The organism is Massilia sp. CMS3.1, from assembly GCF_051262535.1.
In the GTDB taxonomy this organism is placed as follows: Bacteria; Pseudomonadota; Gammaproteobacteria; order Burkholderiales; family Burkholderiaceae_D; genus Telluria.
The window spans coordinates 226,510-283,352 of the sequence record NZ_JBIMES010000005.1 but is presented as its reverse complement, the minus strand read 5'-3'; the positions used below and the strand labels follow the sequence as shown (position 1 = coordinate 283,352).

Below are 56,843 nucleotides of genomic sequence, written 5' to 3'. Positions count from 1 at the left end.
CCTGCCACACGCCCCGTGAAAACCAATGCCTTCGAGCCCAACTGGGTGCGCTGGACCCTGATCGGCGTCGCACTCACGTTCCTGACCCTGTTCCTGTTCGTGCCATTGGTGGCCGTTTTTACCGAAGCGTTGAAACGCGGCTGGGATACCTATGTCGAAGCGATCCTCGACCCCGACGCGATCTCGGCGATCAAGCTCACCCTGATCGCAGCCGGCATTGCTGTCCCGCTGAACCTGGTCTTCGGCGTATCCGCGGCCTGGGCTATCGCCAAGTTCGAGTTCCGCGGAAAAAGTATTCTGCTGACCCTGATCGACCTGCCGTTCTCGGTCTCGCCGGTGATTGCCGGCCTGATCTACGTGCTGCTGTTCGGCGCCCAGGGCTGGATGGGCGAGTGGCTGATGGAACACGACATCAAGATCCTATTCGCCGTGCCGGGCATCGTGCTGGCGACGATTTTTATTACCTTCCCGTTTGTGGCACGCGAGCTGATTCCCTTGATGCAGCAGCAGGGCACCGAGGAAGAAGAAGCGGCGCTGGTGCTGGGCGCATCCGGCTGGCAGACCTTCCGTCGCGTCACGCTCCCGAACATCAAGTGGGGCCTGCTGTATGGCGTCATCCTGTGCAATGCGCGGGCGATGGGCGAGTTCGGTGCGGTGTCGGTGGTGTCGGGCCATATCCGCGGCGAAACCAACACCATGCCGCTGCAGGTCGAAATTCTCTACAACGAATACAACTTCACGGCCGCGTTCGCGATCGCGTCGCTGCTGGCGCTGCTTGCGCTGGTGACGCTGGCCATCAAGTCCTTTATCGAATGGCGTCTGCACCTGTCCATGCGTGACGACGCCGGTACCACGGAGCGCGCGCAATGACGATCGAAGTCCAACACATCCGCAAGCAGTTCGGCCAGTTCAACGCGCTCGACGACGTCTCGCTGCAATTCCCCAACGGCGAGCTGACCGCCTTGCTCGGCCCTTCCGGCTGCGGCAAAACCACGCTGCTGCGCATCATCGCAGGCCTCGAGCATCCAGACAGCGGTTCCGTGCTGCTCGACGGCCAGGACGCATCGGGCAGCCACGTGCGCGAGCGCCAGGTCGGCTTCGTGTTCCAGCACTACGCGCTGTTCAAGCACATGACGGTGTTCGAGAATGTGGCGTTTGGCCTGCGCGTGCGTCCGCGCCGCGAGCGCCCAAGCGAACAGCAGATCCGCGACAAGGTCAAGCAACTGCTGGAACTTGTGCAGCTCGACTGGATCGCCGACCGTTTTCCGCCGCAGCTCTCGGGTGGCCAGCGCCAGCGTATCGCGCTGGCACGCGCCCTGGCGGTGGAGCCGCGCGTGCTGCTGCTTGACGAACCGTTCGGCGCCCTCGATGCCAAGGTGCGCAAGGAATTGCGCCGCTGGCTGCGCCGCCTGCACGACGACCTGCACGTCACCTCCATCTTTGTCACCCACGACCAGGAAGAAGCGCTGGAAGTGGCAGACCAGGTAGTGGTCATGAACAAGGGCCGCATCGAGCAGCTCGGCACGCCCGAAAGCGTGTACAACGCGCCTGCGTCGCCCTTCGTCTACAGCTTCCTCGGCAACGTTAACCTGTTCCACGGGCGGGTGCACGACGGCGTGCTAGCCAGCGGCGACGCGCTGTTCGACGCGCCCGGCCACAGCGCGGTCCAGAATGCCGACGGCATTGGCTACGTGCGTCCACACGACCTCGATGTCGAGCGCTATACGCCTGGGCAGCCGGGCATTGTCGTGACACTGCGGCGCGCGCATGCGATCGGCCCGCTGGCCCAGCTCGATCTCGAGCGTGCCGACAACGCGCAACTGATCGAAGCGGTGATTCCGAACGAGCGCTTCGCCGGTCTCGGCCTGAAAGAAGGCGAAACCCTGCTCGTGCGCCCGCGCCAGATCCAGGTGTTCGTTGACGAAGGCGGCGGCATATGAACTTCCAGCAGCTGCGCTCTGTGCGCGAGGCTGCGCGCCGCAATTTCAATCTGACCGATGTGGCCACCGCCCTGTTTACGTCGCAGCCGGGCGTGTCGCGCCAGATCCGCGAACTCGAGGACGAACTCGGGGTCGTCATTTTCGAACGCAACGGCAAGCGCCTGACCGGCCTCACCGCGCCGGGCAAAGGCATCCTCAAGATTGTCGAGCGCCTGCTGGTGGAAGCGGAAAACCTGGCGCAGGCCAGCCAGGAGTATTCGGCCCACGACAGCGGTACGCTGACCATTGCCGTGACCCACACCCAGGCGCGCTATGCGCTGCCGCAGGTGGTGCAATCCTTCCGCAACGCCTTCCCGAACGTGCGCATCGCCCTGCAGCAAAGCGCGCCCGAACACATCGCTGAATACGTGCTGTCGGGGCGGGCCGACATCGGCATCGCCACCGAAGGGCTATCTACTTTCCCGGACCTGGTCTCCTTCCCCTGCTACCGCTGGAGCCACGTGGTGGTGGCGCCGGACGGGCACCCGCTGCTGGGTAAAACCCCGCTGCGCCTGGAAGACCTGGCCGAGCATCCCTTGATCACCTACGACGTCGGGTACACGGGCCGCAGCCACATCGACGATGCCTTCAGCAAGGCCGGGTTGGCGCCGGACATGGTCTTGACGGCCATGGATTCGGACGTCATCAAGCAGTATGTGTCGCTCGGGATGGGTGTGGGCATCATTGCCTCGATGGCCTTCGACCATGGCCGCGACAAGGGTCTACGGGCGATCGAATCGTCGCACCTGTTTGCGCCGAACGTGACGCGCCTGGCGGTGCGGCGCGGAGCGTATTTGCGGGCGTATGCGTATCATTTTATTGAACGCTTCGCACCGGGGGTGACGCGCTCGGATATCGAGCGGTCCTTGCAGGCGGATGAGGCAGTGGCGATTTAATCCACAGGCGCTTTACTGCCCCGGATTCGTGATCCGCGCATGAATCGCTTCGATCGCCTTCACCACCTCAGCGGATAACGTGACCTCAGCCGCGTCGATATTCTCCTTCAACTGCTCAAGCGTCGTCGCCCCAATAATGGTCGAGCCCACGAACCAGCGCGAATAACACCAGGCCAGCGCCATCTGCGCAGGTGTCATCCCATTCGAGCGCGCCAGCGCCGCGTATTCGCTTGTGGCCGCCAGCACCGCGGGCCGCACATAACGCGGGCTCCAGTTCTCCGGAAAGACCGTCAGCCGCCCGTGCGCCTTCGGGTTGTCCAGGTATTTGCTTGTGAGCTGCCCGAAGGCGAGAGGGCTGTAGGCCAGCAGGCTGACCTCGCTGCGAAAGCAGGTCTCATCGAGCAGCGCCGTCTCGAACCCACGCGCCGTCAGGTTGTACAGGTTCTGGATCGTGGCGATGCGCGGCAGGCCGCGCGTCTCGGCCAGCTTCACGTATTCGCACACGCCCCAGCTGCTTTCGTTCGACACGCCGATTGCGCGGATCTTGCCGGCCGTGACCAGTTCGCCCAGCGCCCCCAGCGTCTCCTCGATCGGCACGCTGCTGCGCTCGCGCTTCGGATTAAAACTGTTGGCGCCAAAGATCGGCAGGTTGCGGCTCGGCCAGTGGATCTGGTACAGGTCGATATAGTCCGTCTGCAGGCGCTGCAGGCTGGTCTCGACGGCGGCGCGGATGTTGGCCGCATCCAGGTCGTGCGATGCGCCCCGGATCCACCCCATGCTCGCATTCGGTCCGGCGATTTTCGAGGCGATGATCAGGTCGTCGCGGCGGCCGCGTGATGTCAGCCAGCTGCCGATGAAGCGCTCGGTCGACCCCTGCGTTTCCGCGCGGCCCATCACCGGATACATTTCAGCGGTATCGATGAAATTGATGCCGCGATCGAGCGCATAGTCGAGCTGGCGGTGGGCGTCGCCTTCCGTATTCTGCTCGCCAAAGGTCATCGTGCCGAGGCAGACCTTCGACACCAGTAAATCGCTGCGTCCAAGTCGTGTGCGTTCCATGTGCGTTTCCTCAGGCTTTCAGTGCATCGGCGCACTCGCGCACGAGCGATGGGCCACGGTAGATCAGGCCACTGTACAACTGCACCAGCTGGGCGCCGGCTGCGATCTTTTCCTGCGCGTCGCTGCCCGACAGGATACCGCCGACGCCGATGATCGGGATCGCGTCGCCGAGTTCCTTCTTCATCGCACGGATCACGATGTTCGACAGGTCGAACACAGGCGCGCCCGAGACGCCGCCCGTCTCCATGCCATGGCGGAAGCGCTCGACGCCGCGCCGGTTCAGCGTCGTATTCGTGGCGATGACGCCGTCGATCTTGTGACGCAGGAGGGCGCCGGCGATGTCGCGGATCTGTTCGGCGTCGATGTCCGGCGCGATTTTCAGGGCCAGTGGCACGTAGCGGCCGTAATCGTCCGCGAGACGGGTCTGCTCGGCCTTTAGTTGCGAGAGCAGGGCGTCCAGTTCCGAGGCACCCTGCAACTGGCGCAGGTTCGCGGTGTTCGGCGACGAGATATTGACCGTGACATAGCTCGCGTACGGGTAGACCTTGCGCAGGCATTCCAGGTAGTCGTCGGCGGCGCGTTCGATCGGCGTGGTGGCGTTCTTGCCGATGTTCAGGCCGAGCACCCCCTGTTGTTCCTGATAAAACCGCGACGCCTGCACATTGGCGACAAAGGCGTCGACGCCGCGGTTATTGAAACCCATGCGGTTGATGATGCCTTGCGCGGCCGGGATGCGGAACATGCGCGGTTTCGGATTGCCTTCCTGGGCGCGCGGCGTCACGGTGCCGATCTCGATCGAACCGAAACCCAGCGCTGCCAGGCCGTCGATATACGCGCCATCCTTGTCCAGGCCCGCGGCCAGGCCCACCGGGTTCGGGAAGCTGATGCCCATGACGGTGCGCGGGTCGGGCGCCGGTTTCCTGAACAAGCCGGAAGCGCCACGGGCGGCACTGCGCAGGGCTGGCAGGGTCAGGTTATGCGCGGTTTCCGCAGGCAGCGTGAAGAGCAGGGGACGGGCGAGGGTGTACAGGAGTTTTTGGGACATGGAGCGCTCGAAAATGGGGTCCCCCAATTGTACCGTGCGCAGCGTCCAATGTTAGCGGTCGAGGATGCCCCAGTTGCCGCCAATGCGCGCTTCCAGCGGCCGGAAGTTGATCTTGTAGGCCATCTTCGGACTTTGCTCAATCCAGTAGCCGAGGTAGACGAAGGGCAGGCCAAGTTCGTGCGCCTGGGCCACCTGCCACATCACGTTATAGGTGCCGAAGGAGGCGCCGGGCAGATCCGGATCGAAGAAGGTATACACGGAAGACAGGCCGTCCGACAGGACGTCGATGATCGACACCATGCGCAGCAGGCCGTCGGGCTCGCGAAATTCGACCAGGCGCGTGTTGACCCGGCTTTGCAGCAGGAACTGGGCGTACTGGTCGCGGCTGTCCTGGTCCATGCCGCCGCCGACATGGCGCGTGGTCTGGTAGCGCAGGTAGAGCGCATAGTGTTCGTCCGAAAACGAGAGGTTGGCGACCATGGCGCTGAGGTCGCCATGGCGCTTCCAGGCGCGGCGCTGGGTGCGGTTCGGTGCGAACTCGGCGCAGCGCACGCGCACCGGAATGCAGGCCTGGCAGCCGTCGCAATATGGACGGTAGGTAAAAATGCCGCTGCGGCGAAAGCCGTTCTTCACCAGTTCGGAATACACGTCCGCGTTGATCAGGTGCGAGGGCGTGGCGACCTGCGAGCGCGCCTGGCGTGCGTCGAGATAGCTGCACGGGTACGGTGCAGTCGTATAGAACTGCAGCGTGGAGAAGGGCAGGTCATTAAGGTGCGTCATGCAGAGCTCTCGGGACGTGATGGATCTATTCTAACGAAAGCGGTGGGCGCGCACAGTTAAAACGGTGCCACCGGTCGCCACGGACCGATCGCCGGCTGGCGAATCGCCGCGCGCAGGTGTTGCAGGAAGACTGAGCGCGAAATCGGCGCCGCGCCGAGCGAGGCCAGGTGCCCCGTTTCCTGTTGGCAATCGACCATGCGCACGCCGTTCGTGCGCAGGAAAGCGACCAGATAGGCCAGCGCCACCTTCGAGGCGTCGGACACACGCGCGAACATCGACTCGCCATAGAACATGTGCCCGATGCACACGCCGTAAGCGCCGCCGACCAGTTCGCCGTCAAACCAGACTTCGGCCGAGTGCGCGTAGCCGAGCGCGTGCAATCCCGTATAGCCATCGATGATGTCCTCGGAAATCCAGGTGCCCGGGCCATCCTTGCGCGGCGCCGCGCAGGCGCGCATCACGGCCTCGAAATCCTTGTCGAAGGCGACCTGCCAGCGCCCGCCGCCCGTGCGGCTGCCTTCGACGCGGCGCAGGGTCTTCTTCAGGCTGTCGCTGACCTTGAAGTCGTCGGTGTAGAGGACCATGCGCGGGTCGGTGCTCCACCAGAGGATCGGTTGACCTTCGGAAAACCAGGGGAAGATGCCGTGCTGATAGGCGAGCAGCAAGCGCTGCGGCGACAGGTCGGCGCCGGCCGCGAGCAGGCCGGGCGCGTCGATCGTCAGCGCCTCGGATACGTCGGGAAACGGCGTATGCGCGTCAAGCCAGGGAATCATGCGGTTCTCGGTTCAGTCGGGTTCGCGTGGTGCGATCATCGGGCGCCGGATATCCATGCTGTGTACGCCATACGCATCGGCGACGCCCTCGCGCATTTTGACGCGGTCGGCAAAGAAGAGTTCCAGCGTCGTGCGGATCGTCGGGAAGGCGAGCTCGTCCCAAGGGATGTCGCGCTCGGCGAACAGCTGCACTTCCAGGCTTTCGATGCCCGGCGCAAAATCGAGGTCGAGCAGGCGCGCCAGGTAAAACATATGCACCTGGTGTACGTGGGCGACATTGAGCAGTGAGAACAATGGGCCGATCTCGATGTTGGCGCCGGCTTCCTCTTCGGTCTCGCGCACGGCTGCCTCGGCCGTCGTTTCGGCGTTTTCCATGAAGCCGGCCGGCAGCGTCCAGTAACCGTGACGCGGTTCGATCGCGCGCCGGCACAGGAGCACTTGCAGCGTGCCCTCGTGCTCCCAGACGGGGATGGAGCCGATCACCATTTTCGGGTTCTGGTAATGAATCGTGCCGCACTGCGTGCACACATGGCGTGGCCGGTTGTCGCCTTCAGGTATGGCCAGCGCGACCCCATGGCCGCACTCGGAACAAAAGTTCATAGAGGATGAAGAGAATGGATATGTGCTTACTTTACACCTGATTGGGTCGACCGTGCCGACGCGCCGGCTCGGCAGGGCTGGTGCGCCGGTGCGATGCAAGACCTCAATCGCCGGCAGCGGCTGCATTGGGTTTGCCTAAATGGCTGAACCCGTATATAATTCGTTTCACAGACGCGGGGTGGAGCAGTCTGGCAGCTCGTCGGGCTCATAACCCGAAGGTCACAGGTTCAAATCCTGTCCCCGCAACCAGAATCAAGAAAAAAGCCGGTACTTCCTACAAGGAGTACCGGCTTTTTTCGTGATGCCTTCATTCTCGTCCTCCTTCCCGGACTCGACCTGCCTCAAACAGGGGGCAGGTTCACCGCACTTGCCGAACCCGGCGCTGTCCAACCATTAGCAGGCCCGTCCGTGGGATTTCCATGGCGCGTGCCGATCCGTCCAACGCTCAATTAGCCGGTTCGACCATGATAACTATCGAAGACATCAACGATGCCTGGGGCTGGACGGGCTTGCGGGCCGTCGAAATACTGGGCGCTAACGCGTTCGGCAACTTGATCCTGCGCGACGCCGACGGCAGCTACTGGCGCCTGCGTCCGCAAGACCTGTGCTGCGAACCGGTCGCCGAAGACCGCGCCGCGCTCGATGCGCTCTCGTACAACCAGGACTTCCTTAACGACTGGTACATGCCGGAAGTGGTCAACCTCGCCGAATTGACGCTCGGCCCCCTTACCGACGAGCGCACCTATTGCCTCAAGATTCCCAGCGCGCTCGGCGGCCATTACGGCAGGGAGAACCTGGCGACCGTGCCGCTGTCCGAGCTGATCCGGTTTTCAGGAGAGGGCGCACAGCAGCTCGACGGCATGCCGCGCTGGAGTTGAAGAGCTGCCTAGCTAAGACTCGCCCACAAATACCCTGCCGCCATCGTCCGATGCGGCTTGTACTGCCCCAGCCATGCCTGCGTGCGCGCCCCGTCCGGCTTGCCCGTTTCCCCCAGCAGGCGCCCCAGCGCGCTGCGAATCGCCACATCCCCGTCGAGCGAACAGTCCGCATACCCATAACCGCGCAGCAGCGTGTAATTCACGGTCCACGGTCCGATCCCCTTGATCGCCAGCAGCGCCGCAGCAGCATGCGCCGGATCGTCGTCCTGGGCTAGCTGCAGGTCGCCCTCGACCACCATGCGCGCCACGCGCAGCAGCGTCTCGGCCTTGGCGCGCGAGAACTTGCGGCTTGTCAGGTCCTCCAGGTCGAGCCGCGCGACGTCCACGGCTTCCGGATAACACCACAGGGCGCTGCTGTGCGCACGTCCGGCCTGTCGGATGAACGTACGGCGCAGGCTGATCGCAAACGGTAAATTGATCTGCTGGCCGATGATGGCCCAGGTGAGCGCCTCGAAGACGCTGGCCGACTGGACGACGCGCAGCCCCGGCCGGCGTGCCACCAGCGGCCCGAACACGGGATCGCCCGCCACGAAAGCGTCGAAGGGCGCGGGATCGATGCGCAATGCCAGGATGCTGCGCAGGGCCTCGTGCGCGAGCGCCAGCGTAGCAGCGTCGAGTTCGCCATCGGCGTCGATGCGGCACTGCGCCGCTTGCGCTGTCAGCGTCACATCCAGCAGCACCGGAACACCACCGAGCAGCACGGCCTTGCGGAGTCGTTCGCCATCCACCTGTTCCGCGAGTCCTTCGGCATCGCGTGCGTGAAACGCGAGGACGTCGGCGCTGCGGTAGTTGTCGGGCAGCGCAATCGACAGCGCCTGCGTCGTCATGGCTTGCCGGCAACGGCCGTCGTCTGGCGCCCAAAGCGCGGCACGAAGCCCGTCACCAGGGCTGTGCCGACCAGCACGGTCGCCGCGCCGGCGAGGGTATGCCAGCCGACGGCCTCACCCAGGAACAGCGCACCCCACAGGATGCCGAACACGGGACTGATGAAAGTCACCGTCAGGGCCGAGGTCGGCCCGACTTCGTCGATCAGGCGGAAATAGATCAGGTAGGCGATGCCGCTGCAGACGATGCCCAATGCAAGAACGGCTGCCCACACGCCCGGCGTCGGCGTGCCGGGCGACGGAAAGAAGGGCAGCGCCGGCAGCACGAACAGCGTTGCCGCCCACATCGTGCCGTGCGCATTGGCGAAAGGCTCGACCGATTTGGCCGACTTCGCGTACAGGCTGGCAATGCTGTAGCACAGCGCCGCAGCCAGCACCGCGGCAATGGCCAGGCCGGCACCGGGAAGGCGCGAGACGTCGTCGAAGCCGACCAGCAAGGCCACGCCCGCCATGCCCAGCACCAGTCCGATGCCGCTCTTAAAGGTGATCGCCTGGCGCGCCCACAGCGCCCCGATCAGCGCGCCCCACATCGGCGCCGTCGCGTTCAGCACCGACAGCACCGAGGCAGTGAGCGTGCGCGCGCCGTAGGCGACCAGCAGGAAGGGTAAGGCGGAGTTGAATACACCGAGCATCAGGTAATGCTTCCAGTTGGCGCGCAGGTCGAGACGCTTACGCAATACCAGTCCCACCGCCAACAGAAAGAGTGCCGCGGACAGCACCCGGTATTCGATCAGCACGGCCGGTCCCAGCACCGGCGCGCCGATGCGCAAGAAGAGGAAGGAGCCGCCCCAGATGGCGGCCAGCAGCAAGAGGCGCAGGAAATTGGCGGTGTTCATGGGTCGATGTCAAGGGCGGAAGCACAGGGTGGCGCACGGCGCACGGCCGCGCAAGCCGTTTATTGCTGGCGTGTCAAAGGGCGCAGACTTCGCCTGTGGCCGGCTGCGGCGCGGCGGAGTGCGGCACCAGCATCGCCGGAGGCACGCCATTTTTAATCGCCGTCATTTCGGCCAGGATCGCGATGCCGATTTCGGACGGCGTCTTGCTGCCGATGTAGAGACCGATCGGGCCGTGCAGGCGGTCCAGCTCCGCCTCGGAGAGGTCGAACAGTTTGAGGCGTTCGCGCCGGCGCGCATTGTTCAGGCGCGAACCGATCGCACCGACATAGAAGGCCTCGGATTTGAGCGCTTCCATCAAGGCCAGATCGTCGAGTTTCGGGTCGTGGGTGAGGGCGACGACGGCGCTGCGCGCATCCAGGCGCGCTTCGATCACGAGGTCGTCCGGCATCGTGTGCACCAGTTCGATGCCGGCCACGTTCCAGTCGGCGCGGTACTCTTCGCGCGGGTCGCAGACGATCACGCGGTAGTCCATGGCGCTTGCCACTTGGGCCAGGAAGCGCGACAGCGGGCCGGCGCCGATGATGAACAGGCGCCAGCGCGGCCCGTGCACGGTGTACAAGGCTTCGTTTTCCACACGCAGCACGCTGCCCGGGTTGGCGTGCGCCAGGGTCACGGCGCCGCTGTTGAGGTCAAGGCGGCGTTCCAGTAATTCGCCGCCTTCGAGGCGCTGCAACAGTGCGCGCATGCCGCTGCCTGCACCCAGCGGCTCGATCGCCAGCTCGATGGTGCCGCCGCAGGGCAGGCCGAAGCGGTGGGCGTCGTCGGCGCTGATGCCATAGCTGACGATGTGCGGTTTTGCATCGGGCGAAATGCCCTGTGCGCGTACGTTCTCGATCAGGTCGTCCTCGATGCAGCCGCCGGAGACGGAGCCGATGACGCGGCCATCGTCGCGCACCGCCAGCGTGGCGCCGATCGGACGCGGGCTCGAGCCCCAGGTTTTAATGACGGTGACCAGTTCACAGCGGTGTCCAGCATCGAGCCAGCTTGCGGCGGTCTTGAGTACGTCGAGGTCGAGGCTGTCCATGGTCTGCGCGGGCGCTGCTGGTGAGGGATGTCAATGATACAAAAAAAGCGTTCGGGGCGTCGGCGGGGTGAGGAGTCGCTTAAGGCACCAGGGCTTTTTTGCTCGCCTTCTTTGCCTTCACATCCTCGATCGCGAGCTCCATCGCCGTCAACCTGGCCGCGGTCGACGGGTGGTTGGCGGTGAAGCCATTCGCCACGCTGGCCGGGTAGGCCGACGCGAAGCGCTTCCAGAACGCCGGAGCGCCTTCGATGCTGTAGTCGGCACGGGCCAGCAGGAAGATCGCGAGGCGGTCGGCCGCTGCATCGAGGTTCGACGGCATGGCCTTGATGCCGGCGCTGCCGTTGATCATCGCCATGTCCGGGCTCATGCGCGTCAGGTTGTCGATCACACTGTCGAGCGTGGCCTGGTTGCGCTGCGCTTTCGGGTGATCGAGCATGTTGTGCGCCATCGTGCGTGCCAGTACATAGGCCAGCTCGTCGTCGCTGCGCGCCATATTCAGCATGCCGCGCGTAACCATGATGCGCCCGCCGTCGGCATACGCGTTGACGTTGTCGCCGTTGCCCAGTTCGATGCCGTAGCCGCAGGCGCGGGTGACGGGGATACTGAGGTCGCGCGGGCGGCCGTCGCGATCGATTGTCAGCGGCAGCGTCGGGTTGGCCGACATCAGCGCGCCGAAGACGGAACCGACCGTGGACGGCGCGGCAGGCCCCGTCGGCAGCGGCTTGCCGCCGGCCGCGACCAGGTCGTCTCCCAGGCGCAATCCGGCTTTCGCCGCACCGCTGCCGGCCAGTACGCCGGTGACCTGCAGCCGCTCGTCCATGCCGAAGGCGACGTGCGCGGCCTCGTTGTAGACGCCCGGGTAGGAGTGGCGGTTCTTCGCCGTGAAGCCGAGCAGATTGCGCGCGTGTTTCGTGCACAGCCCGGCATTGTCGATCAGGAGTGGCGCCGCCACGCGGTACAGGCGGTCCTGCATTGCCGCCATCTTGGTCAGCGTGTCGGCCGCGGCGGACATTTGCGGCGTGAGCGGCGTGCCTTGCGGGGTTTCGGTGACGGGGGCGGTGCTGCCGGGCTGGCGCAGCGGGGCCTGGGTGCCGCAGGCTGTCAGCAGCAGGGAAAGGGCAACACCAAGCGCGGCTGGGCGCAGACGATCAATGCGAATCATGGTCCTCCTCATTATTGTTTTCCGGTGCTGCCGAAGCCTTCGGCGCCCCGTTCGCTCGATGCAAACTCGTCGACGACATTGAAGCCCACCTGCAGGACGGGCACGATCACCAGCTGCGCCAGGCGCTCCAGCGGTTGCAGCGTGAACGCGGCGTGGCCGCGGTTCCAGGTCGAGACCATCAGCTGGCCCTGGTAATCGGAGTCGATCAAGCCTACCAGATTGCCCAGAACAATGCCGTTCTTATGGCCGAGTCCACTGCGCGGCAAAATCATTGCCGCATAGCCCGGATCGGCCACGTGAATGGCCAGGCCCGTCGGCACCAGCACGGTCTGCCCGGGCGCGAGATTGATCGGCGCATCGATGCAGGCGCGCAGGTCGAGGCCCGCGCTGCCGGCAGTGGCGTAGGCCGGCAGCAGGTCTTTCATGCGCGGGTCGAGGATTTTGATATCAATCGTTTTCATGCTTTTTTTCTTGGATGGGTGAATCAGGTCAGCAAGGAGCGCTGTTCGAGCCGCTTGCCGATTTCGGACACCAGCTGGCGCGCCAGTGTCAGCTTGTCGGCGCGCGGCAGCACGGTATGGCCCTGTTCGTCGAACAGGACAATCGCATTGTCATCCTGGCCGAAGGTGTGGTGCCCGATGTTCCCGACCAACAGAGGGATGCCTTTGCGTTCGCGCTTGGCGGCGCCGTATTCGACCAGGTTTTCCGACTCGGCGGCAAAGCCGACGCAGTAGGGCCAGCCCGACAGCGAGGTGGTCGCGGCCACCGAGGCCAGGATGTCGGGGTTCTGCACGAACTGAAGTTCAGGCGCGCCGCCGCCCTCCTGCTTTTTCAGTTTCTGGTCGCTGGCATTCGCCACCCGCCAGTCGGCCACCGCCGCCACGGCCACGAACACGTGCTGGCCCTCGACCCCCGCCATTACGGCATCCATCATCTGCCCGGCCGAGAGCACGTCGATGCGGCGCACGCCGTAGGGCGTGGGCAAAGCTGTCGGGCCCGACACCAGCGTCACCTCGGCGCCGGCTTCGCGCGCGGCACGGGCGATCGCATAGCCCATCTTGCCCGACGAGAGATTGGTGATGCCGCGCACCGGATCGATCGCTTCAAAAGTAGGGCCGGCCGTGATCAGCACCCGCTTGCCTGCCAGGATCTTGCGCTGGAACGACGCAATCAGCTCGTCGAGCAGCTGCTCGGGCTCGAGCATGCGCCCGAGGCCCGTTTCGCCGCAGGCCTGTTCGCCGGCGCCCGGGCCGAAGATCTTGACGCCATCCTCGCGCAGGGTGACGACGTTGCGCCCGGTCGCCGGGTTCTGCCACATCTCGACATTCATTGCCGGCGCAACCAGCAGCGGCACGCCGTGAGGGCGCGCCAGGCACAGCGTCGAGAGCAAATCGTCGCAGGCGCCATGGGCGAGTTTTCGGATGAAATCGGCCGAGCAGGGCGCGACCAGCACGGCGTCGGCGCCGCGCGTGAGGTCGATGTGCGCCATGTTGTTGGGCATGCGCGCATCCCACTGGTCCAGCCAGACCGGGTTGCCGGAAAGCGCCTGCATGGTGACCGCGCCGATGAAATGGGTGGCGGCCTCGGTCATGACGACGTGTACCTGCGCGCCTTGCTTGATCAGCGCGCGGCACAGTTCCGCCGCCTTGTAGCAGGCGACGCCCCCGGACAGGCCGAGAACGATTTTTTTGCCCTGCAGGTCCATGCTCATGTCGGACTCCTCATTCAGTCTGCAGTGCTTAGTTCTTGTTCACGCGCCGCAGTTCGTCGACGATGAACAGGAAGGCGCCGATCGAGATGCCGATGTCGGCGACGTTAAAGGCAGGGAAGTGGCCCCAGCCGCGCCAGTAGAAGTCGAGAAAGTCGATCACGTGGCCGTAGGCGATGCGGTCGATCACATTGCCGACCGCGCCGCCCAGGATCAGGGCCAGTGCCAAGCAGAACAGGCGCTGGCCGGGGTGACGCTTGAGCAGGTAGAGGATGAAACCGATGGCGCCGACCGCGATCGCGGTGAAGAACCAGCGCTGCCAGCCGCCCTGGTCGCCCAGGAAGGAAAAGGCCGCGCCCGGGTTATACACCAGCACCAGGTTGAAGAAGCTTGTGACCGGCAGCGTTTCGCCATAGGTGAACAGTTTCGAGACGGTGATCTTGGTCAGCTGGTCGATCAGGACGATGATGAACGCGATGCCCAGCCATGGGGTCATGCCGGCGCCGGATTTTTTGTGGACGGTCGTGATGCTTGGTTTTTTCTTGGTTGCCATGGGATCTCAGGTCGGATGGTAAAACCGCCATGCCGCTGTGAAGGCGGCATGGCGGTCGGTGCACGACTGCTTATGCGAAGCGGCGTGCTTCGCCGGCGCCGAACAGGTTGCTCACACAACGGCCGCACAGGCCCGTGTGCTCGTGGTTGTGGCCGACGTCGCGGCGGTAGTGCCAGCAGCGCTCGCATTTAGGCGCGCTTGACGCCGTCACTTGCACGGCCTCTTCAGCCTCGTTCGCCGCCTGTTCGACGGTCGCCTGCGAGGTGATGAAGACGAACTTCAGGTCGTCGTCCAGGCTCGCCAGCAGCTCGTGCTTGGCGCCTGCCGCCTTGATCGTCAGCTCGGCCTGCAGCGAGGAGCCGATCGCACCCGAGGCGCGCACTTCCTCCAGCTGCTTCGTCACGTCGGCACGCACTTCGCGCAGCAGCGCGTACTTGGTCAGCAGCGCTTCGGCGTCCGGCAGTTCCGGGAAGGTCCACAGCGTCTGGGTGAAGATGGTTTCATCACTCTCGGCATAGGCTTGCTGGCCCGGGAACACGGCCCAGGCTTCCTCGGCGGTGAAGGACAGGATCGGCGCCATCACGCGCAGCAGCGCGTGCGCGATATGCCACAGCGCGGTCTGGGCCGAGCGGCGCGCTTGTGACTCCACGCCGCTCGTGTACAAGCGGTCCTTCAGGATGTCGAGGTAGAAGCCGCCCAGGTCTTCCGAGCAATAGTTCTGCAGGCGCGAGACCACCGGATGGAATTCGTAGCGGTCGAAGTGCGCGGCGATGTCGTTTTGCAGCTGCGCCATCGAGGCGATCGCATAGCGGTCGATCTCGAACAGCTCCGCCACCGGCACCGCGTGCTGTGCCGGGTCGAAGTCCGAGGTGTTCGCCAGCAGGAAGCGCAGCGTGTTGCGGATGCGGCGATACGATTCGGTCACGCGCTTGAGGATTTCTTCACTGATCGACAGCTCGCTCGTGTAATCGGTCGAGGCCACCCACAGGCGCAGGATGTCCGCGCCCAGGGTGTCCGAGATCTTTTGCGGCGCCATCGTGTTGCCGAGCGATTTACTCATCTTCTTGCCGTGCTCGTCGACCGTGAAGCCGTGGGTCAGCAGCGCCTTGTAGGGCGGCGTACCGCTCAGCATCGACGAGGTCAAGAGGGACGAGTGGAACCAGCCGCGGTGCTGGTCCGAGCCTTCCAGGTACAGGTCGGCCGGGAAGGTCGACTGCTGCGCGTGCGAGCCGCGCAGCACGGTCTGGTGCGTGGCGCCCGAATCGAACCAGACGTCGAGCGTGTCCTTGTTCTTCTCATACAGGTCCGCGTCATCGCCGAGCAGTTCCCGTGGGTCGAGCGTCTGCCAGGCATCGATGCCGTTCTGTTCGATCAACTTGGCGACTTGTTCCAGCAGCTCGGGCGTGCGCGGATGCAATTCTCCCGTTTCCTTGTGGATGAAGAAGGCCATCGGCACGCCCCACTGGCGCTGGCGCGACAGGGTCCAGTCCGGACGGTTCTCGATCATGCCGTGCAGGCGCGCCTGGCCCCAGTCCGGGAAGAACCGGGTTTTCGCGATGCCGGCCAGCGCCGCTTCGCGCAGGGTGGCGCCGCCGTCTTTCGGCGTGAGGTCCATGCCGGCGAACCACTGGCTCGTTGCGCGGTAGACGATCGGGGTCTTGTGGCGCCAGCAGTGCATGTAGCTGTGGTCGAACATTTTCAGTTCGAACAGCGCGCCGGCGGCGGTCAAGGCCGCGCAGATCGGCTTCGAGGCTTCCCAGATCGTCAGGCCGCCGAACAGCGGCAGGGAGGAGGCGAAGCGCCCATCGCCCATGACAGGTTTCAGGATGTCGTCGTCCTGCATGCCGTGCGCTTTGCACGAGATAAAGTCCTCCAAACCATAGGCCGGCGCCGAGTGGACCACGCCGGTGCCGCTTTCGGTGGTGACGTAGTCGGCCAGGTAGACAGGCGAGCTACGGTCATAGAACGGATCGGCCGCGTGCATCGGGTGCTTGAAGCGCATGCCCTCGAGTTTGTCGCCCGTGGTGGTGGCGATGATCTTGCCCTCCAGCTTGTAGCGCGCCAGGCAGGACTCGACCAGGTCTTGCGCCAGGATCAGCAGCAAGGGCTGGCCGTCGCGCTCGGCTTGGACGAGGGCGTAGGTCACTTCCGGATTCACGTTCAGCGCCTGGTTCGACGGGATCGTCCACGGGGTCGTGGTCCAGATCACGATGAAGCCGTTCATGGTCGGCAGCGTCTGCACACCGAAGGCGGCCGCCAGTTTTTCTTCTTCCGCGAACGGGAAGCCGACGTCGATCGCCGGATCGCGCTTGTCCTGGTATTCGACTTCCGCTTCGGCCAGGGCCGAGCCGCAATCGAAGCACCAGTTGACCGGCTTGAGGCCACGGTAGACATAGCCCTTGTCGAGCAGTGTGCCCAGCGCGCGCAGCTCGTCGGCCTCGTTACCGTAGGCCATCGTCATATAGGGGTTTTCCCATTCGCCGAGCACGCCCAGGCGGATGAAACCGGCGCGCTGGCGGTCGATCTGTTCGAGTGCATAGGCGCGCGCCTTTTGCAGCACCTCGGCGGTCGGCAGGTTCTTGCCGTAGAGTTTTTCGATCTGGATCTCGATCGGCATGCCGTGGCAATCCCAGCCCGGCACATACGGCGCATCGAAGCCGGCCATGGTGCGTGACTTGACGACCATATCCTTCAAGATTTTGTTCACGGCGTGACCGAGGTGGATGTCGCCATTCGCATACGGTGGACCGTCGTGCAGCACGAAGGTCGGGCGGCCAGCCGCGGCCTTGCGGATGCGGTGGTAGACCTTCTTGTCCTGCCATTGCTGGACCCAGCCCGGCTCACGCTTGGCGAGGTCGCCGCGCATCGGGAACGGGGTGTCCGTCATGTTGACCGGGTATTTGCTTTCAGGCTTTTTGGCTGCCTTCGGGGCGGGCGCATTCTGTACGGGTTTGCTGTTTTCGGACATAGATTTCTTCGGTAAGGGAATGCAGGTATGGCTGTGCGGTAGGGACCGTCAGCCGCGCGGGACATGGGCGCCCTCGCGTCAAATTCGGTCAGTGGCGGTCAAGGCGCCGGCGCGGGCGGCGCTGCGCGGATCGTGGCGCAGCGTGTGCGCGGCGAACCAGGCACGCGCCTGCTGCGCGTCGCGGTGGATCGCGACGGTCAGCGTGTCGAGGTCGACATATTTTTCCTCATCACGCAGTTTTTCCAAAAATTCGACGCGCACCAGCTTGCCGTAGCACGGGCGGTCATAATCGAAGATATGTACTTCGAGAAGCATGCGGCCCGCGTCCTCGACGGTGGGACGTACGCCGAGGCTGGCGACCGCCGGCAGGGGCGTCTCGGCCAGGCCATGCACTTGCACCACGAAGATGCCCTGCAGGGCGGGGCGGTGCATGACGCGCAAATTCAAGGTCGGGAAGCCCAGCGTGCGTCCCAGCTTGGCACCGTGGATCACGTGGCCGGACATCGCGTACGGGTGGCCGAGCAGGGCGCCGGTGGCATCAAGGTCGCCCGCCGCCAGCGCGGCGCGCACTGCGGATGACGAGATGCGCTGGTTGCCTTCGCGTACTGTGGGAAGCGTTTCGACCTGGAACCCGTGGCGGCGACCGGCTTCCTTCAGCATCTCGACGTTGCCGGCACGCTTGGCGCCGTAGCAGAAGTCGTCGCCCACCATCAGCCATTTGACGTGCAGGCCATCGACGAGCACGCGCTGCGTAAAATCGTCCGGGGAGATGGAAGCGAATTGTTCGTTGAAGTGTTCGACGATGACGCGGTCGATGCCGGCCTTGGCCAGGTCTTCTAGCTTGTCGCGCAGGTTGGCGATGCGCGCCGGGGCGCGGCTGAGGTCGCCGCTGCGGCGGGCAAAGTATTCACGCGGGTGCGGTTCGAACGTCATCACCGCCGCTTCCAGTCCCAGCGTCTGGCTGGCTGCCCGGACGCGCGCCAGCAAGGCCTGGTGGCCGCGATGGACACCGTCGAAATTGCCGATCGTGAGTGCGCACGGTGCGCGCGCCGCGTCGTTGGGAAGTCCGCGAAATACCTTCATTGGTGGTTCCAGAGTGCCCGGCAAGCCTGCCACGCATGTCGTGGTCAACCATGCCGCGGGGCGAAAAGCTTGATTATACGGTAAAGGCTTGTTGCAATGCGGAGAGACAAGGGGGGCTAGGTCTGCGACTGCGGCACGACACGGGCGAAAAAAAACGCCGCCTGCGAACAGGCGGCGTTTCATGTGGCGTGAGGCGCGATCGGGATCGCGCGACAGACGCGCTCTGCTTATCCAGCCAGTGGCTTGTTGATCGCCATTATCCAGTAGCGAGCCAGCTCGGCAGTGCCTTCTTTGCCGCCGACGCCGCGCAGGGTGCTGATCGCCTGCTGCTTCTTGCCGGCCGCGGCATAGGCTTCGCCCAGGCGCAGCTTGGCTTCGTCCGGGTAGCGCAGGCCGCCGGCCTTGATCGCCGCTTCCATCATCTTCAGGCCCTTGTCGGTCTGGCCAGCCTGCACCAGGCCGTAGCCGAGGCCCACCAGGCCGTCGTTGTCCTTGGCAGCCGTGTATTCGGCTTCCGTGGCAGCGGCATCCTTGTTGCGATCGGCCAAGCTCTTGTCGGCCAGGTCTTTCAGGCGCTGGTGACGGGGTGCGTCAGGACCGGTGCCCAGGGCGCCGGCCTTGTAGCCCTTGTCGATGATCTTCAGTGCTTCAGCCGGAGCCCGGGCTTGCAGGACGAGCTGGGCCATTTCCATGTACTCGCTCGGCTTCTTCAGCAGGCCGTTCGCCAGCTTCAGGCGGTAAACGTCGACCGACAGGCGGCTCGAGAAGCCAGGCTTACCCTGCACGCGGTTGAGCAGGTCGTTCCAGTACTGGGCTTTCGGATAATTGGCCGCCAGCTTTTCGATGGTGTTGACGTAGCCGACCTTGTCGTTCTTCTTGAGCTGGATGTTTGCCAGCATACCGAGCATGTCTTCGCTCATGCGGCCCGATTTCTCGGCGTTGCGCAGCTCGGTTTCCAGGGCAGAAATATTGCCCTGCTTGTAATAGTTCTGCAGCAGATAGGCGCGCAATTTTGGATCGTCGCCGTTCTTGAGCTGGCGCTGGATCGCTTCGTTTGCCTTGTTCAGTTCGCCACCGCGCATGTAGATGCCGATCAGGCCTTCCGAGAACTGGCCACGCTCGCTTGCCGACAGCTTGCCGGAGGCAATCAGGGCCTCGAAGGCATTGGCAGCAGTGCCGTAATCGCCGGCCGACGAAGCAGCAGAGGCGCGCACGCGGTCAATCAGGTAGCTCTCGTGCGCGGTCTTGCCAGCGACTTTGTCCGCTTCGCGCAGTTTCGCCAGGGCGTCTTTGTGCTTGCCCTGTTTCATCAATGCCTGGGCTGCCTGCAGTTGCTTGCCGACTTCGGCACGCACTGCTTGTGCATGGGCGGGAGCGAGGCCAACGATTGGGGCTGCTGCGGTGAAGCCGAGGGCGGCCAGTGCGAGGCCGAGGTGTGCGAGACGGAATTTGCTCATCGTGGAAAATCCTCTTTGAAAATGGACACGGCAGGGAAACCCTGCCGTGTTGTTCAAGCTTGATGCGATTACTGGAACTGTTCGTTACCGACCATGCCGATCTTCGTGACGCCGAGACGTTGGGCCGTTGCCATGACACCGGCAACAACCTTGTACTCGACCAGCTTGTTCGGACGCAGGTGCACTTCCGGCTGGTTCGGCTGGCTAGCCACTTCATTCATCTTGGCTTCCAGCGTTGCGCGATCAGTAATCGCAGCGCCATCCCAGAGGATGGTGCCGTCGAAGTCGACGTCGATCGTGACAACTTGCGGCTTTTCAGTCTGCGGTGGTGGGGTACCCACCGGCATGTTCAGATTGACCGAGTGGTTTTGCTTCGGAATCGTGATAATCAACATGATGATCAAGACCAACAGAACGTCGATCAAGGGCGTCATGTTCATTTCCATCATCGGCTCCGGATCGGCTGCCTTGGAGGAGCCTGAACCTACGTTCATACCCATGGTGTTTCCTTTTCAAATAACTGGGTGCAAGTTGCGGCGCCAGATGTGCATCCGACGCCGCAGCTATATTTAGCCCTTGTCAGGTGGTTCGAGAACGAAACCGACCTTTTGCACACCAGCACGTTGTGCCGTGTAGATCACCCGACCGATTGCTTCGTAGCGGGTAGCTTGGTCGCCACGAACTTTCACTGCAGGTTGCGGCACTTTCACCGACTGCTCCGCGAAGAACTTGAACAACTCGTCCGTGTTCGCGATGCGGCGCTGGTTCCAGAACATTTCGCCGTCTTTGTTGACGGTAATGTTGATGTCTTCCGGCGCGGTCTTGGTGACCTGGTTCGTTTCCGCCGGCAGAGCAACCTTTTGCAACTGCAGGACCACCGGGCTGGTGATCAGGAAGATGATCAGGAGAACCAACATGATGTCGACAAGCGGCGTCGTGTTGATCTCTGACATCACGGCATCTTCTTCTCCGCTATCGGAGCCCACACTCATTGACATGATTTATCCAATCTTTTTGGCCGACGTCGCAGCGCGCGCAGCTTCCGAAGTGTTCATCGCGCCCGACACCAGAACCGAGTGAACGTCGGCGCTGAACGAACGGACATCTTCCATGGCCGACTTGTTACGACGGACCAGCCAGTTGTAACCCAGGACGGCAGGAACAGCAACGAACAGACCGAAGGCGGTCATGATCAGTGCTTCACCAACTGGACCAGCAACCTTGTCGATCGATGCGTTACCCGACATGCCGATGGCGGTCAGTGCGTTGTAGATGCCCCAGACGGTACCGAACAGACCGATGAACGGCGAGGTCGAACCGACGGTTGCCAGGAACGACAGGCCATCTTGCAGACGCGACTGAACGCGGTCCACAGCGCGCTGGACCTGCATGGTCACCCAGGTCGACAGGTCGATCTGCTCGAGCAGGGCGCCGTCGTGGTGCTGGGTTGCCTTGGTGCCGGTTTCAGCGATGAAGCGGAATGGCGAGCCTTCTTTCAGGGCAGCCGAACCAGCAGCGATCGAGTTGGCTTTCCAGAATTTCTGGGAAACTTCCTTCGACTGGCGCATGATCTTCGATTGGTCGATCAGCTTGGTAATGATGATGTACCACGAACCCATCGACATCAGCGACAGGATGATGATCGTGCCCTTGTTGACGAAGTCGCCTTCTTCCCACATGGCCTGGAAGCCGTATGGGTTGTGGACTTCTTCTTTGGTCTCGCCAGCGGCGGCGGCAGGCGCTGCGCCTTCGGCTGCAGGAGCAGCGGCGGCTGCGTCGGCAGCTGGTGCTGCTGCGTCAACAGCAGGAGCGGCTGCTGCGTCTGCCGGTGCGGCCGGAGCGGCTGCTGCCGGTGCGTCAGCGAAGGCTGGTGCGGAGACCAGGGCCGATGCTGCCGTCACCGAGAACAGGACTGCCGCCAGTACAGCGGACAAACGGGTATTCTTAAACATGCTTCCTCCAGAAATATAAAAATAAGTTCGCTGATCTAAAGACAACGAAAATCAGAGTTGTGAGACGATCTTCTGTCTCGGTTATTGTTCCAGCGACCAGACGTACTGTACTGGGACCCAGGCCTGTTCAGGCTGACCATTGACCATTGCCGGTTTAAAGCGGCATTTGCCGATAGCACTCTGCGCTGCACGGTCCAGATCACGCGATCCACTCGACTTCTGGATCTTGGAATCGACCATCCGACCATCGACGCCGATCAGGAACGAAATCGTCGTCGTGCCTTCTTCTTCGTTACGAGCCGAGGCTTTCGGGTATTCCGGTTTCGCACAGGTGCTGAAGTCAGCCACTGCCGCAGTACGGCTAGGACCAGCAGGCGCTGCCGGCGCGGCGGCAGGTGGCGCCGGCTGTGCCGGAGGAGCCAGGCTCGTCGTCGGCGGAGGCGTGCTCGTCGCTGCGGCGATCACGTTCTGCGGCGGTGGCGGCTGCTGCACTTGAACCTCGACCGGCGGGATGAACGGAGGCGGTGGAGCCTTCATTTCCGGCGGCGGCGGTGGCGGAGGAGTCTCCGGTGGGGGTGGTGGTTTCACCTCTTCGATCAACTTCGTTTCCACTGCTTCCTGCACCTTCGTGATCACCTTTGTACCGAGACCATTGATGATCCCCCAGCCGACCAGGACGTGCAACAGGACCACAATGGTGATACCAGTGATGTTCTTCCCCGGTTCCTTCTCATGTGAAAAATTCATGCCTGCTTTCTCCAATACCAACTCTTTTTGTTGCTACTAAACCCACTAAACACGACGAAATGACAAGGCCGTATCCGGGACATCGGCGAATTATACCTACGAATTCTTTTTTGCACAGGTATTTTTAGGAGGCCAAAACGGAGGTAAACGCTTGTTAAAACAGGCGATCCTGCTCATCCGGACGCACCTTGGCTGTGCAAAAAAACGCAGGTGAACCATAATCAAAATTACAACATTGCGGCATGAAACTGACGCACTGTAGAAGATGTGGAAAGAACGGGGTGTTGGCAAAATATTGCACGTCTATTTTGCGTAAAGGCAAATAACATATAGTGCAATGCTGAGCTTTTTGCGAACTATAGCCAGTTTTGGCAAAGTGGAGCGTTCGCCAGCGCACGGAACTGGTGCAAATACGGGGCGGGGAGTATGACTGGAGGTGATGGCTTGCTGCTGAGTCGCTATGTCTTGACCTGCATCAGGAGACGATTTCCTCCAGGCATGTACCCGATGATGGGGCGGCCTGGAGGCGGGTGTCGAGGTTGACGGTATGCTAGCGGTGACGCTTCTCGCGCCGGCAATCGAGAAAGCTGACGACATGGCCGCTCGTGTCGACTGTCTCAAGGCGTACGTCGAAACCCCACAGCCGGGCCACATGCTTGAGCACTTCCTGGGCCTGGTTGTTGAGCGGGCGGCGCTGGAACTGGGTGTGACGCAGGGTGAGCGCGCGGTCGTCGCGGGTGTTGACCTGCCAGACCTGGATGTTCGGCTCGCGGTTGCCGATGTTGTACTGTTCGGCTAGCTGCTGGCGCACATAGCGGTAGCCGGCTTCGTCGTGGATTGCGGAGATGGTCAGCTTGTCGCTGCGGTCGTCATCGAGCACGGCGAAGAAGTGAAACTCGCGGATCAGCTTGGGTGACAGGTATTGGGCTATGAAGCTCTCGTCCTTGAAATTGCGCATCGCAAAGTCGAGCGTTTTGATCCAGTCGCTGCCGGCCATGTCCGGGAACCAGGCCCGGTCTTCGTCGGTCGGGTTTTCGCAGATACGCCGCATGTCGCTCATCATCGCGAATCCGAGCGCGTACGGATTAATGCCGCTGTAATAGGGGCTGGTCGCGGCCGGCTGGTAGACGACATTGGTATGGCTTTGCAGGAACTCGAGCATGAAGCCTTCGCCGACGATGCCCTCTTTATATAGGTCCTGCAAAATCGTGTAGTGCCAGAAGGTAGCCCAGCCCTCGTTCATGACCTGGGTCTGGCGCTGCGGATAAAAGTACTGCGAAATCTTGCGCGTAATGCGTACCAGTTCGCGCTGCCAGGGTTCGAGCAGCGGCGCGTACTTCTCGATGAAGTACAGCAGGTTTTCCTCGGGTTCGAGCGGAAAGCGCGGGGGCGGAGTATTGCGCTCTTCTTCCTCGCGCCGGGGCACCGTGCGCCACAGGGCGTTCACCTGCGACTGTGCGTACTCTTCACGCTCCTTCTGGCGCGCCGCCTCCTGCGCCACCGACAGCTTGGCCGGACGCTTATAACGGTCGACGCCGTAATTCTGGATCGCATGGCAAGAGTCGAGCAGGTCCTCGACGGCATCGATGCCGTAGCGCTGCTCGCATTCGGCAATGTAATTCTTGGCAAACACCATGTAGTCGACGATCGCCTCGGCATCGGTCCAGGTGCGAAACAGGTAATTGCCCTTGAAGAATGAGTTATGGCCATAGGCGGCGTGCGCGATCACCAGCGCCTGCATCGTCAGGCTGTTTTCCTCCATTAAGTAGGCAATACAGGGATCGGAGTTGATGACGATCTCGTAGGCCAGTCCCATCTGGCCGCGCTTGTAACTCTTTTCGGTCGACAGGAAGTGCTTGCCGAAGGACCAGTGGTTATAAGACACCGGCATGCCGACCGAAGTGTAGGCATCCATCATCTGCTCGGCGGTGATGATCTCGAGCTGGTTCGGATAGGTGTCGAGGCCAAATTTTTTGGCCACGCGGCGAATTTCCTCGTGGGCCTGCTCGATCAGGTCGAAGGTCCACTCCGACTGTTCCGGCAAAGCGCGCGGGTTTTTGGTGCGGTCGTCTGGCATATGCGTGCCTCTGGTTACTTGGGCTGCTTTTTAAACAGTTCGCGGAAAACCGGGTAGATGTCGGCCGGCGTCACGATCTTTTGCATGGCGAAATTCGAATGGTGCGCGGCGACCTCGGTGTATTGCTCCCACAGGTTCTGCGGCGGACCGTCGGTGATTTCGACATAGGTGTAGTACTGCACTTTCGGCATGATGCCGTGGTCCAGCAACTGCTTGCACAGCACCGAATCGTTGTCCCAGTTGTCGCCATCCGAAGCCTGGGCGACGTAGGCGTTCCAGTCGGAGCTCGAATAGCGCTCGCCGATCACCTTCTGCAGCAGGTGCAGGGCGGACGACACGACGGTGCCGCCCGACTCGCGCGAGTGGAAGAATTCGTCCTCGTCGACTTCGGCCGCGGCTGTATGGTGGCGGATGAAGACGACGTCGATGCGCTCGTAGACGCGCTTGAGGAAGAGGTAGAGCAGGATGAAGAAGCGCTTCGCCGTGTCCTTGCGCGTTTCGTCCATCGAGCCGGAGACGTCCATGATGCAGAACATCACGGCTTGGGTACTCGGTTTCGGCACCTTGATGCGGTTGCTGTAGCGCAGGTCGAATGGATCGATGAAGGGAATCGCGTTGATGCGGGTGTGCAGGTGGTGGATTTTGCGCTTCAGTTCGATGACGCGCGGGTCGTCTTCAGGCACTTCGGCATCGAACAGTTCCTGCAATTCCTGCTGCAGCTCGCTCGCTGCGCGCCGGCTCGGACTGCCCACCGCGATGCGCCGGCCAAGCGCGCCGCGCAGGGAGCGCAGCACATGGATGTTCGAGGGCGTGCCCGAGACGTTGTAGCCGGCGCGCTGGGTCTTAAAATCGATCGTCTGCGTGAGCTGGGTCTTGATCATGTTCGGCAGCTCGAGATCTTCGAAGAAATAATTCATGAATTCTTCGCGCGAGAGCTCGAAGATGAAGTCGTCCTCGACCGTCTGGTCGCTGTTGCCGGCGCGGCCACGGCCGGAACCGCCGCCGCCGCTGCGCGGGCGGTTGAACTGGTCGCCCTTCTGGTATTCCGTATTGCCCGGGTTAATTGTTTCCCACACGCCGCCATGGGCGTGGCCAAAGTGCGGCTCGCTGACGTCCTTGACGGGGATAGAGACTTTTTCGCCGTTCTCGATGTCGGTGATCGAGCGGCCCTTGATCGCGCGGCCGACCGCGTCCTTGATTTGCGCCTTGTAGCGGCGCAGGAAGCGTTCGCGGTTCACCGCGGACTTGTTCTTACTCTGCAAGCGTCGGTCGATGAGGTAAGTCAAAACATGCCTCCTGTTAAAACCGCTGCGGACCGCCAACCGCGCGGTCCCCCTATCTTAATACGCAGCGTGCATAAGCGGGTGGCGCACGGCTGGCAGGGTGGTCAAAAACGCGCGAAACGACGGTTGGCGCACTGCCTGCCGACGTTTCGATGCGGGCAAGCACATAGATGGAGCCGGAGGGGCAACGCCGGATGTGCACGCGTCGCCCGTGTCCGCCTTCCTTTACGACGACTTCCTGACGCGCAGATACCATTCGCACAGGAGCCGCACTTGCTTGGCCGTATAACCTTTCTCGACCATGCGGTTGACGAAGTCGGCGTGCTTTGTCGCATCCTCCGCACTCGCCTTGGCGTTGAACGAAATAACCGGCAAAAGTTCCTCGGTATTCGAGAACATCTTTTTCTCGATGACGGTGCGGAACTTTTCGTAGCTGGTCCAGGCCGGATTCTTGCCGCCGTTGGTTGCCCGGGCGCGCAGGCCGAAGTTGACAATCTCGTTGCGGAAATCCTTCGGGTTCGAAATCCCGGCCGGTTTCTCGATCTTTTCCAACTCGGCATTGAGCGACTCGCGGTCGAAACTCTCGCCCGTGTCCGGATCGCGGAACTCCTGGTCCTGGATCCAGAAGTCGGCAAAGGTCACATAACGATCGAAAATGTTCTGGCCGTATTCCGAATAGCTTTCCAGGTAGGCGGTCTGGATTTCCTTGCCGATGAAGTCGACATAACGCTGGGCCAGGTGCTCTTTGATATAAGAGTGGTAACGCTGTTCCTGTTCAGGCGGGAACTGCTCGCGTTCGATCTGCTGTTCCAGCACATACAGCAGGTGCACCGGATTGGCGGCCACTTCGGTATTGTCGAAGTTGAAGACTTTCGACAGGATCTTGAATGCGAAGCGCGTCGACAGCCCGTTCATGCCTTCGTCGACGCCGGCATAGTCGACGTATTCGTGCAACGATTTCGCTTTCGGATCGGTGTCCTTCAGGTTCTCGCCATCGTAGACCAGCATCTTCGAGTAGACGCTCGAGTTTTCCGGATCCTTCAGTCGCGACAGGATGGCGAACTGCGCCATCATGCGCAGCGTTCCCGGTGCGCAGGGCGCCCTTTCGAGCGAGGAGTTGCGGATCAATTTATCGTAAATCTTGATCTCGTCGGAAATGCGCAGGCAATAAGGCACCTTCACGATATAAATTCGGTCGAGGAAAGCCTCGTTGTTGCGGTTGTTGCGGAAGGTCTTCCATTCCGACTCGTTCGAGTGCGCCAGGATGATGCCTTCGAAGGGAATCGCGCCAAAGCCCTCGGTGCCCTTGTAGTTGCCTTCCTGGGTCGCCGTCAGCAAGGGGTGCAGGACCTTGATCGGCGCCTTGAACATCTCGACGAATTCCATCAGGCCCTGGTTCGCCAGGCACAGGCCGCCGGAATAGCTGTAGGCGTCCGGATCGTCCTGCGAATAATCCTCGAGCTTGCGGATGTCGACCTTGCCGACCAGCGAGGAAATGTCCTGGTTGTTTTCGTCGCCCGGCTCGGTTTTCGAAATCGCAATCTGCTTCAGGATCGACGGGTAGCGCTTGACGACGCGGAACTTGTTGATGTCGCCGCCGAACTCATGCAGGCGCTTGACCGCCCATGGGCTCGGGATCGAGCGCAGGTGGCGGCGCGGGATGCCGTAGTCTTCTTCCAGGATGACGCCATCCTCGTCCTCGTTGAACAAGCCGAGCGGCGACTCGTTCACCGGCGAACCTTTGATGGCATAGAAGGGGACTTGTTCCATCAGGTGCTTGAGCTTTTCGGCAATCGACGACTTGCCGCCGCCCACCGGTCCCAGCAGATAGAGGATCTGCTTGCGCTCTTCCAGGCCCTGGGCCGCGTGGCGGAAGTAAGAGACAACCTGCTCGATCACTTCCTCCATGCCGTAGAACTCGCGGAAGGCAGGGTAGATCTTGATGATCTTGTTGGCAAAGATGCGCGAAAGGCGCGGATCGAGCCGGGTATCGACGAACTGTGGCTCGCCGATGGCAGCGAGCATGCGTTCCGGCCCGCTGGCATAGGTCAGCGGATCCTTCTTGCACATGGCAAGGTATTCGGACAGGGAATACTCTTCTTCACGGGTGCGCTCGTAACGGGCTGCGTAGTTGTCAAAAATGGTCATGTGCATGTCCTTTAGTTTGCTAACAACGATCACTGTCACGGCAGTCGATCCATAGATCGACTGCTCAGGTCCCGGTAGTCTTGGCGTGTTACGGATACCTCGTTCGACCTGCTGCGCGCCGGATTGGCCAACGTTTTATTGGCCGTGTGTCCGTTCGCGACGGTTTCCCGAAGTTCCACCCGTTGGGCGGGTCGTCCTGGTAGCGCCGCGACGTGCACGGCGGCTCAGGCGGATTGTTCTTTTTGAGCCGGCTTGTGGCCGGATGTCCCGTAGATGAAGGGTCTTTTTTTGTTTCTTAAATTTATTATGTGCCTATTGGTTCTCGAAGTCAAAGCAGTATCGTGACCGAGGGTGTAACACCTGTAAGTGTTTGATTATTAACCAAAAACAATATATTTAACGTTCGTGCTGCCGGCGCTGAAAGGGCCAATCGGCGGAAATTTTTTATGCGTGCCGTATGGCTATGTCCACACATCTTTACGGATGGGATGACGAAAACAATGTGCCGATAGTGCACGATCCGGCGCGCTGGCGGCGCACGCGAAACGGCGGTTTTTTCGGACTCCTGCCCAATGAAAACTGAGCCGTGGCGGCATGCGGTACACTTGTCGGCCCTGCCCTGAAAAACCGCCTTTGACGGAGAACATCCATGCTGAACGAGCAGCTGCGCCAGACCATTGAACAGATGCCGAAGGCCGAATTGCACATCCATATCGAGGGCTCGCTGGAGCCGGAACTGATCTTTGCGTTGGCGCAAAGAAACAGCGTCTCGCTGCCTTATCCATCGGTCGAAGCGTTGCGCCAGGCCTACGCTTTCAGCGATTTGCAGTCCTTCCTCGACATTTATTACGCCGGTGCCAGCGTCTTGCTGACCGAGCAGGATTTCTACGACATGACGGCCGCCTACCTGGCACGCGCCGCCCTTGATAATGTGCGCCATGCCGAGATCTTCTTCGATCCGCAGACGCATACCGCGCGCGGCGTGCCGTTCGAGACGGTCATCAACGGTATCTCGCGCGCCTGCCAGGAGGGGCCGATCAGCGCCTCGCTGATCATGTGCTTCCTGCGCCACCTGTCCGAGGAAGAAGCGCTGGCCACGCTGGACGAATCGCTGCCGCACCGGGACAAGTTCATCGGCGTCGGCCTGGATTCATCTGAAGTGGGCCATCCGCCGGAAAAATTTGCGCGCGTGTTCGAACGCGCGCGCCAGCTCGGCCTGCGCCTGGTCGCGCATGCGGGCGAGGAGGGGCCTCCCGCCTACATCGAAAGCGCGCTCGACGTGCTGCAAGTGGAGCGCATCGACCACGGCGTGCGCTGCCTGGAAAGCCCGGAACTGGTCGAGCGCCTGGTACGCGAACAGATGGCGCTGACCGTTTGCCCGCTGTCGAACATCAAGCTGCGCGTGTTCGACGTGATGGGCAGCCACAACCTGCGCACCTTGCTCGACAAGGGGCTGGCGGCGACCGTCAACTCGGACGACCCGGCCTATTTTGGCGGCTACATGAACGACAATTTCATCGCCGCCTTCGAGGCGCTGCCGCTGGACGCCTCGCACGCGCGCCAGCTCGCCCGCAACAGCTTCAGTGCGGCCTTCCTTGCACCCGAGCAGAAGCGCGCCTTCCTGGCCGAGGTCGACACTTTCTTCGCCACCGCGCCGTCTGCGGCCCATTAAGGAAACCAACCCATGCTGATGCAGTCCCTCCGCATGACCGCGCGCGACTGGCGCGCGGGCGAACTGCGTTTCCTGCTGGTCGCGCTGATTGTCGCCGTCTCGGCCTTGTCTTCGGTCGGCTTCTTCATCGACCGCATGCGCGCTGGTCTGGCGCGCGACGCCAACCAGCTGCTCGGCGCCGACCTGCTGGTCAACAGCGACAATCCCGTGCGGCCCGCCTGGCGCCAGGAAGCCGAGCGGCGCGGCCTGCTGTTGGCCGATACCGTCACCTTCCCCAGTATGGCCCAGGGCGGGGAGGGCGAGACGTCGCAGGCCCAGCTGGCCTCGATCAAGGCCGTCTCGCCAGGCTACCCGCTACGCGGCGTACTGCGCATCACGACCGATCCGGCGCAGGCCAGCGCGGCGCGCGGCACAGCGGCACGCTCGGTTCCCGCACCTGGCACCGTCTGGGTCGACGCCAACCTGCTGCCGGCACTGAACGTCAAGGTCGGCGACGCGCTGCAAGTGGGCGAACGCCGCTTTACCATTACCCAGCTGGTCGCGGCCGAACCGGACCGCGGCGCCTCGTTCGCCAATTTCGCGCCGCGCGTGATGCTCCCGCTCGGGGACCTGAAGTCGACCGGCCTGGTGGATGACTTTGCGCGCGTGACCTACAAGCTGCTGGTGGCGGCGCCTTCGAACAACGACCTGGCGCGGGTGCGCGATTTCGAAACCTGGCTGCGCGCGCGTATCGCGCAAGACAACGTCAAGGGCGTGCGCATCGAGTCGATCGAAAACGGCCGTCCGGAGATGCAGGCCACGCTCGACCGCGCGGACCGCTTCCTGTCGCTGGTCGGCCTGCTGTCGGCCATGCTGGCGGCGGTGGCCGTGGCGATGGCCGCGCGCCGCTTCATGCAGCGCCACCTCGATGCCTGCGCCATGCTGCGTTGCCTCGGTATGACCCAGAACGGCGTCGGCGCCATGTACCTGATCGAATTCGCGCTGGTCGGCCTGGCCGGCAGCGTCATCGGCGTGCTGGTGGGGTTTGGCGCGCACTTCGTGCTGTTGCAGCTGATCGGCACGCTATTGCCGCCGGACCTGCCGCCGGTATCCATGCTGCCGGCGCTGCAAGGCATCGCCACCGGCATGCTGCTGCTGGTCGGCTTCGCGCTGCCGCCCGTGCTTCAGCTGCGCAACGTGCCGCACAACCGCGTGATCCGGCGCGAGCAGGCCGCGCCGCAGCCGATGGCGCTCGCCACCTATGGCCTGGGCATCGGCGTGTTCGTCGCGCTGCTGCTGTGGCAGGCCGGGGATCCGAAGCTGGCCTTGCTGACGGCCGGCGGCTTCCTCGGCGGCTTCGCGGTCTTTGCGCTGGTGGCCTGGCTGTCGCTAAAACTGCTGCGCCGCCTGCGCGGCCTGTCGACACACCAGGGCTGGCGCTTCGCCGTCACCTCGCTGCAGCGCCGCCCCGGCGCGACCATCGTGCAGGTGGTGTCGCTCGCGCTTGGTCTGATGGCGCTGCTGTTATTGACCGTGGTGCGCGGCGACCTGGTCGCAGCCTGGCAGCGCGCAACGCCCGAGAACGCGCCGAACCGCTTCGTCATCAACGTGCTGCCCGAGCAGCAGATCGACGTAACGCGCCGGATTGCCGCCGCCGGTGTCGACAAGCCCGTGCTGTACCCGATGATCCGCGGCCGCCTCACCGCCGTCAACGGCAAGGCCATCACCTCTGGCACCTACACGGCCGACGACGCGCGGCGCCTGGCGAACCGTGAATTCAACCTTTCCACCATGGCGCAGGCGCCGGAAGGCAACGAGATCGTCGCAGGCAGCTGGTTCCGCGACGCCACTGGTGTGTCCGAAGCCTCGGTCGAGCAGGGCATCGCGAAAACCCTGGGTCTGAAGCTGGGCGACGTGATGCGTTTCGATATGGCCGGCATCGTGGTCGACGCGAAGGTGACGAGCCTGCGCAAGCTGGAATGGGGTTCGATGCGCGCCAACTTCTTCGTCATCATCAATCCGCAAGCGATGACGAATGCGCCGGCGACCTACATGACGGCCTTCCACCTGCCGCAGCAGGGCGCAGGACTGGCCAATACGCTGGCGCGCACCTACCCGAACCTGACCGTGATCGACGTCAGCGGCATCATTCGCCAGGTGCAGGACGTCGTCGACCAGGTGGTCGTGGCGGTCGAGTTCCTGTTCCTGTTCACGCTCGCTTCCGGCGTGCTGGTGCTGTACGCGGCGCTGATGGGATCGCAGTCCGAGCGCACCCGCGAAGCGGGGCTCTTGCGCGCGCTGGGCGCGACGCGCAAGCAGCTGGCGCAGGCGCAGCGCATCGAGTTCGTGCTCGTCGGCGGGCTGGCCGGTTTGTTGGCCGCGAGCGGCGCGGCGCTGCTGGGCTGGGCGCTGGCGACCTACCAGTTCAAGTTCCCATGGACCTTCGAGCCGGGCGTCTGGCTGGCCGGGGTCGTGGTCGGGGCGCTGTGCGCGCTGGTCGGCGGCTGGCTGGGCCTGCGCAGCGTGCTGCGGCAGCCGCCGCTGCAGACGCTGCGCGAAGCAGGCTAACAATATTCGGCGTTCCGCGTGGGGCGAAGCAGGGAATTCGGACAGCATGGCTGTCCGCCTGTGAAGCGCCCTGCCCGACAGGGCAGGGCCCGGGGTGCCCACCCTACTCACCGTCAGACATCCCGTTGCGCTATCATGGCAGGATGTCCGAGAACCAAACCCTGTACCACACCATCGGTGGCGAAGCGCGCCTGCGCGAGCTGGTCGACCGCTTTTATGACCTGATGGAGCTGGAGCCTGAATTTGCCGGCATCCACGCCCTGCATCCCACGCCGAACGACAGTTCGCGCGAAAAACTCTTCATGTTCCTGTCCGGCTGGATGGGCGGCCCCGACCTGTTCGTCGAACGCCATGGCCACCCGCGCCTGCGCGCACGGCATCTGCCGTTCGGGATCGGCACGAGCGAGCGCGATCAGTGGCTGCGCGCCATGGCCTGGGCCATGGAAGACATCGGCATGGACGAGGACCTGCGCATGCGCCTGATGCAGTCCTTCTACCAGACCGCCGACTGGATGCGCAACAAGGCCGATTGATGTCCACTGCTGAATTTGCCCTCTTGCTGGTCGCCCTGCTGGTTGTGGTCGTTCTACAAGTGCTGCTGTTACTGCGTGCGCGCGGCGGGGGCGACAACAGCGGTCTCGCTTTTGAGCGCGTCGAGCGCGAACTGCGCCAGGAGCTGCAGCACAGCGCCCAGGCGACGCGCCAGGAACTGACCGGCCACATGGCACAGCACCAGGGGGCAACCATCGGGCAGTTGGAGACCATGCGCCAGCAGATGCAGCTGCATGCGGCCGGCGGGCGCGAGGAGCAGGCGCGGTCACTGAAACGCTTCGCCGACACGCTTCAGCAGACGCTGACCAACCTCACCGAATCGAATGCCCAGCGCATGCTGGAAGTGCGCGCGACGCTCGAACACAAGATCCGCGACCTGCAAGTCGACAACGCGAAACGCCTGGAAGAGATGCGCCAGACGGTCGACGAAAAGCTGCAGACGACGCTGGAGACGCGCCTCACCGAATCGTTCCGCCAGGTCTCGGAGCGGCTGGAAAAGGTGCACCAGGGTCTTGGTGAAATGCAGCAGCTGGCGATCGGCGTGGGCGACCTCAAACGCGTGCTGACCAATGTGAAGACGCGCGGCACCTGGGGCGAAGTGCAGCTCGAGATGCTGCTCGAGCAGGTCCTCACAAGCGACCAGTATGCGAAAAACGTCGAGACCGTGGCGGGTACGAATGCGCGCGTCGAGTTCGCCATCAAGCTGCCCGGCGTGACCGACGGCGGCGCGCCGCTATGGCTGCCGATCGACGCCAAGTTTCCGAAAGAGCAGTACGAGCGCCTGCAGGACGCGCAGGACCGCGCCGATGCCGAGGGCGTGGCGAAATACGGCGCCGAGCTCGAACGCGCGGTGCGTACCGAGGCAAAGACGATTTGCGAAAAATACGTCTCGCCGCCGCAGACGACCGACTTTGCGATCCTGTTCCTGCCGACCGAAGGCCTGTACGCCGAAGTCATGCGTCGCCCCGGCCTGGCCGACGACCTGCAGCGCACGCTGCGCGTGACAATCTCGGGGCCGTCGACCTTGTCGGCGCTGCTCAACAGCCTGCAGATGGGCTTCCGCACGCTGGCGCTGGAAAAGCGTTCGTCGGAAGTCTGGCAGGTGCTGGGCGCGGTGAAGACCGAATTCGGCAAGTTCGGCGACGTGCTGGCCGCGACCAAGCTGACGCTGGAGAAGGCGGCCAGGAACATCGAAAACGCCGAGGTCCGCAGCCGTCAGATGGCGAAGAAGCTGAAGTCGGTGGAAGCGCTGCCGAGCGAGGCGGCGCAGCTGATGTTGGGGGCGGAAGCCGAACGGGACGAATAAGGATCGGCGCCATGATGGCGCCAATTTTATTGATGAATTCGTTCGGTGGACGGGGAGCCCGTCCACCGTAGGTCAAACCAGCCCTTCGAACATCAGTACATCCACTTTATCGCCGGCCGCGACATTGCCCTGCGCATCGTGTAAGACAACCATGCAATTCGCCTCCGACATCGAGCGTAAAATGCCCGAGCCTTGCGAGCCGGTGATGGCTACCATCGGCATGCCGTCCTCGCCCTGCGTCAGGATCGCGCGCTGGTACTCGGTGCGGCCCGGCTTCTTGCGGATTGCACCCGCCGAGCGCGCGCGCAGCAGGGGTAAGGGTGCGTCGGCGCCCATCATGCGCAACAGCGCCTCGCGCGCGAAGAAGTAGAACGAGACCATCACCGCCACCGGATTGCCGGGCAAGCCGAACAAAAACGCGTTGTGCCCATTCGATGCGATGCGCCCGAACGCCAGCGGCCGTCCGGGACGCATGCCGATCTTCCAGAAGGTGACGTCGCCGAGGCGCGCCATGATCTGTTTCGTGTAGTCGGCCGCGCCGACCGAGACGCCGCCCGAGGTGATGATGGCGTCGGCATTCTCGCAGGCGCTGCGCAAGGCTTCCTCCAGCGCCGCCGGGTCGTCGCGCACGATGCCCATGTCGATGATGTCGCAGCCAAGACGCTGCAGCATGCCGTAGATCGTGTAGCGGTTGCTGTCGTAGACGCTGCCTTCATCGAGGGGCTGGCCGATCGAGCGCAGTTCGTCGCCGGTCGAGAAGAAGGCCACGCGCAGGCGGCGCCGTACCGGCACTTCGGCGATGCCGAGCGAGGCGACCAGACCCAGGTCGGCCGGCCGGATGATTTTGCCCGCGCGTAGCGCCGCGCTGCCCGCCAACAGATCCTCGCCGGCAAAGCGCCGGTTGTCGCCGGGCTTGACGACGCCAGCGGCGACGACGATCGACGTTTCGCCTTCCTCGGCCACGAATTCCTGAGGGATCACGCTGTCGCAGCCGGCAGGCATCACGCCGCCCGTCATGATGCGCACACATTCGCCCGGTCCTGGCACTTGCGTCCCCGGTTTGCCCGCGTAGATGGTACCGATCACGCTCAAGCGCACCTGGTCTTCGACAGGAAGGTCTTCCCCGCGCAAGGCATAGCCGTCCATCGCCGAATTATCATGCGCCGGCACGTTGATCGGCGAGACGATGTCGCGCGCGAGCACGCGGCCGAGGGCACTGCGCAAGGCGACCTGCTCGACAGCACGTACCGGCTGCACGAACTCGCGGATGATGCGCTGCGCGTCCTTGACCGGCAAGGCGTCCGGATCGTAGCCGGACAGGCAGCTCGTCACATCCGCCAGGCGCGGCGCGCGCGTGGTGTCGAGGTTGTGCAGCTCGTCGAGCGTGTTGATGTTGCGGAAGGCGTCGGCATCGTCGAACGGTACCTCGACCGCCTTCAAGTCCTTGTACCAGCCATCCATGCGCCGTCCGCCCTCGGCCAGATACGCAGACAAGACCGGCAGCAGCGCCGCCTTCACCAGGCAGAACACCGGATGCGGCTGCGGGCGCTGGCCCGGCTCTTGGGTCACGGCGAAGGCCAGGTCGGCATCCTGTTGGCGCAAGGCAGCGAGCAGCCGCCCAGCCAGATCCGGCGGCAGGAAGGGCGAATCGCAGGGAGCGGTGAGCAGATAGTCGGTTTCGCAGCGCCGCATGCCGGTTTCCATGCCGGCCAGCGGCCCGGCAAAACCGGCCAGGTCATCCGGCCAGACCGGCACGCCGAGCGCGGCGTAGGTTTCCAGGTTCTGGTTGGCGTTGATCGCTACGGTTGCCACTTGCGGGGCGAGGCGTTCGAGGACATGCGCGGCCATGGTCTTGCCGCGGAAGGGCTGCAAGCCCTTGTCGACCTGGCCCATGCGCGTGCCGCGTCCGCCCGCGAGGATCAGCCCGCTGATCGATGCTTGTTGTGTCATTTTATTTAACCGCCGATGTAGGACATTTCGACTTTGCGCGCGCCGCGTTCGACGCCCGGGGTGGCGACCGTACGCGTTTCGGAGTAACGATCAGTGCGGGCCTGCCACAGGTGCGCGATGGCGCCGCTGATGGCGAGGTCATCGTGGCCCGCGCGCAGCAGGGCGCGCAGGTCGTGGCCGCGGGTGGCGAACAGGCAGGTGTAAAGCTTGCCCTCGGTCGACAGGCGCATGCGGCTGCAATCCTTGCAGAACGCGCCGGTGACGCTCGAGATGACGCCGACTTCGCCGCCGCCGTCGAGATAGCGCCAGCGCGCGGCCGTCTCGCCGGTGTAGTTGGCGGCAATCGGCGCCAAAGGCAGCTCGGCCGCGATACGGCGCACGACTTCGCCGGACGGCACGACTTCATCCATGTTCCAGCCGTTCGAGGCGCCGACATCCATGTATTCGATGAAGCGCAGGATGGTGGGCGAACCTTTGAAATGGCGCGCCATCGGTACGATCTGGTCATCGTTGCTGCCGCGCTTGACGACCATGTTGACTTTTACGGGCCCCAGCCCGACGGCGTGCGCGGCGTCGATCCCGGCCAGTACGTCGGCGACCGAAAAGTCGACATCGTTCATGCGCTTGAAGACGGCGTCATCGAGCGCGTCGAGCGAGACCGTGACGCGGTCGAGGCCTGCCTCTTTCAACACCCGCGCTTTCCTGGCCAGCAGCGAGCCGTTGGTCGTCAGGGTCAGGTCGAGCGGGCGGCCGGAGGGCGTCGGCAGGGCGCGCAGCATCGCCACCAGCTGTTCCAGGTTCTTGCGCAGCAGGGGTTCGCCTCCCGTCAGGCGGATCTTCTCGACGCCGTGGGCGATGAACAGCTGCGCCACGCGCGTGATTTCCTCGAACGAGAGCAGGTCGCCATGGGGCAGGTAGGGATAATCCTTGCCGAACACTTCCTTCGGCATGCAATACACGCAGCGGAAATTGCAGCGGTCGGTCACCGAGATGCGCAGGTCGTGCAGGGGGCGCGCCAGCGCATCGGCCAAATAGCCGACGGGCGCGGGAGGGGCTGCCGGGACGGCCAGCGCCGGTGCGCGCAGGTCGTGGAGTATGATGATTTTTTCAGACATGCCAGTACGATAGCACGAGGCCAGCACACGCACAGGCGCCCAGCACGGTGATCGTGCCGACCTGGTAGCGCAGCAGGGCGACGGCGGCAAGGGAGCCGACCACGATCGCATCAAGCTGGGCCGATCCGCCGGCGAAGAACACCTCGCGCCCGAAGTAGAGCGCGAGGCTGGCAATCACGCCGACCACGGCCGCCGAGATCGCGGTCAACGGCGCGGTCAGGCGCAGGTTGCCGCGCGTGGATTCGACCAGCGGACCGCCGGCGAGGATGAATACGAACGAGGGAATGAAGGTGAACACGGCCGCGACGACGGCGCCGGCAATGCCGCCCAGCCAGGGCGCGGCCGCCCCGAACAGCAACTGCGTCCAGCCGCCGACGAAACCGACAAAGGCGACAATCATGATCAGGGGGCCGGGCGTGGTTTCGCCCAGCGCCAGGCCGTCGATCATCTGCGGCGCGCTGAGCCAGCCGTAATGCTCGACCGCGCCCTGCACGACATACGGGAGCACGGCATACGCGCCCCCAAAAGTGAGCAGCGCGGTCTTGGTAAAGAACCACCCCATTTGCGCCAGCGTGCCGCTCACGCCGCCCCAGGCGGCCAGCAGCAGCCAGGTCGCGAGCATGAGGCCGACGCCAATGGCGATCACCGCCGCCAGCCGGCGGCGCGAAAAGCGCGCGTGTTCGGGCGTCGGCGTATCGTCGTCGATGAGCGCACGCGGCCTGTTGGCGTCGGTTCTGGCATGAACGCCGCCATGCGCGCCGCCCGGCTGGAAGGCTTGCGGACGCCAGCGTGCGCCGGCCACGCCGCACAGCGCCGCAGCCAGCACGATCAGCGGGAAGGGCAGCTGCAACAGGGCGATGGCGACAAAGGCGGCAACGGCGATGGCGATCAGGATGCCGTTACGCAGCGTGCGGCTGCCGAGACGCCAGGCGGCGGCCAGCACGATCGCCACCACCGCCGGCTTGATGCCGTTCATGATCCCGGTAACCAGCGTCAGGTGCCCGAAGGCGAGATAGATCCAGGCCAGGCCGATCAGGATCAGGAGCGACGGCAGGATGAACAGCAGTCCGGCGATGATGCCGCCGCGCGTGCGGTGCAGCAGCCAGCCGATATACACGGCCAGTTGCGTCGCTTCAGGGCCGGGCAAGAGCATGCAGTAATTGAGCGCATGCAGGAAACGGCCCTCGGAAATCCAGCGCCGCCGCTCGACCAGCTCGGTATGCATCAGCGCGATCTGCCCGGCCGGTCCGCCGAAGCTGATGAAGCCGAGTTTCAGCCAGTAAAGAAAGGCGACACGCAAGCTGACGGGCGGCGGGGCTAATTGATCGGTCATGTGCTGTAGCGGTGCGATACATTGAAAATAAAAAAAGGGAAGCACGAGGCTTCCCTTTCACTGGATCAACGCGGCGGGATTACTGGCGCGTGTCGACCTGGATCAGCGGCTCGTCGGCGAGCTTCGGTGCCGGCTTGCGGGCACGGCCGACGCGCACCGGAGCGGCTGCCTGGGCGGCTGCCTCCTGGGCTGCGCGCAGCTTTTCCGGATCGGTCGCGGCCAGCGTCAGGCCGGCGGCGCCGAGCGCTTCGCTCAAGTCCGCGGTTGCCGGCGGAGCTGATGCCGGAGTCGGAGCCTGTGGCGCAGGTGCCGGCGCTGCCGGAGCAGGCGCAGCAACGGCTGCCTCGGCGACCGGCGCAGGAGCAACCGGGGCAGGAGCGACTGGAGCCGAAGCAACCGGCGCAGGAGCGACAGGAGCGACAGGAACCGAAGCAACCGGAGCAGGCGCAGGCGCATCCGGCGCTGGCGCAACCGGCGCAGCCGCTACTTCAGCAACCGGTGCAGGCGCTGTCGGCGCGGCTTGCACCGGCATGGCTGCCGGCTTCGGCTGCGCCGCGGCGATCGAGGCGGCGGTCGGGAAGAACCAGGTCTGGCTTGTTGCTGCCGGCACGCCGAACGACGCTACCGACGTGGGCATGGCCGCTGGTGCCGGCGCTGCGCTGGCTGCCGTGCCCGCTTGCAACGCGGCGACCGAGGCGGAGGTCGGGAACGGCCACGGCGCCTGCTTGGCAGCCTGCTGGCGACCTTCGCCACGGCCACGGCCACGGCCCGTCTTCTCGGCGGCGGCTACTTTCGCGGCTTCCTCGTCGGCGACCGGCATGAATGCCGGCGTGCCTTCGTTCTCGCCCATCTCGCCCGATTCGACTTCGTTGCCGTCGCGGTCGCGGCGGTTGCGGTTGCGGCCACCACGGCGGCGGCGGCGGCGCGGCTCGTCGCCACCTTCGCCATCGATCTCTTCGCCCTCGGGACCGGTGCCGGTCACGGCCAGGACGGCGTGCTCGAGCAGGTCACCGTGCGGCGTCGTGGTCGACAGTTCCGATTCAGATGTCGGGATCGCGGTCAGGACGGTCAGTTCTTCCAGCTTGGCTTCGACCGGCTGCTGGCGCTCGGCGCGTTCGCGCGGCTGGCGCGGTGCGCGTTCCGGACGCTCTGCACGTTCCGGACGCTCGGCGCGTTCGGCACGCGGTGCCGCGGCCTGGACTTCGCCCCCTTCGCGTGCTTCACGCGGAGCGCGCGGCTCGCGTGGCGGACGCGGTGGACGTGCCGGCTTGACGTCGAACTCGCCTGCCTTGACGGTCTCGTCGACGCCGGCCTTGGCCGTCGTATCGCGTTCTTCGCGGCTACGCTCGGGCTTGCCGTTGCGGCCCTCATTGCGACCGTTACGGGCACGCGGGCCACGGGCACTGCGTTCGGCCGGGCTTGGCGCGGCCGGCTTGACCGGCTCGGCCACGACTGGTGGCGGGGCAACCGGCTCCGGCGCGCCGAAGAAGAAGGCCTTCAGCTTGGCGAGGAAGCCGACCGGCTCCACCACGATCGGCGCCGGCGGGGCAAGCGGGACTTCCACCGGTTTCACAGGCTTGGCCGCTTCGCTGCGGTCGACCATCGGTGCCGGCTGGGCGGGGGTGATGGTCTTGACCATGGCTTCCTGGCGCGGCTTGGCTTCTTCCTTCTGGCGCTTGCTGTAGGCCATGTCGGTTTCTGCGGACTCGGCCAGCGTGTAGCTGGACGGGACTTCCTCCAGGCGCGGGTCGTCGTGCTTGATGCGCTCGAGCTTGTAGTGCGGGGTGTCGAGGTGCTTGTTCGGCACCAGGACCACGCTGATACGGTGGCGGTTCTCGATTTTCAGAACTTCGCCGCGTTTCTCATTTAACAGGAAGGCTGCGACGTCGACCGGCACTTGCACGTGGATCGTGGCCGAGTTTTCCTTCATCGCCTCTTCCTGGATGATGCGCAGGACTTGCAGGGCCGACGATTCGGTGTCGCGGATGTGGCCGGTGCCCGAGCAGCGCGGGCAGGTCACGTGCGAGCCTTCGGACAGCGACGGACGCAGGCGCTGGCGCGACAGCTCCATCAAGCCAAACCGCGAAATCTTGCCCATCTGGACGCGGGCACGGTCGTGGTGCAGGGCGTCTTTCAGGCGGGTTTCGACCTCGCGCTGGTTTTTAGCGACTTCCATGTCGATGAAGTCGATGACGATCAGGCCGCCGAGGTCGCGCAGGCGCAACTGGCGCGCCACTTCGTCGGCCGCTTCGCAGTTGGTGTTGAAGGCGGTGGTCTCGATGTCCGAGCCGCGCGTGGCGCGTGCCGAGTTGACGTCGATGGAGACCAGCGCTTCGGTGTGGTCGATGACGATCGCGCCGCCCGATGGCAGCGGCACGGTGCGCGCGTAGGCGGTTTCGATCTGGTGTTCGATCTGGAAACGCGAGAACAGCGGCACGTCGTCGCTGTAGCGCTTCACGCGGTGCGCCATGTCGGGCATCACGTGGCTCATGAACTGCTGCGCCTGTTCGTAGATCTCGTCGGTGTCGATCAGGACTTCGCCGATGTCAGGCTGGAAGTAATCGCGGATCGCGCGGATCACCAGCGACGACTCTTGATAGATCAGGAAGGCGCCCGAAGCCGACTTGCCGGCGCCTTCGATCGCGCGCCAGAGTTGCATCAGGTAATTCAGGTCCCACTGCAGTTCTTCGACGTTGCGGCCGATGCCGGCGGTACGGGCAATCACCGACATGCCTTGCGGCAGGTCCAGCTTGTCCATCGTTTCGCGCAGTTCCTGGCGCTCCTCGCCTTCGACTCGGCGCGATACGCCGCCGCCGCGCGGGTTGTTCGGCATCAGCACCAGGTAGCGGCCGGCCAGCGAGATGAACGAGGTCAGGGCAGCGCCCTTGTTGCCGCGTTCTTCCTTCTCGACCTGCACCATGATTTCCTGGCCTTCGCGCAGCGCTTCCTTGATGGAGGCATTGCGCACGTCCACGCCCTCACGGAAATAAGTGCGGGCAACTTCTTTGAAGGGGAGGAAGCCGTGGCGGTCTTCGCCGTAGCTGACGAAGCAAGCTTCGAGAGAGGGTTCGATGCGGGTGATGACACCCTTGTAGATATTCGACTTGCGCTGTTCGCGTCCGGCCGTTTCAATATCGATGTCGATCAGTTTCTGTCCATCGACGATCGCTACGCGCAATTCTTCTTGCTGTGTAGCGTTAAACAACATACGTTTCATTATTGACTCCGCGACCCGTGGGCCGTTCCAAAGCCGCCTTGCCAGGGCGGCAAAACTACAGGGACATACGCGGGAGGGGAGAGCTGGAGGGGGTATGCCCGGACGGGCGGCGCGGCGATGGAAAATCATCGCTGCCGCCACGGGGCGCAAATGGGGTCGATCGTCATGCCGAGGGCACGCCGCACCTGGGGCGCTCATCGATGAGCGGCACGACAGGGTGGAGGCGGTGCGCGCAACTACCAGCCAGACCCTTACAGCGAACAAACCGAGACGTTGACGACAGGCGATGTAATCAGCCTTGCCTCTGAAGTCTTCAGGATGAGGCCTGCAAAAAGTCGGGCGAAACGACAAGCGTTATCGACACCATCAACCAGCGAGCTTGCCGAGGCGAGCTTGCCGGTACTTATCCTTACAGTTCCAAACAATCCAATCCGGCACTCCTGCACGCGATCCGATTACAACTGCGGTGCAACCCTGATCGGCGCAGGAATGTGCGTACACGTTTTTTCCATCGAATTTGCATGCCTGCGGGGCCGATGGAGCGCGCCCCTGTGTAAAATATCGTTTTAATTCTTACACTGCAGAGGTTTCACCGCCGCCTGTCGATTATATATTCAAAATGAAGGACTTAGAGAGAATTTCTGGGAAGACAGTCCACATGAAGATGCAAAACGATGTTGTTCCCCCTTCATCACAGGCGTTAGCAGCAACTTTCGTCACGATCACCGAAGAAGAAGCTGGACAGCGCATCGATAACTACCTGCTGCGCGTCTGCAAAGGCGTACCAAAAAGCCATATTTACCGCATCCTGCGCTCCGGGGAAGTGCGTGTTAACAAGGGTCGCATCGACCAGCTGTACCGCCTCGTCGAGGGCGACCTGGTGCGCATTCCACCGATCCGCATCGCCGAAAAAACCCACACCGCGCCGGTGCCGGGCGCGGAATTCAAGATCGTCCATGAAGACACGCACTTGTTAGTGATCGACAAGCCGTCCGGCGTGGCCGTGCATGGCGGCTCGGGCGTGTCGTATGGCGTGATCGAACAATTGCGTGCTTCGCGGCCGGACGCCAAGTTCCTGGAGCTGGTGCACCGCCTCGACCGCGAGACCTCCGGCCTGCTGTTATTGGCCAAGAAACGTTCGGCGTTGACTAATTTGCACGAGCAAATGCGCGACGGCCACACGGATAAACGCTACCTGGCCGCCGTGGCGGGCGACTGGACCAACAAGCGCCAGCACGTCAAACTGCCGCTGCATAAGTTTTCAACGCCCGATGGCGAACGGCGCGTCGTGGTGCAGGCCGGCGGCATGGAATCGCATACGATTTTCAATTTGCTGCGGAAATGGGAAAATTTTGCCTTGCTGGAAGCGGAACTGAAAACCGGACGTACCCACCAGATCCGGGTTCATCTGGCATCGTCGGGCTTCCCCATCCTCGGCGACGAGAAATACGGCGATTTCTCACTGAACAAGCAATTGCAAAAGGCCGATGCCACGCGCGGCGCCCTGCGTCGAATGTTTCTGCACGCCTACAAAATCACGTTTACGCACCCGGAATCCGGCGCCTTGATGACGCTGCAGGCACCCTTGCCTGCGGAATGCGACCGTTTTTTGTTAAGCTTAGGGCAAGCAATGAATTGAACGTTTCGTTCATCAGGTAAAAATGACAGGAGCCGGCGTTTCGCCGGAAGAAATGCCAAGAAAGCAATTTGATCTGATCGTGTTCGACTGGGACGGCACGCTGATGGACAGCACGGTCGCCATCGTCAAGTGCATCCAGGCGGCCGCCCGCGACGTGGGTCTCCCGGTGCCCAGTGACGCCGCCGCCGCCCACGTCATCGGTCTTGCATTGCCCGAAGCAATGCAGGCCGCCGTGCCCGACATGGCGCCGGCGATGTACCCACGCATGGTCGAGCGCTACCGTTACCACTTCCTGACCAAAGACCATGAACTGGTCTTGTTCAAGGGCGTTCGCGAGATGTTGAACGAACTGTCGCAGCAGGGTTACTTCCTGGCAGTGGCTACGGGGAAAAGCCGTGTCGGGCTGAACCGGGCACTGAACGCGGCCGGCCTGCTGTCGCTGTTCGATGCCACGCGCTGCGCGGACGAAACATTTTCGAAACCCCATCCGGCCATGCTGCAGGAACTGACGCGCGAATTGGGCCAGGACATGCGGCGCACCGTGATGATCGGCGACACCACGCACGATTTATTAATGGCAAACAATGCCGGCGCCGCTGCCATCGCGGTCGAGTACGGCGCCCATCCGGTCGACCAGCTGCAAGCCTGCCGGCCGCTGTATTGCGCGAAAACCGCCGTCGAATTGCACGCCTGGCTGGCCGAATACGCGTGACATCGATGCATGAGATCCTGATCTGCGATTCGGAGCTGCTCGTCGACGGCGGGGAGGGCGTTCGCTTTCCGGTCGCCGTGTTCGGCGAGCCGGCGGTCGGCTTCGTGGTACGGTTTCGCGGCAGCGTCTACGCCTATTTGAATCGCTGCGCCCATGTGCCGATGGAACTGGACTGGGTGCAGGGACAGTTTTTCGAGTCAAGCGGCGAATTTCTCATGTGTGCGACGCACGGCGCCGTTTATCGGCCCGAGACCGGCGCCTGCGCGGGTGGGCCCTGCCGCGGCGGCAAATTGCGCCCGATCACGGTGCGCGAAGCCGATGGCAGAGTGGTGTGGCAGCCGGACGAGCGGATCGGCCCGCCGGCGGCCTGAGTCGGCAAGCATTATCAGACAGAAGTATTCCTTTAACTCACGGGGCCCCTGAGAAACCTTAATGAGCGAGAACATCAAGAACGACGTCGACGGCGATGGCCGGTTTGTCGCCAATCCGACGGCCGGCAACTGGGAACGCGAGACGCTCGAAAAGCTCGTGTTTGCCACGATCAAGGAGCGCCGCGCGGCGCGGCGCTGGAGCATTTTCTTCCGGCTCGCCTTCCTGACCGTCGTGGTGGTCGGCCTGTGGACCTATTTCGACCTGAGCTTTGGCAGCGACGACGAAAACCTTGGTCGTCACACGGCCTTGATTGAAATTAACGGCGAGATCGAAGCAGAAGGCAGTGGCGCGGCCGACAATGTCATCCCGTCGCTGAACAAGGCCTTCGCCGACGCCGGTTCGGCCGCGGTGGTGCTGCGCATCGACAGCCCCGGCGGCAGCCCGGTGCAGGCAGGCATCATCGTCGACGAGATCCGGCGCCTGAAACGCGGCTATCCGGACAAGCCGCTGTATGTGGTGGTCGACGAGATCTGCGCGTCGGGCGGCTACTATATTGCCGCCGCGGCCGACCGCATCTATGTCAACAAGGCCAGTATCGTCGGCTCGGTCGGCGTGCTGATGGACAGCTTCGGCTTTACCGGCACCATGGAGAAGCTGGGCGTCGAACGGCGCCTGCTGACAGCGGGAGCGAACAAGGGTTTTCTCGATCCGTTCAGCCCGCAGTCCGACAAGCACCGTGCCCATGCCCAGGAAATGCTCAACGAGATCCACCAGCAATTCATTACGGTCGTGCGCGCCGGGCGCGGTGCGCGCCTGAAAGAAACGCCCGACATGTTCTCGGGGCTGTACTGGACCGGCGCGAAAGCCGTCGACATGGGCCTGGCCGACGGTTACGGCACGGTAGACACGGTGGCACGCGACATCGTCAAGGCCGAAGACATCGTCGATTACACAGCGCATGAAGGCTTGCCGGAGCGGGTATTGAAGAAATTCGGGGCATCGGTGGGTGAGGGCGCAATGAAAGCCATGTCGCGTACCACACTTCCGAAACTTAACTGATTTTGCTCAATATGTTCTTGAATGTCCCGTAAGATCGACTATAGTGGATCTTGTAGTTCTTTCCAGGAGGGGACGATCAACAACACGTGCCAACCTGTTTGCAATCGTTAAAATCTGGTAACACTACCACCCGCATGCGTGCGGTTTCGAGTGAATTCAATTCCTCAATGTAGCAGCCCTTTCTGGGAGCGAAAACGACGGCGCAAGCCGTCGTTTTCATTTATGAGGGTGATTAATTAATTATGTTCTGAATTAATTAATATTTTTCATTGGTTCGGCAGTGCGCGATTTTCCGTTGCCTCGTCATGCTGCACAAACCCGCCCTGTTCGAGCCAGGCCTGAAAGTCGCGCTGGGCGCGGGCGAACCAGGCAGCGCGCAGTGGTGGGTGGGCGTGGTCCTGCAAGTGAGGGACGTGCCCACCGAAGGTCCAGCGCGCCAGCGCCAGGCGGGTGGGGAACTGGGCGCATTGCGAGCGCGCCAGGGAGAGACGCGCGGCCCTGACCGAGGCAGAGGCGACGGTAGGCAGGGCGGCATCGTGTGGCACAGGTGTCAATGCTTGCATGTTGTCCTCTTGTGTTGAGTAATTATTCCTAGCAGTTCCTCATCCATTCCGGAAGCGCTGTAGGTCGATTCCTAATGGAATTGAAGTCTATCAATGGATCTCCCGTTACGATTGATCTAGCGCAAAGGCGTGCAGACTATCGATCCTTGCGGAAACAGTCTGCTCTGCCTTGGCCGCCTCCGACCCTTCTGTTAAAGTCTCGCCCATGAGTAAATTATCCCTGGACCGGATCTTGCAATCGCAGGGTTTCGGCACCCGCAAGTATTGCCGCGCCCTGATCGAGGACGGCGACGTCGCCGTGAATGGCGAGGTCATTGACAACTACAAGCTGACGGTCGACACGGACGGCCTTGTGCTGACCGTGTTCGACGAGGAGTGGGTCTACCGCGAGCGCGTGTATATCGCTTTATATAAACCGGCCGATGTCGAGTGTTCGCGCAAACCGAGCCACCATCCGGGCGTGCTGACGCTGTTGCCGGAACAGTTCACCTGGCGCGACGTCCAGCCGGTCGGCCGCCTCGACCACGACACCACGGGACTGCTCCTGATATCGGACGACGGCCCCTTCATTCACGCGCAATCGTCGCCCAAGCGTCACGTGCCGAAGGTGTACCAGGCGACGACGGCCGAGCCGGTGACGCCCGAGCTGGTCGAGCAACTGCTGGGGGGCGTGCAACTCCACGATGAACCGGCCCCATTGCGCGCGCTGTCGTGCGTGGCGCACGGCGAGAACGGCATCGAGATCGTGCTCGAGCAGGGCAAGTACCACCAGGTCAAGCGCATGCTGGCCGCCGCCGGCAACCATTGCAGCGCGCTGCATCGCTCGGCCATCGGCGGTTTGACGCTCGATGCGCTGGGCCTGAAAGCGGGCGAGTGGTGCTTCCTGGAGCAATCTCAACTGGATCTATTAGTCCCTGCCAGCGTGCCCTGACCCGGGTTGAGCGCTCCGGCGGCCCTATGCAGGGCGCGTAGCGTGCGACCAAGAAACCGTTTTTCCAGCACAATATTTATTGACTCGCGTCAGATCGTGGTCGGCGCGCAGATGCAGTCGGACGCGACGGCGTATTTTTTTCGCAACCGATCACCTTCAAGATGCCGCTTCCTTACCGTACCCTCCTGCTTTCCCTCCCCCTGCTGTACGCCGCCAATGCTGTCGCGCAAGATACGCCCAAAGTGCTGGGCGATTGCGCCAATATCGCGGACGGCCTTACGCGCCTGGCCTGTTTCGATAAACTGGCTGCAACGCCGGCCCCGCGCACCGAAGCGGCCGTCGTCGTCAACCAGGTTGACGGCGCACCGGCCGCCACGGCGACCGTCGCCATCGCGACCGCGCAACCGTCGGCCGAAAGCAGCGCCAAATTCAGCCAGCTCGACCATTGGGAGCTGGACCAGCCGTATCGCCGCGGGCTGTTCAAGTTCCGCCCGCACCACGCGAACTACCTGATCGCGAACCGCTCGTACCGTCCCAACGAGCAGCCGTACCAGGTGGTCCGCGAACTGTCCGGCGACGACATCACCCTGTCGAAAAGCGAACTGGCCTACCAGCTCAGCTTCAAGATGAAGGCGATGGAAGGAATCTTCGGCAAACCCGTCGACCTGTGGGTCGGCTATACCCAGAACAGCTTCTGGCAGGCAGCCAACAGCAAGGCATCCAGCCCGTTCCGCGAGACCAACTATCAGCCGGAAGTGATGGCGATCGTGCCGCTGGCCTTCAATCTGGGCGGCGTGAAGCTGACCCACGCCGGCCTGGGCGCGAACCACCAGTCGAATGGCCAGTCGGGCACGCTGTCGCGCAGCTGGAACCGCGTGTATGCCCAGCTCGGCATCGAAAAGGATGGCTTCTCGGCCACCGCGCGCGTCTGGAAACGCCTGAGCGAAGACGATGACGACAACCCGGACATGGTCGACTACATGGGCCGCGGCGACCTGGCGCTGGCTTACCGCCGCGACGATCACATCTATTCGTCGACGCTGCGCTACAACCTGCATACGAAGAAGGGCGCCATCCAGGCCGGCTGGGCCTTCCCGCTGGCCGGTAACCTGAAAGGCTACGCGCAGGCCTTCGCCGGCTATGGCCAGAGCCTGATCGACTACAACTACTTCCAGCGCTCGATCGGCCTGGGCATGCTCGGCACGTTCTGATCTTCCTGATCAGACCTTGCTCTACAATAGCGGGCTTGAACAGCTTTCTTCCCGCTAATGAAACTTGCAACGCTCAAGGACGGCAGCCGTGACGGCCAGCTGGCCGTCGTCGCGCGCGACCTCAGGAGTGCGCATATGGCCGACGCCATCGCGCCGACCCTGCAGGCCGCGTTGGATGACTGGGCGTTCATTGCGCCCCAGCTCGAACAGCTGTACGGCCAACTGAATGCCGGCCAGGCACGGCGCGCCTTCGATTTCGACCCCACACACTGCATGGCGCCGCTCCCGCGCGCCTGTGCCATGGCCACCGGCGCCGCCTGGCCGCATCACCTCGCGTTGGCGGCACGCGCCAACGGCGTCGAGCTGCCGGCCGCGCTCATCGAGGAACCGCTGATGGCGGCGGGCGGCGGCGAGCTGCTCGGCCCCTGCGACGACATCGTGCTGCCATTTGAAGAATGGGGCATCGATTTCGGCGCCGGCATCGCCGCGATTCTCGGTGACGTGCCGATCGGCGCGACGCCCGACCTGGCGCACGACCGCATCCGGCTGCTCATGCTGGCCAACATTGTGTCGCTGCGTGCCTTGATGCCTGACGAACTCGCCAAGGGTGGCGGCCCCCTGCAATCGACGCCGGCAACGGGTTTTTCGCCGGTTGCGGTGACGCCCGACGAATTGGGCGACGCCTGGCGCGGCGGCAAGGTCCACCTGCGGCTGCGCTCGACCTGGAATGGCAATCTTGTCGGCCAGCCGGATGCCGGCGTCGACATGGCCTTCAATTTCCCGCAACTGGTGGCCCACCTGTGCAAGACACGCGGGGTCGGCGCCGGCAGCATCGTCGGCGCCGGGCCGGTGTCGAATAAGGAAAGGTCCAAGCGTGGGGCGGTGGCGCCGGGTTATGGGTGTATTGCGCAGCAGCGCAGTAGCGAGACCATTGCCGATGGGACGGCGAGTACGCCGTTCATGCGGTTCGGCGATGCGATCCGGATCGAGATGCTGGACGAGAAAGGGAAGTCGCTGTTCGGGGCGATCGAGCAGAAGCTTAGCAAGGCATAACGCGGGCCCTAGCGCCCCTCCCAAAACCCACCCGTGACCGCCTCGCCGCGTAGCTCCACCTCCACCGGCTCGGCCATCCTCCTCACCGTGCGCGCCTGCCGCAAGCTGCCGTCCGGCGCATGCAGCCGGTACCAGAGCAGGGCAATTGCCGACAAACGCAGCTTCTGCCCGCTAAACAGCTTGTCCTTGACGATGCTCATGCCTTCCAGGCGCAGGTCGAAGTCGAGCACCGGCGCACCTTCGGTACGTTGGGCGTAGCCGAGGTAGCGTGCGGCGTTCGTCAGGGGACTCTTGTCGCCGGTCTCGCCAGCGCGCAGCGACTCGATGAAGGCGTCGACCGCCTTCAGGACCGCGCCGGCCGCGCCGGCCACCGCCGCCATGTCCCGTTTTTCGTCGCCCTTGGCCCCATCGGCCAGTTTTTGCAGCATGGCAATGCGGTTCGCGTAGTCGGCGCGGTGGTTAGCCAGCGAGCGCAGCTTGCCGAGCAGGCGCTCGTGCTGGGCAGCGTCGAGTTCGCCCAGGTAACCGCCGCCCAGGCCGGCGATGCGCTGCGGGCAGGTTTCGGCCAGGGCGCTGACGAACAGGGAACGCGCCCCCTCGCCATACGCGATGCTCGATGCCGTGACATCGGTCTTGAACAGCGAAGCGGTATCGGCCGAGGCGCGCAGCACGCCGGGGACCACCGTCAGGGCAACGGCCAGCGTGCCGGACAGCGCACCGGGCGGCGTGCGGGCATCGATATACAGCTGCATTTCCTTGTTGCGGCGCGCCAGCTCGTCAGCCAAACGCATGAGTGCATCGTTAACACTGCGGGCGGCGAGAATGCCGGCGCTCGTCGCCGGATCGTAGACGGCGCTACGCGCATCCTGGGGCAGGGCGGCGCAGACGTCCGTGGCCAGGGCGCGCGCCAGGTCGAAGGCGCGCACCAGGCCGGCGGCCCCGAACTGGCGGGTGTCGAGCTTGCCTTCCAGCGGACGGCTCAGCGCTGGCGGCAGCTGGGCCAGCAGGGCGGCGCGCTCGGCCTCGCGCGTTGCTTGGCGCGCCTCGGCCTCGCGCTGCGCAATCACGGCGTCGGCAGTCGATTCCAGAATGCGTAATTCAAGCGCGGCCCTTGCGGCGTCGAGATCGCTTTTGGAAATGGCCTGGGCGCGCGCCGAGAATGCGAAACACAGCGGAATCAATAATATAAGGCAACCAAGTTGGACCTGTGGAAAGAACTTCATTATCGGCTCCGGATAAAGGTGTAACGGGATGTAAATGATGGCGGGTTGGACGTGGCAGAAAAACGTCAGTAATGTCTCAAAGTGTCGGTAAATATTATGAAAACTGCCGACAGGGATTATTGCAGTTGCTCAATTTTGATAAAGAATCCGCAAAACACTGCACAAAATCAGCCACTTACAAATTTCTTATGCCGGAGGGATTCACCGCCACATGCAATACACAATTGACATGCAGGTGATGCTTTCTGTAGAGAAATGCGTTAGAATTCGGCGGCTAATCAAGTCCCCTTTATGGATCCAACAGAAACCAACATCCTCGTTTTGGAACTCGGCCTGGCAGTGTCGCTGGTGTGTTCCCTGCTGCTCGTCGCGACAACGCGCTGGCACGGCAGGTTCACCCTGGACGCCACGGCGGGAGTGCAGAAATTCCATAGCGTGCCCACCCCCCGTATCGGCGGGCTGGCGATCATGCTTGGACTCATCTTTGCCTGCGCGGTCTCGTCCGAGTCGCAGCAGCGCCTGCTCGCGCCGCTGCTCTGTGCGGCCGCGCCGGCTTTCCTGTTCGGCATCGCGGAAGACATGACGCGCCGCGTCTCGATCGGCGCGCGCCTGATCGCGACCATGGCCAGCGGCGTCGCCTGTTGGGCGCTCACCGGCGTGAGCATCGTCCACACCGGCGTCGACCTGATCGACGCCATGCTGACCTGGCTGCCGCTGTCGGTCTTGTTTACCGCCTTTGCCGTGGGCGGCGTGGCCAATGCCGTGAATATCATCGATGGCTTCAATGGCCTGGCCAGCGGCACGGTCGTGATCGGCCTGGTGGCCATCGGCCTGATCGCCCTCGAGTGCGGCGACACCGAGCTGGCCCAGACCTGCTTCATCGTCTGCGCAGTGACAGTCGGTTTCTTCCTCGTCAATTTCCCGTTCGGTAAACTGTTCCTCGGCGACGGTGGTGCCTACCTGCTGGGTTTCCTGCTGGCCTGGCTGTCGGTGACGCTGGTTTACCGTAACCCGCAAGTGTCGAGCTGGGCGCCGCTGCTGGCCTGCGCCTACCCGACGTTCGAGACCGTGTTTACGATCGTGCGCCGCCTGTGGTGCCGGCGTCATCCGGGTCAGCCCGACAGCTGCCACCTGCACAGCCTGGTCAAGATCGCGGTCGCCAGCCGCTATTTCCGCAAGTTCCGCTCGCCGCTGCGCAATGCCTGCGTGTCGCCGTTCTCGTGGTTCCTGGCCGCCGTACCGGCCTGGTTTGCGGTGCGTTTCCCGCAAAATCCGGAAACGCTGGTGCAGGGAACCCTCATCAGCTTCGGACTCTACCTGGCGTGCTACTGGTATATGGCCTCTGCTTCCCGCGCCCGCCGGCGCCGCGCGATACGGCCCCCGGCCAATGTCTCGCTCACCGCGATGGAATCCGAGCCCGCCTCCCTGCAATCCTGATGCGGGGTGAAAAGAAAACCACGGTATCCAAATTTCTTTGGATACCGTGGTTTTTTTACGTTTTAACCTTCCTGAGCACCGAATTGACAGCGCTTTCGCATCCTGTTCAAAGTATGGCCGTAGGGCAATATCGGCGATAATCCCGTCCTGCATGGTGCATTGGCATGATGAACGGCGAAAAGGGAACGGGAAATGTCGGAAGACAGCGACGCGGAAAAGACAGAAGACGCATCCCCCAGAAAACTGGAAAAGGCGCGCGAAGACGGCGACGTTCCGCGCTCGCGCGAGCTCGCCACCTTTGCCGTCCTGATGACCGCCGGCGCCGGCCTCTGGATTACCGGCGGCAGCCTGGCCGGCCGCTTGTCGGCGGCGCTGGCCTCGGGTCTCACGCTGAACCGTGAACAGATCTACAACCCGACCGTCCTGTTGGAGCGCATCACCACCGACGTGGCCGGCGTGATGCTGGCCTGCCTGCCCCTCGCCCTGGCGATCATGCTCGTCGCCCTGGCTGCGCCGATGGCGATCGGCGGCTTCAATTTCAGTTCCAAGGCCTTCATGCCGAACTTCGGGAAGCTCAATCCGATCAGCGGGATCGGCAACATGTTCTCCACGAATGCACTGATCGAACTCCTGAAGGCAATCGCCAAGACGCTGCTGGTCGGCACGGTCGCGTGGATCGTCATCATGAGCCAGAAGGACGCCGTGCTGGGGCTGGCCGTCGAGCCGCTCGGCGCCGGCACCGGCCACGTGGCCGACCTGATGGCGCGCGCCTTTCTCTTCATCGTCGGTTCCCTCGGGGTCGTGGCCCTGATCGACGCTCCCTGGCAGATTTGGCATTACAACAACAAGCTGAAGATGACGCGCCAGGAAATGATCCAGGAATCGAAGGAATCGGACGGCAATCCTCAGATCAAAGGGAAGATTCGCCAGATGCAGCGGCAAATGGCGCGCAACCGCATGATGCAAAATGTTCCTACTGCTGACGTCGTGGTGACCAACCCGACCCACTATGCGGTGGCGTTGAAGTACACCGATGGGCAGGGCGGCGCGCCGCGCGTGGTCGCCAAGGGCGCCGACGAGGTCGCGGCCAAGATCCGCGAACTGGCGCGCGAGCACAAGGTGGCGCTGCTCGAAGCCCCGGCCCTGGCCCGTGCCCTTTATAAACACACGGACATCGACGACGAGATCCCGGAAAAGCTGTACTCGGCGGTGGCGGAAGTGCTGGCCTACGTCTTCCAGCTGCGCAACTACAGCAAGGTCGGCGGCCAGTATCCGGATCGCCCGACCAAACTGCCGGTGCCGCCGGAAATGGACCCGCTGAACCCTGCGTCAACAACCAAACCCGACACGAATAACGGAGCTGCGTAATGAATAGTCTGAGAATGCCAGGCTGGATGGCCGGTATCGGCGCCAAGGGCAATGCCCTGGCGGCGCCGATCCTGATCATCCTGCTGCTGGCGATGATGATCCTGCCGCTGCCGGCATTCGTTCTCGACCTGTTCTTCAGCTTTAACATCGCGCTGTCCGTCATCATTCTCCTGACCGCGCTGTACACGGTCAAGCCGCTCGACTTCATGGCCTTCCCGGCGATCCTCTTGATGTCGACCATGCTGCGCCTGGCGCTGAATGTGGCATCGACGCGCATTGTCCTGACCGAAGGCCATACCGGCGGCGCGGCGGCCGGCAAGGTCATCGAAGCCTTCGGCCACTTTCTGATCGGCGGCAACTTCACGGTCGGTATCGTCGTCTTCGTGATTCTCACGATTATCAACTTCACCGTCGTCACCAAGGGTGCGGGCCGTATCGCCGAAGTCGGTGCGCGCTTTGCGCTCGATGCGATGCCGGGCAAGCAGATGGCGATCGACGCCGACCTGAACGCCGGCATGATCACCGAGCCGGAAGCGCGCAAGCGCCGCACCGAGGTGTCGCAGGAAGCCGAATTCTACGGCGCGATGGACGGTGCTTCGAAGTACGTCAAGGGCGATGCCGTGGCCGGCATCATGGTCACGCTGATCAACGTCATCGGCGGCCTGATCGTCGGTGTGGTGCAGCACGACATGGCCATCGGCGAAGCCGCCAAGACCTACACCTTGCTCGCCATCGGTGACGGCCTGGTGGCGCAGATTCCATCGCTCATCATCTCGATCGCGGCCGGTATGGTCGTCTCGCGCGTGGCCAACGACCAGGACATCGGCGGCCAGATGATCGGCCAGTTGTTCGCCAAGCCTGAAGTGCTGTACATCACCGGCGCCATCATCGCCGGCATGGGCCTGATTCCCGGCATGCCGAACATGGTGTTCCTGCTGCTCGGCGCCGCGCTCGGCGGTGGCGGCTACCTGCTGGCCAAGCGTGCCAGGGCCGCCCCGGAGCGCGAAGCGCAAGACGCAGCCGATGAAGCGGCGTCCGGCGCCGAGCGCACGGGAGCGACCGAGAGCGAAGAAGCGACCTGGCAGGACATCATGCCGGTCGACACACTGGGCCTGGAAGTGGGCTACCGCCTGATTCCGCTGGTCGACAAGGGGCAGGGCGGCGAGCTGCTCAAGCGCATCAAGGGTATCCGCAAGAAATTCGCGCAGGAAGTCGGCTTCCTGGCCCCTCCCGTACACATCCGCGACAACCTGGAACTCAAACCATCAAGCTACCGCATCACCCTGAAAGGTGTGGAAGTGGGCACCGGCGAAGCGATCAACGGCCAGTTCCTGGCGATCAATCCGGGCATGGCGAGCGGCACGCTGCCGGGCCAGGCCACGACCGATCCGGCCTTCGGCCTGCCGGCCGTGTGGATCGAAGCGGGCATGCGCGACGAAGCGCAGAACCTGGGCTATACCGTGGTCGACGCCGGCACCGTGGTGGCGACCCACCTGAACCACCTGATCACGACGCACGCGTCGGAACTGCTGGGCCGCATGGAAGTGCAGGCGCTGCTCGATCACCTCGGCAAGGACACGCCGAAGCTGGTGGAAGACCTGGTGCCGAAGGTCGTGTCGCTGGCGACCTTGCAGAAGGTGCTGCAGAACCTGTTGATCGAAGGCGTGCACATCCGCGACATGCGCACCATCATCGAGACCCTGTCCGAGCACTCGAACGGCACCCAGGATCCGGGCGACCTGACGGCGCTGGTGCGTATTTCCCTGGGCCGGGCGATCGTGCAGCAGCTGTTCCCGGGCACCAACGAACTGAGCGTGATGACCCTGGACAACCGCCTCGAGCGCCTGCTGATGCAAGCCCTGGGCGCGGGCGGCGACGGGACCGGCATCGAGCCGGGCCTGGCCGACACCATCGCCCAGCAGGCACACAACGCCGCGCAGCAGCAGGAAGCGATGGGGCACACGCCGGTGCTCTTGGTGCCGGGCCCGCTGCGCGTGCTGCTGTCGCGGTTCCTGCGCCGCGCGCTGCCGCAGTTGAAGGTCTTGTCGCATTCGGAGATTCCGGAGACCAAGACGATCCGGGTGACCAGCCTGGTTGGAGCGGGGTAAGGTCCTGTATACTCGCGTGTCTCCTGAATGAAGCGACCATGCGACTGAGTATTACACCGACTGCCATTCCCGACGTGCTGGTACTGGTTCCCCACGCCTTCGAGGATGCGCGCGGCTCCTTTGCCGAAACCTTCAATGCGCGCGACTTCGCTGCTGCAACCGGCATTGACACGCCCTTTGTGCAAGACAACCAGAGCCTGTCGCTGCAAGGTGTGCTGCGTGGGCTGCATTACCAGGTCAAGCATCCGCAGGGCAAACTGATGCGCGTGATCGAGGGCAGCGTGTTCGATGTCGCGGTCGACCTGCGCCGGTCCTCGCCCAGCTTCGGGCGCTGGGTGGGCACTGTATTGAGTGCCGAGAACGGCCGCCAGATGTGGATACCGCCCGGTTTCGCCCACGGCTTCGTGGTCCTGGGCGCGCGCGCGCAGTGCCTCTACAAGACGACCGATTACTGGTATCCCGCCTGCGAACGGGTCCTGCGCTGGGACGATCCGGCCATCGGTATCGCGTGGCCGATTGCGTTTGCGCCGCAGTTGGCGGACAAGGATGCGCATGCCTTGCCCTTGAGCGCCGTCGAGACGTTCAGGTAGGGTGCACACCGGCCGCTTCCCCATGTCTAAATCGAATTAGACCGCTTTCCCCATCCTTTTCCCCGGATGCTTGCTCCACGGCATCGTCAATAATCTATCCCATAGACCGGCGGCATGCGTGCCGGACTCAATCGAATAGAGCAGTGCGGAGAATAAGATGAATGTGAAGAAATTTACAGCGGCAACATCCCGGGAAGCCTTGCGCAAGGTGCGCGATGCGCTCGGCCCTGATGCCGTCATCCTCTCGAACCGTCCTGTCGACGGCGTCGTCGAAATCCTGGCGCTCGACAACGACGATGTCGCTTCCCTGTCCGCACCGGCGCCGGGTTCCGAGATGTCCCAGCCGCAGCCGCGCCTGGACCTGAACGCCTTCGAGCCGGAAGTCCCCGCTTTTGTGAACCGCCGCAGCGCCGCACCCGCCGCCGCAACGCCGGAACAGATCTACGCCAGCCGCCGCCCGTCCCAGCAGGAAACCGATTTCGCCGCTGAACACAGCTACGCCAACCGCCGCGCGCCCCACGCCGAGCCGGCCTTCGACATGAATGCGATGACCTCGATGATGTCGGCCGCCATCTCTCAGGCGAAAGAGTCCGCCGCGCAGGAGATGAGCGGCATGATGAGCGAGCTGCGCGCCATGCGCGGCATGATGGAGTCGCAATTGGCCGAACTCTCCTGGGGCGGCACCCAGGCGCGCGAGCCGCAAAAGGCGGTCGTGCTGCGCGAAATGCTGGCCGCCGGTTTCTCGGCATCGCTGTCGCGCTACCTGATCGACAAGATGCCGGCAAATAAGGACGCCGCTGAAGCGATGCGCTGGATCAAGACCGTGCTGGCCCGTAACCTGACGACAATGGCCGACGAAGACACCTTGCTCGA

At 63.4% G+C, this 56,843-nt stretch carries 48 protein-coding genes and 1 tRNA gene (2 of these 49 only partly in view); 21 read left to right on the top strand and 28 right to left on the bottom strand.

Going from position 1 to position 56,843, the window contains the following annotated elements; translation table 11 throughout:
• The 3 genes in view from cysW to ACHAC9_RS10810 are tightly spaced (each overlapping or abutting the next) and all read left to right on the top strand, a layout consistent with a single transcriptional unit that may run on beyond the window.
• A protein-coding gene (gene cysW, locus ACHAC9_RS10820; protein WP_435759968.1) for a sulfate ABC transporter permease subunit CysW crosses the window boundary here: on the top strand, positions 1-870 show its 3' portion. 51 nt of this gene lie to the left of the window's left edge; the window shows 870 of its 921 coding nt (coding positions 52-921); its start codon lies off the left edge, out of view; its stop codon occupies positions 868-870.
• Positions 867-1,940 carry a sulfate/molybdate ABC transporter ATP-binding protein gene (locus ACHAC9_RS10815; protein WP_435759966.1) on the top strand — a complete coding sequence of 358 codons (1,074 nt, stop codon included), beginning with the start codon at positions 867-869 and terminating at the stop codon, positions 1,938-1,940. The genes cysW and ACHAC9_RS10815 overlap by 4 nt, the downstream gene beginning before the upstream one ends.
• Positions 1,937-2,875, top strand: a complete 939-nt coding sequence (locus ACHAC9_RS10810; RefSeq protein WP_435759964.1) for a CysB family HTH-type transcriptional regulator — start codon at positions 1,937-1,939, stop codon at positions 2,873-2,875. The genes ACHAC9_RS10815 and ACHAC9_RS10810 overlap by 4 nt, the downstream gene beginning before the upstream one ends.
• A 12-nt stretch (positions 2,876-2,887) precedes the next feature.
• On the opposite strand, the gene ACHAC9_RS10805 is transcribed toward ACHAC9_RS10810, so the two are convergent.
• The 5 genes from ACHAC9_RS10805 to ACHAC9_RS10785 are packed head-to-tail and all read right to left on the bottom strand — an operon-like array spanning position 2,888 to position 7,132.
• The gene (locus ACHAC9_RS10805; protein ID WP_435759962.1) at positions 2,888-3,934 is read right to left on the bottom strand and encodes an aldo/keto reductase; all 1,047 of its coding nucleotides are present in this window, start codon (positions 3,932-3,934) and stop codon (positions 2,888-2,890) included.
• A gap of 10 nt (positions 3,935-3,944) precedes the next feature.
• Entirely contained in the window at positions 3,945-4,979 is a 1,035-nt protein-coding gene (locus ACHAC9_RS10800) for a quinone-dependent dihydroorotate dehydrogenase (RefSeq protein ID WP_435759960.1), read from the bottom strand.
• Positions 4,980-5,030: 51 nt separating this feature from the next.
• Positions 5,031-5,759, bottom strand: coding sequence for an arginyltransferase (locus ACHAC9_RS10795; protein WP_435759958.1), 729 nt, complete (start codon positions 5,757-5,759; stop codon positions 5,031-5,033).
• A 56-nt stretch (positions 5,760-5,815) separates the two neighbouring features.
• The gene (gene aat, locus ACHAC9_RS10790) at positions 5,816-6,532 is read right to left on the bottom strand and encodes a leucyl/phenylalanyl-tRNA--protein transferase (RefSeq protein WP_435759956.1); all 717 of its coding nucleotides are present in this window, start codon (positions 6,530-6,532) and stop codon (positions 5,816-5,818) included.
• A gap of 12 nt (positions 6,533-6,544) precedes the next feature.
• Complete coding sequence (locus ACHAC9_RS10785) at positions 6,545-7,132, bottom strand: NUDIX hydrolase (RefSeq protein WP_435759954.1); 588 nt, start codon at positions 7,130-7,132, stop codon at positions 6,545-6,547.
• Positions 7,133-7,304: 172 nt separating this feature from the next.
• On the opposite strand from ACHAC9_RS10785, the gene ACHAC9_RS10780 reads away from it, so the two are divergent.
• Positions 7,305-7,381, top strand: a tRNA-Met gene (locus ACHAC9_RS10780).
• Between the two features lie 215 nt (positions 7,382-7,596).
• Positions 7,597-8,010: a T6SS immunity protein Tdi1 domain-containing protein gene (locus tag ACHAC9_RS10775; RefSeq protein ID WP_435759952.1), complete on the top strand. Its 414-nt coding sequence runs from the start codon at positions 7,597-7,599 to the stop codon at positions 8,008-8,010.
• An 8-nt stretch (positions 8,011-8,018) separates the two neighbouring features.
• Here ACHAC9_RS10775 and ACHAC9_RS10770 read toward each other — a convergent pair whose 3' ends face one another.
• The 17 genes from ACHAC9_RS10770 to ACHAC9_RS10690 all read right to left on the bottom strand — a co-directional run bounded on the left by ACHAC9_RS10770 (position 8,019) and on the right by ACHAC9_RS10690 (position 28,012).
• Positions 8,019-8,897 (bottom strand): DNA-3-methyladenine glycosylase family protein, encoded by an 879-nt coding sequence (locus ACHAC9_RS10770; protein WP_435759950.1) that lies wholly within the window; start codon positions 8,895-8,897, stop codon positions 8,019-8,021.
• A complete protein-coding gene (locus ACHAC9_RS10765) occupies positions 8,894-9,790 on the bottom strand; it encodes a DMT family transporter (RefSeq protein WP_435759948.1) in 897 nt (298 codons plus the stop codon). The genes ACHAC9_RS10770 and ACHAC9_RS10765 overlap by 4 nt, the downstream gene beginning before the upstream one ends.
• A gap of 73 nt (positions 9,791-9,863) precedes the next feature.
• On the bottom strand, positions 9,864-10,874 hold the full coding sequence (locus ACHAC9_RS10760; RefSeq protein WP_435759945.1) for an XdhC family protein: 1,011 nt from the start codon (positions 10,872-10,874) through the stop codon (positions 9,864-9,866).
• 79 nt (positions 10,875-10,953) lie between these two features.
• A complete protein-coding gene (locus tag ACHAC9_RS10755) occupies positions 10,954-12,036 on the bottom strand; it encodes a M48 family metalloprotease (protein WP_435759942.1) in 1,083 nt (360 codons plus the stop codon).
• Between the two features lie 11 nt (positions 12,037-12,047).
• Complete coding sequence (gene dut, locus ACHAC9_RS10750) at positions 12,048-12,497, bottom strand: dUTP diphosphatase (RefSeq protein WP_435759940.1); 450 nt, start codon at positions 12,495-12,497, stop codon at positions 12,048-12,050.
• A 23-nt stretch (positions 12,498-12,520) separates the two neighbouring features.
• A complete protein-coding gene (coaBC, locus tag ACHAC9_RS10745) occupies positions 12,521-13,741 on the bottom strand; it encodes a bifunctional phosphopantothenoylcysteine decarboxylase/phosphopantothenate--cysteine ligase CoaBC (RefSeq protein ID WP_435760063.1) in 1,221 nt (406 codons plus the stop codon).
• A gap of 34 nt (positions 13,742-13,775) precedes the next feature.
• Positions 13,776-14,297, bottom strand: a complete 522-nt coding sequence (gene lspA / locus ACHAC9_RS10740) for a signal peptidase II (protein WP_435759938.1) — start codon at positions 14,295-14,297, stop codon at positions 13,776-13,778.
• 70 nt (positions 14,298-14,367) lie between these two features.
• Positions 14,368-17,265: an isoleucine--tRNA ligase gene (ileS, locus tag ACHAC9_RS10735; protein ID WP_435759936.1), complete on the bottom strand. Its 2,898-nt coding sequence runs from the start codon at positions 17,263-17,265 to the stop codon at positions 14,368-14,370.
• 78 nt (positions 17,266-17,343) lie between these two features.
• Entirely contained in the window at positions 17,344-18,348 is a 1,005-nt protein-coding gene (locus tag ACHAC9_RS10730; protein WP_435759934.1) for a bifunctional riboflavin kinase/FAD synthetase, read from the bottom strand.
• 227 nt (positions 18,349-18,575) lie between these two features.
• Positions 18,576-19,805 (bottom strand): tetratricopeptide repeat protein, encoded by a 1,230-nt coding sequence (locus ACHAC9_RS10725; RefSeq protein WP_435759932.1) that lies wholly within the window; start codon positions 19,803-19,805, stop codon positions 18,576-18,578.
• A 68-nt stretch (positions 19,806-19,873) separates the two neighbouring features.
• A complete protein-coding gene (locus ACHAC9_RS10720) occupies positions 19,874-20,305 on the bottom strand; it encodes an ExbD/TolR family protein (RefSeq protein WP_435759930.1) in 432 nt (143 codons plus the stop codon).
• A 69-nt stretch (positions 20,306-20,374) separates the two neighbouring features.
• Positions 20,375-20,803, bottom strand: a complete 429-nt coding sequence (locus tag ACHAC9_RS10715) for an ExbD/TolR family protein (RefSeq protein ID WP_435759928.1) — start codon at positions 20,801-20,803, stop codon at positions 20,375-20,377.
• Positions 20,804-20,806: 3 nt separating this feature from the next.
• On the bottom strand, positions 20,807-21,757 hold the full coding sequence (locus ACHAC9_RS10710; protein ID WP_435759926.1) for a MotA/TolQ/ExbB proton channel family protein: 951 nt from the start codon (positions 21,755-21,757) through the stop codon (positions 20,807-20,809).
• Between the two features lie 81 nt (positions 21,758-21,838).
• Positions 21,839-22,504, bottom strand: a complete 666-nt coding sequence (locus ACHAC9_RS10705; RefSeq protein WP_435759924.1) for an energy transducer TonB — start codon at positions 22,502-22,504, stop codon at positions 21,839-21,841.
• A 550-nt stretch (positions 22,505-23,054) separates the two neighbouring features.
• Positions 23,055-24,581: a SpoVR family protein gene (locus ACHAC9_RS10700; RefSeq protein ID WP_435759922.1), complete on the bottom strand. Its 1,527-nt coding sequence runs from the start codon at positions 24,579-24,581 to the stop codon at positions 23,055-23,057.
• A 14-nt stretch (positions 24,582-24,595) separates the two neighbouring features.
• Positions 24,596-25,867 (bottom strand): YeaH/YhbH family protein, encoded by a 1,272-nt coding sequence (locus tag ACHAC9_RS10695; protein ID WP_435759920.1) that lies wholly within the window; start codon positions 25,865-25,867, stop codon positions 24,596-24,598.
• Between the two features lie 222 nt (positions 25,868-26,089).
• Positions 26,090-28,012: a PrkA family serine protein kinase gene (locus ACHAC9_RS10690; protein WP_435759918.1), complete on the bottom strand. Its 1,923-nt coding sequence runs from the start codon at positions 28,010-28,012 to the stop codon at positions 26,090-26,092.
• Between the two features lie 649 nt (positions 28,013-28,661).
• On the opposite strand from ACHAC9_RS10690, the gene ACHAC9_RS10685 reads away from it, so the two are divergent.
• The 4 genes from ACHAC9_RS10685 to ACHAC9_RS10670 all read left to right on the top strand — a co-directional run bounded on the left by ACHAC9_RS10685 (position 28,662) and on the right by ACHAC9_RS10670 (position 34,089).
• Entirely contained in the window at positions 28,662-29,684 is a 1,023-nt protein-coding gene (locus tag ACHAC9_RS10685; RefSeq protein WP_435759916.1) for an adenosine deaminase, read from the top strand.
• 12 nt (positions 29,685-29,696) lie between these two features.
• Positions 29,697-32,231, top strand: coding sequence for an ABC transporter permease (locus ACHAC9_RS10680; RefSeq protein WP_435759914.1), 2,535 nt, complete (start codon positions 29,697-29,699; stop codon positions 32,229-32,231).
• Positions 32,232-32,374: 143 nt separating this feature from the next.
• Entirely contained in the window at positions 32,375-32,764 is a 390-nt protein-coding gene (locus tag ACHAC9_RS10675; RefSeq protein ID WP_435759911.1) for a group II truncated hemoglobin, read from the top strand.
• The gene (locus ACHAC9_RS10670; protein ID WP_435759909.1) at positions 32,764-34,089 is read left to right on the top strand and encodes a DNA recombination protein RmuC; all 1,326 of its coding nucleotides are present in this window, start codon (positions 32,764-32,766) and stop codon (positions 34,087-34,089) included. Before ACHAC9_RS10675 ends, ACHAC9_RS10670 begins: the two co-directional genes overlap by 1 nt.
• Before the next feature lie 72 nt (positions 34,090-34,161).
• On the opposite strand, the gene moeA is transcribed toward ACHAC9_RS10670, so the two are convergent.
• The 4 genes from moeA to ACHAC9_RS10650 form a co-directional block, all read right to left on the bottom strand.
• Positions 34,162-36,039, bottom strand: a complete 1,878-nt coding sequence (moeA, locus tag ACHAC9_RS10665; protein ID WP_435759907.1) for a molybdopterin molybdotransferase MoeA — start codon at positions 36,037-36,039, stop codon at positions 34,162-34,164.
• 5 nt (positions 36,040-36,044) lie between these two features.
• Positions 36,045-37,154: a GTP 3',8-cyclase MoaA gene (moaA, locus tag ACHAC9_RS10660; RefSeq protein WP_435759905.1), complete on the bottom strand. Its 1,110-nt coding sequence runs from the start codon at positions 37,152-37,154 to the stop codon at positions 36,045-36,047.
• Entirely contained in the window at positions 37,147-38,487 is a 1,341-nt protein-coding gene (chrA, locus tag ACHAC9_RS10655; RefSeq protein ID WP_435759903.1) for a chromate efflux transporter, read from the bottom strand. The genes moaA and chrA overlap by 8 nt, the downstream gene beginning before the upstream one ends.
• A 79-nt stretch (positions 38,488-38,566) precedes the next feature.
• On the bottom strand, positions 38,567-41,704 hold the full coding sequence (locus ACHAC9_RS10650; protein ID WP_435759901.1) for an Rne/Rng family ribonuclease: 3,138 nt from the start codon (positions 41,702-41,704) through the stop codon (positions 38,567-38,569).
• 658 nt (positions 41,705-42,362) lie between these two features.
• Here ACHAC9_RS10650 and ACHAC9_RS10645 point away from each other — a divergent pair.
• The 4 genes from ACHAC9_RS10645 (at position 42,363) to ACHAC9_RS10630 (ending at position 45,486) form a co-directional block, all read left to right on the top strand.
• Positions 42,363-43,343, top strand: coding sequence for an RluA family pseudouridine synthase (locus ACHAC9_RS10645; RefSeq protein ID WP_435760062.1), 981 nt, complete (start codon positions 42,363-42,365; stop codon positions 43,341-43,343).
• A gap of 52 nt (positions 43,344-43,395) precedes the next feature.
• The gene (locus ACHAC9_RS10640) at positions 43,396-44,055 is read left to right on the top strand and encodes an HAD-IIIA family hydrolase (protein WP_435759899.1); all 660 of its coding nucleotides are present in this window, start codon (positions 43,396-43,398) and stop codon (positions 44,053-44,055) included.
• Positions 44,056-44,060: 5 nt separating this feature from the next.
• Entirely contained in the window at positions 44,061-44,426 is a 366-nt protein-coding gene (locus ACHAC9_RS10635) for a Rieske (2Fe-2S) protein (protein ID WP_435760061.1), read from the top strand.
• 61 nt (positions 44,427-44,487) lie between these two features.
• Positions 44,488-45,486 (top strand): S49 family peptidase, encoded by a 999-nt coding sequence (locus ACHAC9_RS10630; RefSeq protein ID WP_435759897.1) that lies wholly within the window; start codon positions 44,488-44,490, stop codon positions 45,484-45,486.
• Between the two features lie 266 nt (positions 45,487-45,752).
• Here the strand turns inward: ACHAC9_RS10630 and ACHAC9_RS10625 are convergent, their stop codons facing one another.
• On the bottom strand, positions 45,753-46,049 hold the full coding sequence (locus tag ACHAC9_RS10625; protein ID WP_435759895.1) for a hypothetical protein: 297 nt from the start codon (positions 46,047-46,049) through the stop codon (positions 45,753-45,755).
• Between the two features lie 205 nt (positions 46,050-46,254).
• Between ACHAC9_RS10625 and ACHAC9_RS10620 the strand changes: the two genes are divergently transcribed.
• The 3 genes from ACHAC9_RS10620 (at position 46,255) to ACHAC9_RS10610 (ending at position 49,244) form a co-directional block, all read left to right on the top strand.
• Entirely contained in the window at positions 46,255-46,980 is a 726-nt protein-coding gene (locus ACHAC9_RS10620) for a pseudouridine synthase (protein ID WP_435759893.1), read from the top strand.
• 161 nt (positions 46,981-47,141) lie between these two features.
• A complete protein-coding gene (locus ACHAC9_RS10615; protein ID WP_435759891.1) occupies positions 47,142-48,191 on the top strand; it encodes a phospholipase A in 1,050 nt (349 codons plus the stop codon).
• A gap of 57 nt (positions 48,192-48,248) precedes the next feature.
• Positions 48,249-49,244: a fumarylacetoacetate hydrolase family protein gene (locus tag ACHAC9_RS10610; protein WP_435759889.1), complete on the top strand. Its 996-nt coding sequence runs from the start codon at positions 48,249-48,251 to the stop codon at positions 49,242-49,244.
• Between the two features lie 8 nt (positions 49,245-49,252).
• On the opposite strand, the gene ACHAC9_RS10605 is transcribed toward ACHAC9_RS10610, so the two are convergent.
• The gene (locus tag ACHAC9_RS10605) at positions 49,253-50,467 is read right to left on the bottom strand and encodes a hypothetical protein (RefSeq protein ID WP_435759887.1); all 1,215 of its coding nucleotides are present in this window, start codon (positions 50,465-50,467) and stop codon (positions 49,253-49,255) included.
• A gap of 291 nt (positions 50,468-50,758) precedes the next feature.
• Between ACHAC9_RS10605 and ACHAC9_RS10600 the strand changes: the two genes are divergently transcribed.
• The 5 genes from ACHAC9_RS10600 to flhF form a co-directional block, all read left to right on the top strand.
• On the top strand, positions 50,759-51,904 hold the full coding sequence (locus ACHAC9_RS10600) for an MraY family glycosyltransferase (RefSeq protein ID WP_435759885.1): 1,146 nt from the start codon (positions 50,759-50,761) through the stop codon (positions 51,902-51,904).
• Between the two features lie 192 nt (positions 51,905-52,096).
• Entirely contained in the window at positions 52,097-53,272 is a 1,176-nt protein-coding gene (gene flhB / locus ACHAC9_RS10595) for a flagellar biosynthesis protein FlhB (protein ID WP_435759883.1), read from the top strand.
• Positions 53,272-55,380 (top strand): flagellar biosynthesis protein FlhA, encoded by a 2,109-nt coding sequence (flhA, locus tag ACHAC9_RS10590; RefSeq protein WP_435759881.1) that lies wholly within the window; start codon positions 53,272-53,274, stop codon positions 55,378-55,380. The genes flhB and flhA overlap by 1 nt, the downstream gene beginning before the upstream one ends.
• Positions 55,381-55,418: 38 nt before the next feature.
• Positions 55,419-55,970, top strand: coding sequence for a dTDP-4-dehydrorhamnose 3,5-epimerase (gene rfbC, locus ACHAC9_RS10585; protein ID WP_435759879.1), 552 nt, complete (start codon positions 55,419-55,421; stop codon positions 55,968-55,970).
• 157 nt (positions 55,971-56,127) lie between these two features.
• Positions 56,128-56,843: the 5' portion of a flagellar biosynthesis protein FlhF gene (flhF, locus tag ACHAC9_RS10580; protein ID WP_435759877.1), read on the top strand. 694 nt of this gene lie beyond the right edge of the window; 716 of the gene's 1,410 nt are visible here — the first part of the coding sequence; it begins with the start codon at positions 56,128-56,130; the stop codon falls past the right edge of the window.

What these genes read in the sequence shown, in the direction of transcription:
- ACHAC9_RS10815 (WP_435759966.1), top strand. Translation starts at nt 867, where the DNA reads ATGACGATCGAAGTCCAACACATCCGCAAGCAGTTCGGCCAGTTCAAC.
- ACHAC9_RS10810 (WP_435759964.1), top strand. Translation starts at nt 1,937, where the DNA reads ATGAACTTCCAGCAGCTGCGCTCTGTGCGCGAGGCTGCGCGCCGCAAT.
- ACHAC9_RS10805 (WP_435759962.1), bottom strand. Translation starts at nt 3,934, where the DNA reads ATGGAACGCACACGACTTGGACGCAGCGATTTACTGGTGTCGAAGGTC.
- ACHAC9_RS10800 (WP_435759960.1), bottom strand. Translation starts at nt 4,979, where the DNA reads ATGTCCCAAAAACTCCTGTACACCCTCGCCCGTCCCCTGCTCTTCACG.
- ACHAC9_RS10795 (WP_435759958.1), bottom strand. Translation starts at nt 5,759, where the DNA reads ATGACGCACCTTAATGACCTGCCCTTCTCCACGCTGCAGTTCTATACG.
- aat (WP_435759956.1), bottom strand. Translation starts at nt 6,532, where the DNA reads ATGATTCCCTGGCTTGACGCGCATACGCCGTTTCCCGACGTATCCGAG.
- ACHAC9_RS10785 (WP_435759954.1), bottom strand. Translation starts at nt 7,132, where the DNA reads ATGAACTTTTGTTCCGAGTGCGGCCATGGGGTCGCGCTGGCCATACCT.
- ACHAC9_RS10775 (WP_435759952.1), top strand. Translation starts at nt 7,597, where the DNA reads ATGATAACTATCGAAGACATCAACGATGCCTGGGGCTGGACGGGCTTG.
- ACHAC9_RS10770 (WP_435759950.1), bottom strand. Translation starts at nt 8,897, where the DNA reads ATGACGACGCAGGCGCTGTCGATTGCGCTGCCCGACAACTACCGCAGC.
- ACHAC9_RS10765 (WP_435759948.1), bottom strand. Translation starts at nt 9,790, where the DNA reads ATGAACACCGCCAATTTCCTGCGCCTCTTGCTGCTGGCCGCCATCTGG.
- ACHAC9_RS10760 (WP_435759945.1), bottom strand. Translation starts at nt 10,874, where the DNA reads ATGGACAGCCTCGACCTCGACGTACTCAAGACCGCCGCAAGCTGGCTC.
- ACHAC9_RS10755 (WP_435759942.1), bottom strand. Translation starts at nt 12,036, where the DNA reads ATGATTCGCATTGATCGTCTGCGCCCAGCCGCGCTTGGTGTTGCCCTT.
- dut (WP_435759940.1), bottom strand. Translation starts at nt 12,497, where the DNA reads ATGAAAACGATTGATATCAAAATCCTCGACCCGCGCATGAAAGACCTG.
- coaBC (WP_435760063.1), bottom strand. Translation starts at nt 13,741, where the DNA reads ATGGACCTGCAGGGCAAAAAAATCGTTCTCGGCCTGTCCGGGGGCGTC.
- lspA (WP_435759938.1), bottom strand. Translation starts at nt 14,297, where the DNA reads ATGGCAACCAAGAAAAAACCAAGCATCACGACCGTCCACAAAAAATCC.
- ileS (WP_435759936.1), bottom strand. Translation starts at nt 17,265, where the DNA reads ATGTCCGAAAACAGCAAACCCGTACAGAATGCGCCCGCCCCGAAGGCA.
- ACHAC9_RS10730 (WP_435759934.1), bottom strand. Translation starts at nt 18,348, where the DNA reads ATGAAGGTATTTCGCGGACTTCCCAACGACGCGGCGCGCGCACCGTGC.
- ACHAC9_RS10725 (WP_435759932.1), bottom strand. Translation starts at nt 19,805, where the DNA reads ATGAGCAAATTCCGTCTCGCACACCTCGGCCTCGCACTGGCCGCCCTC.
- ACHAC9_RS10720 (WP_435759930.1), bottom strand. Translation starts at nt 20,305, where the DNA reads ATGGGTATGAACGTAGGTTCAGGCTCCTCCAAGGCAGCCGATCCGGAG.
- ACHAC9_RS10715 (WP_435759928.1), bottom strand. Translation starts at nt 20,803, where the DNA reads ATGTCAATGAGTGTGGGCTCCGATAGCGGAGAAGAAGATGCCGTGATG.
- ACHAC9_RS10710 (WP_435759926.1), bottom strand. Translation starts at nt 21,757, where the DNA reads ATGTTTAAGAATACCCGTTTGTCCGCTGTACTGGCGGCAGTCCTGTTC.
- ACHAC9_RS10705 (WP_435759924.1), bottom strand. Translation starts at nt 22,504, where the DNA reads ATGAATTTTTCACATGAGAAGGAACCGGGGAAGAACATCACTGGTATC.
- ACHAC9_RS10700 (WP_435759922.1), bottom strand. Translation starts at nt 24,581, where the DNA reads ATGCCAGACGACCGCACCAAAAACCCGCGCGCTTTGCCGGAACAGTCG.
- ACHAC9_RS10690 (WP_435759918.1), bottom strand. Translation starts at nt 28,012, where the DNA reads ATGACCATTTTTGACAACTACGCAGCCCGTTACGAGCGCACCCGTGAA.
- ACHAC9_RS10685 (WP_435759916.1), top strand. Translation starts at nt 28,662, where the DNA reads ATGCTGAACGAGCAGCTGCGCCAGACCATTGAACAGATGCCGAAGGCC.
- ACHAC9_RS10680 (WP_435759914.1), top strand. Translation starts at nt 29,697, where the DNA reads ATGCTGATGCAGTCCCTCCGCATGACCGCGCGCGACTGGCGCGCGGGC.
- ACHAC9_RS10675 (WP_435759911.1), top strand. Translation starts at nt 32,375, where the DNA reads ATGTCCGAGAACCAAACCCTGTACCACACCATCGGTGGCGAAGCGCGC.
- ACHAC9_RS10670 (WP_435759909.1), top strand. Translation starts at nt 32,764, where the DNA reads ATGTCCACTGCTGAATTTGCCCTCTTGCTGGTCGCCCTGCTGGTTGTG.
- moeA (WP_435759907.1), bottom strand. Translation starts at nt 36,039, where the DNA reads ATGACACAACAAGCATCGATCAGCGGGCTGATCCTCGCGGGCGGACGC.
- moaA (WP_435759905.1), bottom strand. Translation starts at nt 37,154, where the DNA reads ATGTCTGAAAAAATCATCATACTCCACGACCTGCGCGCACCGGCGCTG.
- chrA (WP_435759903.1), bottom strand. Translation starts at nt 38,487, where the DNA reads ATGACCGATCAATTAGCCCCGCCGCCCGTCAGCTTGCGTGTCGCCTTT.
- ACHAC9_RS10650 (WP_435759901.1), bottom strand. Translation starts at nt 41,704, where the DNA reads ATGAAACGTATGTTGTTTAACGCTACACAGCAAGAAGAATTGCGCGTA.
- ACHAC9_RS10645 (WP_435760062.1), top strand. Translation starts at nt 42,363, where the DNA reads ATGAAGATGCAAAACGATGTTGTTCCCCCTTCATCACAGGCGTTAGCA.
- ACHAC9_RS10640 (WP_435759899.1), top strand. Translation starts at nt 43,396, where the DNA reads ATGCCAAGAAAGCAATTTGATCTGATCGTGTTCGACTGGGACGGCACG.
- ACHAC9_RS10635 (WP_435760061.1), top strand. Translation starts at nt 44,061, where the DNA reads ATGCATGAGATCCTGATCTGCGATTCGGAGCTGCTCGTCGACGGCGGG.
- ACHAC9_RS10630 (WP_435759897.1), top strand. Translation starts at nt 44,488, where the DNA reads ATGAGCGAGAACATCAAGAACGACGTCGACGGCGATGGCCGGTTTGTC.
- ACHAC9_RS10625 (WP_435759895.1), bottom strand. Translation starts at nt 46,049, where the DNA reads ATGCAAGCATTGACACCTGTGCCACACGATGCCGCCCTGCCTACCGTC.
- ACHAC9_RS10620 (WP_435759893.1), top strand. Translation starts at nt 46,255, where the DNA reads ATGAGTAAATTATCCCTGGACCGGATCTTGCAATCGCAGGGTTTCGGC.
- ACHAC9_RS10615 (WP_435759891.1), top strand. Translation starts at nt 47,142, where the DNA reads ATGCCGCTTCCTTACCGTACCCTCCTGCTTTCCCTCCCCCTGCTGTAC.
- ACHAC9_RS10610 (WP_435759889.1), top strand. Translation starts at nt 48,249, where the DNA reads ATGAAACTTGCAACGCTCAAGGACGGCAGCCGTGACGGCCAGCTGGCC.
- ACHAC9_RS10605 (WP_435759887.1), bottom strand. Translation starts at nt 50,467, where the DNA reads ATGAAGTTCTTTCCACAGGTCCAACTTGGTTGCCTTATATTATTGATT.
- ACHAC9_RS10600 (WP_435759885.1), top strand. Translation starts at nt 50,759, where the DNA reads ATGGATCCAACAGAAACCAACATCCTCGTTTTGGAACTCGGCCTGGCA.
- flhB (WP_435759883.1), top strand. Translation starts at nt 52,097, where the DNA reads ATGTCGGAAGACAGCGACGCGGAAAAGACAGAAGACGCATCCCCCAGA.
- flhA (WP_435759881.1), top strand. Translation starts at nt 53,272, where the DNA reads ATGAATAGTCTGAGAATGCCAGGCTGGATGGCCGGTATCGGCGCCAAG.
- rfbC (WP_435759879.1), top strand. Translation starts at nt 55,419, where the DNA reads ATGCGACTGAGTATTACACCGACTGCCATTCCCGACGTGCTGGTACTG.